This is a genomic window from Streptomyces sp. NPDC031274 (assembly GCF_055570235.1).
In genome coordinates this window covers 471,998-529,668 of record NZ_JBVIHP010000002.1, presented here as the reverse complement: position 1 = coordinate 529,668, position 57,671 = coordinate 471,998, and the positions used below count along the sequence as shown (strand labels likewise).

General features: G+C 69.4%; 44 protein-coding genes and 4 pseudogenes (2 of these 48 running past the window's edge). 20 read left to right on the top strand and 28 right to left on the bottom strand.

Annotated elements, in window-relative coordinates; translation table 11 throughout:
* Both ACZ5CR_RS05250 and ACZ5CR_RS05245 read left to right on the top strand, forming a co-directional pair.
* On the top strand, positions 1-415 hold the 3' portion of the coding sequence (locus ACZ5CR_RS05250) for a dihydrofolate reductase family protein (protein WP_468853715.1). It extends 164 nt beyond the left edge of the window; the window shows 415 of its 579 coding nt (coding positions 165-579); its start codon lies off the left edge, out of view; its stop codon occupies positions 413-415.
* 626 nt (positions 416-1,041) lie between these two features.
* Entirely contained in the window at positions 1,042-2,196 is a 1,155-nt protein-coding gene (locus tag ACZ5CR_RS05245; RefSeq protein ID WP_468853713.1) for a N(5)-(carboxyethyl)ornithine synthase, read from the top strand.
* A gap of 205 nt (positions 2,197-2,401) precedes the next feature.
* Here the strand turns inward: ACZ5CR_RS05245 and ACZ5CR_RS05240 are convergent, their stop codons facing one another.
* Positions 2,402-2,872 carry a MarR family winged helix-turn-helix transcriptional regulator gene (locus ACZ5CR_RS05240; RefSeq protein WP_468853712.1) on the bottom strand — a complete coding sequence of 157 codons (471 nt, stop codon included), beginning with the start codon at positions 2,870-2,872 and terminating at the stop codon, positions 2,402-2,404.
* A gap of 10 nt (positions 2,873-2,882) precedes the next feature.
* Here ACZ5CR_RS05240 and ACZ5CR_RS05235 point away from each other — a divergent pair, with 10 nt between their 5' ends.
* Positions 2,883-3,077 carry a hypothetical protein gene (locus ACZ5CR_RS05235; protein WP_468853709.1) on the top strand — a complete coding sequence of 65 codons (195 nt, stop codon included), beginning with the start codon at positions 2,883-2,885 and terminating at the stop codon, positions 3,075-3,077.
* Positions 3,078-3,397: 320 nt separating this feature from the next.
* Here the strand turns inward: ACZ5CR_RS05235 and ACZ5CR_RS05230 are convergent, their stop codons facing one another.
* From ACZ5CR_RS05230 to ACZ5CR_RS05220, 3 genes are all read right to left on the bottom strand, one after another.
* The gene (locus ACZ5CR_RS05230) at positions 3,398-4,150 is read right to left on the bottom strand and encodes a hypothetical protein (protein ID WP_468853707.1); all 753 of its coding nucleotides are present in this window, start codon (positions 4,148-4,150) and stop codon (positions 3,398-3,400) included.
* A gap of 143 nt (positions 4,151-4,293) precedes the next feature.
* Entirely contained in the window at positions 4,294-5,217 is a 924-nt protein-coding gene (locus ACZ5CR_RS05225) for a hypothetical protein (RefSeq protein WP_468853705.1), read from the bottom strand.
* Positions 5,218-5,227: 10 nt separating this feature from the next.
* A complete protein-coding gene (locus ACZ5CR_RS05220; RefSeq protein WP_468853702.1) occupies positions 5,228-5,623 on the bottom strand; it encodes a hypothetical protein in 396 nt (131 codons plus the stop codon).
* An 81-nt stretch (positions 5,624-5,704) separates the two neighbouring features.
* Between ACZ5CR_RS05220 and ACZ5CR_RS05215 the strand changes: the two genes are divergently transcribed.
* The gene (locus tag ACZ5CR_RS05215; RefSeq protein ID WP_468853699.1) at positions 5,705-9,478 is read left to right on the top strand and encodes a CHAT domain-containing protein; all 3,774 of its coding nucleotides are present in this window, start codon (positions 5,705-5,707) and stop codon (positions 9,476-9,478) included.
* A 156-nt stretch (positions 9,479-9,634) separates the two neighbouring features.
* Here the strand turns inward: ACZ5CR_RS05215 and ACZ5CR_RS05210 are convergent, their stop codons facing one another.
* Positions 9,635-10,975, bottom strand: a complete 1,341-nt coding sequence (locus tag ACZ5CR_RS05210; RefSeq protein ID WP_468853697.1) for an FG-GAP repeat domain-containing protein — start codon at positions 10,973-10,975, stop codon at positions 9,635-9,637.
* Between the two features lie 250 nt (positions 10,976-11,225).
* Here ACZ5CR_RS05210 and ACZ5CR_RS05205 point away from each other — a divergent pair, with 250 nt between their 5' ends.
* Positions 11,226-11,939, top strand: a complete 714-nt coding sequence (locus ACZ5CR_RS05205; RefSeq protein WP_468853694.1) for a tRNA-dependent cyclodipeptide synthase — start codon at positions 11,226-11,228, stop codon at positions 11,937-11,939.
* Positions 11,940-11,990: 51 nt separating this feature from the next.
* Positions 11,991-13,247 (top strand): cytochrome P450, encoded by a 1,257-nt coding sequence (locus ACZ5CR_RS05200; RefSeq protein ID WP_468853692.1) that lies wholly within the window; start codon positions 11,991-11,993, stop codon positions 13,245-13,247.
* Positions 13,248-13,341: 94 nt separating this feature from the next.
* Here the strand turns inward: ACZ5CR_RS05200 and ACZ5CR_RS05195 are convergent, their stop codons facing one another.
* Both ACZ5CR_RS05195 and ACZ5CR_RS05190 read right to left on the bottom strand, forming a co-directional pair.
* On the bottom strand, positions 13,342-14,328 hold the full coding sequence (locus ACZ5CR_RS05195; protein ID WP_468853689.1) for a bile acid:sodium symporter family protein: 987 nt from the start codon (positions 14,326-14,328) through the stop codon (positions 13,342-13,344).
* A gap of 213 nt (positions 14,329-14,541) precedes the next feature.
* A complete protein-coding gene (locus ACZ5CR_RS05190; protein WP_468853688.1) occupies positions 14,542-15,450 on the bottom strand; it encodes a LysR family transcriptional regulator in 909 nt (302 codons plus the stop codon).
* Positions 15,451-15,520: 70 nt separating this feature from the next.
* Here ACZ5CR_RS05190 and ACZ5CR_RS05185 point away from each other — a divergent pair, with 70 nt between their 5' ends.
* From ACZ5CR_RS05185 to ACZ5CR_RS05150, 8 genes and pseudogenes are all read left to right on the top strand, one after another.
* Positions 15,521-16,462: an NAD-dependent epimerase/dehydratase family protein gene (locus ACZ5CR_RS05185; RefSeq protein ID WP_468853686.1), complete on the top strand. Its 942-nt coding sequence runs from the start codon at positions 15,521-15,523 to the stop codon at positions 16,460-16,462.
* A 12-nt stretch (positions 16,463-16,474) separates the two neighbouring features.
* The gene (locus tag ACZ5CR_RS05180; RefSeq protein WP_468853684.1) at positions 16,475-17,380 is read left to right on the top strand and encodes an aldo/keto reductase; all 906 of its coding nucleotides are present in this window, start codon (positions 16,475-16,477) and stop codon (positions 17,378-17,380) included.
* A gap of 640 nt (positions 17,381-18,020) precedes the next feature.
* Positions 18,021-18,818: an SAM-dependent methyltransferase gene (locus ACZ5CR_RS05175; RefSeq protein ID WP_468853681.1), complete on the top strand. Its 798-nt coding sequence runs from the start codon at positions 18,021-18,023 to the stop codon at positions 18,816-18,818.
* A 223-nt stretch (positions 18,819-19,041) separates the two neighbouring features.
* A complete protein-coding gene (locus tag ACZ5CR_RS05170) occupies positions 19,042-19,677 on the top strand; it encodes a TetR/AcrR family transcriptional regulator (protein ID WP_468853905.1) in 636 nt (211 codons plus the stop codon).
* 118 nt (positions 19,678-19,795) lie between these two features.
* Positions 19,796-21,367 carry an MFS transporter gene (locus ACZ5CR_RS05165; protein WP_468853903.1) on the top strand — a complete coding sequence of 524 codons (1,572 nt, stop codon included), beginning with the start codon at positions 19,796-19,798 and terminating at the stop codon, positions 21,365-21,367.
* A gap of 92 nt (positions 21,368-21,459) precedes the next feature.
* A complete protein-coding gene (locus ACZ5CR_RS05160; RefSeq protein WP_468853679.1) occupies positions 21,460-21,633 on the top strand; it encodes a hypothetical protein in 174 nt (57 codons plus the stop codon).
* A 715-nt stretch (positions 21,634-22,348) separates the two neighbouring features.
* Positions 22,349-22,903: an RNA polymerase sigma factor gene (locus ACZ5CR_RS05155; protein ID WP_468853677.1), complete on the top strand. Its 555-nt coding sequence runs from the start codon at positions 22,349-22,351 to the stop codon at positions 22,901-22,903.
* Positions 22,900-24,204 (top strand): annotated as a pseudogene (locus ACZ5CR_RS05150) (PP2C family protein-serine/threonine phosphatase); the annotation flags it as partial. The gene ACZ5CR_RS05155 and the pseudogene ACZ5CR_RS05150, both read left to right, overlap by 4 nt.
* Before the next feature lie 124 nt (positions 24,205-24,328).
* Here ACZ5CR_RS05150 and ACZ5CR_RS05145 read toward each other — a convergent pair.
* Together ACZ5CR_RS05145 and ACZ5CR_RS05140 are read right to left on the bottom strand one after the other, a co-directional pair.
* The gene (locus ACZ5CR_RS05145; protein WP_468853675.1) at positions 24,329-25,849 is read right to left on the bottom strand and encodes an FAD-dependent monooxygenase; all 1,521 of its coding nucleotides are present in this window, start codon (positions 25,847-25,849) and stop codon (positions 24,329-24,331) included.
* Between the two features lie 55 nt (positions 25,850-25,904).
* Positions 25,905-26,612 (bottom strand): TetR/AcrR family transcriptional regulator, encoded by a 708-nt coding sequence (locus ACZ5CR_RS05140; RefSeq protein WP_468853673.1) that lies wholly within the window; start codon positions 26,610-26,612, stop codon positions 25,905-25,907.
* Between the two features lie 814 nt (positions 26,613-27,426).
* Between ACZ5CR_RS05140 and ACZ5CR_RS05135 the strand changes: the two genes are divergently transcribed.
* A complete protein-coding gene (locus tag ACZ5CR_RS05135) occupies positions 27,427-27,960 on the top strand; it encodes a hypothetical protein (protein ID WP_468853671.1) in 534 nt (177 codons plus the stop codon).
* 28 nt (positions 27,961-27,988) lie between these two features.
* Positions 27,989-31,978: an nSTAND1 domain-containing NTPase gene (locus tag ACZ5CR_RS05130; protein WP_468853669.1), complete on the top strand. Its 3,990-nt coding sequence runs from the start codon at positions 27,989-27,991 to the stop codon at positions 31,976-31,978.
* 413 nt (positions 31,979-32,391) lie between these two features.
* Here the strand turns inward: ACZ5CR_RS05130 and ACZ5CR_RS05125 are convergent, their stop codons facing one another.
* From ACZ5CR_RS05125 to ACZ5CR_RS05115, 3 genes and pseudogenes are all read right to left on the bottom strand, one after another.
* Positions 32,392-33,288 carry a DUF4231 domain-containing protein gene (locus tag ACZ5CR_RS05125; RefSeq protein ID WP_468853668.1) on the bottom strand — a complete coding sequence of 299 codons (897 nt, stop codon included), beginning with the start codon at positions 33,286-33,288 and terminating at the stop codon, positions 32,392-32,394.
* A 121-nt stretch (positions 33,289-33,409) separates the two neighbouring features.
* Positions 33,410-33,589, bottom strand: coding sequence for a hypothetical protein (locus ACZ5CR_RS05120; RefSeq protein ID WP_468853666.1), 180 nt, complete (start codon positions 33,587-33,589; stop codon positions 33,410-33,412).
* Positions 33,590-33,673: 84 nt separating this feature from the next.
* Positions 33,674-33,919, bottom strand: a pseudogene (locus tag ACZ5CR_RS05115) (MFS transporter); the annotation flags it as partial.
* 434 nt (positions 33,920-34,353) lie between these two features.
* On the opposite strand from ACZ5CR_RS05115, the gene ACZ5CR_RS05110 reads away from it, so the two are divergent.
* Positions 34,354-34,983: a hypothetical protein gene (locus ACZ5CR_RS05110; protein ID WP_468853665.1), complete on the top strand. Its 630-nt coding sequence runs from the start codon at positions 34,354-34,356 to the stop codon at positions 34,981-34,983.
* 163 nt (positions 34,984-35,146) lie between these two features.
* On the opposite strand, the pseudogene ACZ5CR_RS05105 reads toward ACZ5CR_RS05110, so the two are convergent.
* Positions 35,147-35,366: pseudogene (locus ACZ5CR_RS05105) on the bottom strand (gfo/Idh/MocA family oxidoreductase); the annotation flags it as partial.
* A 459-nt stretch (positions 35,367-35,825) separates the two neighbouring features.
* Here ACZ5CR_RS05105 and ACZ5CR_RS05100 point away from each other — a divergent pair.
* Complete coding sequence (locus tag ACZ5CR_RS05100; RefSeq protein ID WP_468853663.1) at positions 35,826-38,960, top strand: discoidin domain-containing protein; 3,135 nt, start codon at positions 35,826-35,828, stop codon at positions 38,958-38,960.
* A 207-nt stretch (positions 38,961-39,167) separates the two neighbouring features.
* On the opposite strand, the gene ACZ5CR_RS05095 is transcribed toward ACZ5CR_RS05100, so the two are convergent.
* From ACZ5CR_RS05095 to ACZ5CR_RS05060, 8 genes and pseudogenes are all read right to left on the bottom strand, one after another.
* Complete coding sequence (locus tag ACZ5CR_RS05095; RefSeq protein WP_468853661.1) at positions 39,168-39,878, bottom strand: HEAT repeat domain-containing protein; 711 nt, start codon at positions 39,876-39,878, stop codon at positions 39,168-39,170.
* 107 nt (positions 39,879-39,985) lie between these two features.
* Positions 39,986-40,420, bottom strand: a complete 435-nt coding sequence (locus ACZ5CR_RS05090) for an ester cyclase (protein ID WP_468853660.1) — start codon at positions 40,418-40,420, stop codon at positions 39,986-39,988.
* 45 nt (positions 40,421-40,465) lie between these two features.
* Positions 40,466-41,095, bottom strand: a complete 630-nt coding sequence (locus ACZ5CR_RS05085; protein ID WP_468853658.1) for a TetR/AcrR family transcriptional regulator — start codon at positions 41,093-41,095, stop codon at positions 40,466-40,468.
* A gap of 80 nt (positions 41,096-41,175) precedes the next feature.
* Positions 41,176-42,804 carry a DHA2 family efflux MFS transporter permease subunit gene (locus tag ACZ5CR_RS05080; protein ID WP_468853655.1) on the bottom strand — a complete coding sequence of 543 codons (1,629 nt, stop codon included), beginning with the start codon at positions 42,802-42,804 and terminating at the stop codon, positions 41,176-41,178.
* Positions 42,805-42,921: 117 nt separating this feature from the next.
* Positions 42,922-44,265 carry a salicylate synthase gene (locus tag ACZ5CR_RS05075; RefSeq protein ID WP_468853653.1) on the bottom strand — a complete coding sequence of 448 codons (1,344 nt, stop codon included), beginning with the start codon at positions 44,263-44,265 and terminating at the stop codon, positions 42,922-42,924.
* A gap of 58 nt (positions 44,266-44,323) precedes the next feature.
* Positions 44,324-44,863, bottom strand: a complete 540-nt coding sequence (locus ACZ5CR_RS05070; protein ID WP_468853650.1) for an AMP-binding enzyme — start codon at positions 44,861-44,863, stop codon at positions 44,324-44,326.
* 621 nt (positions 44,864-45,484) lie between these two features.
* Positions 45,485-45,820 (bottom strand): annotated as a pseudogene (locus tag ACZ5CR_RS05065) (helix-turn-helix domain-containing protein); the annotation flags it as partial.
* Positions 45,821-45,827: 7 nt separating this feature from the next.
* On the bottom strand, positions 45,828-46,514 hold the full coding sequence (locus ACZ5CR_RS05060; protein WP_468853648.1) for an HAD family hydrolase: 687 nt from the start codon (positions 46,512-46,514) through the stop codon (positions 45,828-45,830).
* A 305-nt stretch (positions 46,515-46,819) separates the two neighbouring features.
* Between ACZ5CR_RS05060 and ACZ5CR_RS05055 the strand changes: the two genes are divergently transcribed.
* Complete coding sequence (locus tag ACZ5CR_RS05055; protein ID WP_468853900.1) at positions 46,820-48,406, top strand: APC family permease; 1,587 nt, start codon at positions 46,820-46,822, stop codon at positions 48,404-48,406.
* Between the two features lie 80 nt (positions 48,407-48,486).
* Here ACZ5CR_RS05055 and ACZ5CR_RS05050 read toward each other — a convergent pair whose 3' ends face one another.
* The 7 genes from ACZ5CR_RS05050 to ACZ5CR_RS05020 all read right to left on the bottom strand — a co-directional run bounded on the left by ACZ5CR_RS05050 (position 48,487) and on the right by ACZ5CR_RS05020 (position 57,070).
* Positions 48,487-52,647 carry a hypothetical protein gene (locus tag ACZ5CR_RS05050; protein ID WP_468853645.1) on the bottom strand — a complete coding sequence of 1,387 codons (4,161 nt, stop codon included), beginning with the start codon at positions 52,645-52,647 and terminating at the stop codon, positions 48,487-48,489.
* 315 nt (positions 52,648-52,962) lie between these two features.
* On the bottom strand, positions 52,963-53,706 hold the full coding sequence (locus ACZ5CR_RS05045) for an SDR family oxidoreductase (protein WP_468853643.1): 744 nt from the start codon (positions 53,704-53,706) through the stop codon (positions 52,963-52,965).
* Positions 53,707-53,731: 25 nt separating this feature from the next.
* Positions 53,732-54,841: an NADH:flavin oxidoreductase/NADH oxidase gene (locus tag ACZ5CR_RS05040; RefSeq protein WP_468853642.1), complete on the bottom strand. Its 1,110-nt coding sequence runs from the start codon at positions 54,839-54,841 to the stop codon at positions 53,732-53,734.
* A gap of 291 nt (positions 54,842-55,132) precedes the next feature.
* On the bottom strand, positions 55,133-55,258 hold the full coding sequence (locus ACZ5CR_RS05035) for a hypothetical protein (protein ID WP_468853641.1): 126 nt from the start codon (positions 55,256-55,258) through the stop codon (positions 55,133-55,135).
* A 216-nt stretch (positions 55,259-55,474) separates the two neighbouring features.
* Positions 55,475-55,876 (bottom strand): RidA family protein, encoded by a 402-nt coding sequence (locus tag ACZ5CR_RS05030; RefSeq protein ID WP_468853640.1) that lies wholly within the window; start codon positions 55,874-55,876, stop codon positions 55,475-55,477.
* A gap of 46 nt (positions 55,877-55,922) precedes the next feature.
* Positions 55,923-56,576, bottom strand: a complete 654-nt coding sequence (locus tag ACZ5CR_RS05025) for an NAD(P)H-binding protein (protein ID WP_468853637.1) — start codon at positions 56,574-56,576, stop codon at positions 55,923-55,925.
* A gap of 62 nt (positions 56,577-56,638) precedes the next feature.
* Positions 56,639-57,070 (bottom strand): VOC family protein, encoded by a 432-nt coding sequence (locus ACZ5CR_RS05020; protein WP_468853634.1) that lies wholly within the window; start codon positions 57,068-57,070, stop codon positions 56,639-56,641.
* 128 nt (positions 57,071-57,198) lie between these two features.
* Here ACZ5CR_RS05020 and ACZ5CR_RS05015 point away from each other — a divergent pair, with 128 nt between their 5' ends.
* Positions 57,199-57,671, top strand: partial view of a GntR family transcriptional regulator gene (locus tag ACZ5CR_RS05015; protein ID WP_468853633.1) — the 5' portion only. The gene runs 190 nt beyond the window's last position; 473 of the gene's 663 nt are visible here — the first part of the coding sequence; its start codon is at positions 57,199-57,201; its stop codon lies off the right edge, out of view.

Here is a 57,671-nt window from a genome sequence, read left to right as displayed (position 1 = left end):
CTTTCGGGCGTTCGCGCAGGTACTGACCCCGGCCTTCGAGGAGTCAGGGCGTGACCCCTGGGTCACGCGGATGATGCACCTGCCTGCGACGGTGGTGTCGTCCACCCTGGACGGGCCTCTCGACTGGCCGGACGCGACCGTCGCGAGCGGTGACGCCGCCGACGTGGTCGCCCGGCTCAAGAAGGAGTCCGAGGTGCCGTTGCGCTCGCACGGCAGCCTGTCGCTGAACCGGGCGCTGATGGCCGCGGGCCTGGTCGACCGCGTCCAGGTGACACTCTTCCCTGTGATCACCGGTCAGACCGGCGATCACCCGGTCTTCCAGGGCGCGGCCGACTTCGACCTCGAACTGCTCGACAGCCGGACACTCGACGGCAACATCCAAGAACTCATCTACCGGCCCACCTTGCATGCCTGAAGCCATCCACGCACCCCACCCGGCCAGGGCGGGCATTCGACTCCCACCCGCCAAGAGCGGTAGCCGCCGGAAGCCCTGTGGGAGTTGTTCGAGCGGGTGGCCCCGCCGGCCGGCCGGGACGCGCAGGCTTGCCCACTCGGCCGCCTCCATTGCGTTGCCTCCGCCGCGATGGGCAACTGGATCTGTTTCCCGCCATCCACGGCTCCGCATCGCTACCGTGCCGGGCAAGCGAGGCGCTGAAACCTCGGACGGGGCGGTCACGCTACGGCGGCAGGGAGCCTGGGTGAGACAGCGCATCAGCAGGACATGGTGGATCGAACTTGCCGTGTACCTGGTCCGGTCCAAAGGACCACACAGACTCGGTCGGCATTGGAGGGCGCAGAGCCGCCCTCCCTCAGAAGATGCAGGGCCCTCGTCGGCCGAAGCCCGCACCGACCGCGACCGTCCCGTGACAGCGTCCGGCCGGCGAGGGTGGCGCAGACGGCAGCCCGGACCGGCGTTCCCGGGCTTGTCAGCTGAAGGTGCCTGGGTTGGGTGCCCGTCAGGGCGCCCGGCCCAGAGGAGAACGGCCGACCAAGTCCCCGCGCTCCGGAGTGTGTTAGACAGGTAATAATCAAAGGGGTATTTTGCAGCAGCTCAAGCTCGGAATCATGTCGCAGACCCGCAAAGAGAACGAGCATCGTCTGCCGATCCACCCAGCGCACTTCGAACGCATCGACGTCGACCTTCAGCCCAGCATCTATCTGCAGACCGGTTACGGAGAGCACTTCGGTGTTCCGGACCGTCAGCTCGCACCGTGGGTAGCCGGTTTCCGCTCACGCGAGGAGCTGATCGCGGAGTGTGACGTCATCCTGCTGGCCAAACCGTTGCACGAGGATCTGGCGGAGCTGCGGGACGGGCAGGTGCTGTGGGGATGGCCGCACTGCGTGCAGGACGAGAAGGTCACGCAGGCCGCCATCGACCGCAGGCTCACGGTGATCGCCTTCGAGGCGATGAACCACTGGACCCGGGAGGGTGGGTTCAGCCTGCACGTTTTTCACAAGAACAACGAGTTGGCCGGCTACTCATCGGTGCTGCATGCCATGCAGCTGACCGGGGCGACCGGTGACTACGGGCGTCGGCGGCGTGCGGTGGTGATCGGCTTCGGCGCCACTGCCCGCGGCGCGGTGACCGCGCTCAGCGCGCTGGGGGTTCACAACGTGGACGTGCTGACTGCCCGCGGCACCGCAGCCGTCGGCTCACCGATCCACTCGGCACGGATCGTGCGCTTCGACCACGACGCGGCCGACGACACCCTCGACCCGCGGCGCAGTATCGCGCTCACTGCGGACGGCCCGGAACCGCTGTCCGAGTTCCTCGCCGCGCACGACATCATCGTCAACTGCGTGCTTCAGGACACCGCGGCGCCGCTGATGTTCCTGATAGAGGAGGACCTGCCGAAGCTCGAGCCCGGCACCCTCGTCGTCGACGTCTCCTGCGACGAGGGCATGGGCTTCGCCTGGGCTCGGCCCACCACCTTCAACGAGCCGATGTTCACCGTCGGCGACCGCGTCCACTACTACGCCGTGGACCACAGCCCCTCCTACCTGTGGGATGCGGCCACCTGGGAGAACAGCGAGGCGCTGATCCCGTTCCTGCGGCCGGTCCTCGAAGGGCCAGACGGCTGGGACGGTGACAGCACGATTCGCCGGGCGATCGAGATCCGCGGCGGCACCGTCCAGAACCCCGCGGTCCTGGCCTTCCAGCACCGCGCCGAACAGTACCCGCACGCACTGCTCTGAACCGACGCCAGCTGGTCTACGGCATACCCCACCGGGTACGCCGTAGACCAGACGCCCCGGCCTTCCGTCAGCCTGGCTCGTACGCTTCGAGGCGTTGCGCAGCTTCTGATATCCGTCCCTACCGATAGCAGCAGAACGGCCCGCGTCGATCAAAGATCGTCTCCGGGACGGAAGTTGAAGACACATGCAAAGCCGCGCCTGCACCTCACTGATCACGCAGCTTCTCGGCGGCTTCCTGATACGCCTCGGCGGCACGGGCGAAGTAATCGAAGAGGACGTCGAGTTGCTCCGGCTCGTACCCGCCGAGGATCTGGCCGATCTTCTGGCGCGCGGAGGCCATGACGCGGTCGAGGTCCGCTGGTTCGCCGACCGGCTCGACGGTCACCTTGCGCCGGTCGACGGGATCGGGAACGCGGCGCACATAGCCCGCCTGCTCCAGGCGGTCGATCAGTCGAGTGGTCGGCCCGGTCGTCAGACCGGTGCGCGCGGCCAGTTCACCCGGGGTCATCGCACCCGTCAGCCGCAGGATGTTCAGCGCGTACAGATCGGTTGCGCCGAGCCCGCAGGCACGGGCGCTCGCATGGCTGTGGAGCAGCACCGCACTGAGGTACTTGCGGGCCACCGCCACCCCGGCCGGCACCGCGACCGCCGACGACCAGCGGGCCGTCTGCCACACCCTGCGCTCGATGAAGGATGCGTGGGCCCGGCACGACGCCACCGCGTACGGCGATCATTTCGCCAAGGACGCCACCTACACACTGGTCCGCCAGGCCGACGGCACATGGCGCATCGCCGCCTTCCAGAACACCAAGCGCCAGCGCGTCATGGAACGCATCTCATTCCTGTTCTCCCCCGACACCAGGCCCGCGGCCGAGAAGTGAGCCCGCACGGCAGCAGGGACGGCGGCATGCCGACGGCACCTGGAGCGTCTTCATCGGGCAGCTCTACATCCGGGCGCTGGAAATCCTGCAGACCCTGCACGACGCTGCCTCCAGGTTCAGAACCGATGTCCGGGTCGAGCCCGTTGCCGCTCCGTCAACGCGGACGGGGCCCGCATTCGCCGACGGCGGCGCCCTGGCGGCGCTGGTTGCGGCGCGGGCCGAAGCGGGGCGTGTACTTGGACAGCTGCACATCGGGTGACCGACTGCTGAACGCCGCCGGGCGCATCCCCCGCGGCAGGCATGCCCGGGGCCGAGGTCGGTCAGCGGCGGTCGGCGCCGAAGGTGTCGCTCTCGCGCAGCACCACCAGCGCGAAGGCGAGGCGCTTGTCCAGCCAGCCACCCTGCTTGACGAAGTACCAGCGCGTGCTCTCGGTGCTGCGCGGGAAGACCAACACCTCTTCCCCGTACTCCCTGTCCACCCCTTCCTCCCCGGCATCCTCTGCGCCCACCACCCAGACCACCGGCTTGACGCCTGACCTGGTGTCCGACCCCTCGTCGGCCCCGAAGGACAGCACAGTGTCAACGACGCCGTCGACGACGTGGCCCACCCCGCGCCCGAGGGACGCCCGCGGGCCGCCCCTCGCCCAGTCGCGCGGGGCCACGATGGCTGGATGCCCAGGTTGTTCCATCCACAGGCCCTGCTGGGTGAGCCGCTTGCTGACCGGAGTGCGGCGGACCGAGCCGATTTCCTGTCCGGTGGCGTCCGCCACCCGGTAGCGGTCGGAGCCGTCCGGGAGCACCGTACACAGCAGTTGGCGACTGTCCTCGTCCTCAAAGAGCCGGAAACCACCCTTCGAGAGCGTTCGGGACGGCTCCTCGGGAACGATGTAGACGCCGGGGACCATGTACTCATCACCCCCGCGTGCCCTCATGAACCGGACCGCGTGCGCGCCCTCGCTCCGCTTCGACTTACGGAACGTGTGCCGCATCATCCTGCCCACCGTGAACTGGGTGATCTCGTCCCAGTGCACCGCCTCAAAAGGCTCGTCCCGCCTGCTACGCCCGAATGCCATCAGCTTCCGCTCCCCGTCCCCGGATTCCGCTCCAGCCGCACAGAATACGAAACGGACGGCCCTGCGTTACTGCGGGGAGCAGCGCTTGGCGACCTCCGGGCGCAGTCCCAGCGGTGAGCGCATGGCTTGGGCGCTCACCGCCCTCACTCGGCCTTCCTGAACAGCTCCGACATCCGGTCCCCCGCCTCATGCCCGAGCAGCCCCGCCGAGTCCGCCCCCATCAGACCGACTCGCCCGGCCAGTTCTCTGCCGTGGACGTCGACGGCGGCCTCGATGAGCCCGGCGAGCGCGTCCAGGGCGCCGCGGGCGCGGGAGCGGGCGACCGCTGCGCAGCCGACAGCCATCAGCGCGGCCGGCCACCACCAGCAGGCGAGCAAGGCGTAGCCCACGGCCCAGGCGGCGAGGCGGGCGGCGGCGCTGAAGGAGTCGTGCGCCGACTGGATGTGGCGTACGGCCGGTTCGGGGAGGATCAGCCACAGGCGGGGCCAGAGAGCGGCGAGGTCCACGCCGTAGGCGGCCTCTACGCGGTCTGCCGTCGCCTGCATGCGGTCGCCGTACCAGGTGGGGCGGGTGGGTCTGCGCAGCGCTACGCGGTTGCGGGCGTCGGTGAGGGCCTGGATCTGTGCAAAGGTCGCGGCCGGGGTCGGCACCCCGTCGCCGTCTTCTGTATCGGTGCGAGTGACGGGGTAGGCCGCGTCGAGCTCCTGCTCCCGGCGCCCCCACTTCCGCCTGCGCCGGTCGACGAGAGCGTGCGACAGCGGATCGCGGGCGAAGCGCAGCCAGTACTGCTCGATCACGCCGCCGAGGAACTGCGCGGCGAGTGAGGCCGCCGTCGCGGTGAGCAGGACGAGGGCGACCAGGAGTGCGGCGGTCCCGGTGCGGTCGAGGGCGGGGCGGGCGGCGAGGTCGTCCAGGGTGGTGCGCAGCCGGTCGATGTCGTTCCAGTGACGGTGTCCCAGGGTGGTGCCGACGGCCGTAGCGGCGAGGAAGAGGGCGCCGGGGAGGACCAGCAGGTTCAGCCAGCGTTCGGTGAGTTTGCCGCCCAGAGTGGCGAGGAGAGGATTCATGCGGGCGGGGTCACTGTGCGGGGCCCAGTCGGCCCTTGCGCATGCGGGTGTCGTTGACGGCGCAGTGCGGGGCAGGGAGCAGGTCGCGGGCCCGTGCGACGCGGGTGCACTGGGCCGGTCCCGGGCATACGGCCACCTTGATGTGGGGCGTGATGCCGGGGGCTTCCCCGCCCCGGGCATCGTTGACAAGGCCGCGTGCGTCCCCGGTCTGGCGCAGCAGCACGTCCAGGGCACGGAAGCAGGCGTCGAGTTCGTCGGAGCCCGCGCCTGACCGCAGCAAGTCCCGTGCCCGCTCGGCCGTCTCCCGGACCCCGGGCTGCCGCAGGCCCTCCGGCGAGCCGAGCAGCGCGCACAGCGCCGCTGCCGCCCTGCGGTCGGGTGGGGGGAGGTCGGGAGATGCAGTCATGGTCCAAGTGTGCCGTAAATCAGGCAGAGTTAAGGATGAGTTGACGCGCCGTCGGAGGCGACGGCTGGGGGGAGCGCAGGCGTGAGGTACGACCGGGAGTGGTTCCTCCAGGCGGTTCGTGTGCGCCTCGACCGGGCCGAGACGGCGGACGGCAGCGTGGACGCGGACGTGGTGTTCGGTCCAGTCGCGGACGCCGAACTGCGGGGACTGCTACGGACCTGCGACACGAGGACGGACATGGAGGCCCGGCACGCCGCCGGATGGCTCTGCGCCGCCCGTGCGATGGCCGACCCGGGGGATGACCGCGCCGTCCACGGGTGCATGTCCGGGACGCTGCTCTACCCGGTGTGGGTCGCCGACCCGGGTCTGGTACCTCCGGAGTTGGCGGCGAGCTACGCGTCCAACGATCCCGCCGTGCACCCCGACCCGGCGGACGCGGACGGCCCCCACGAGTGGGCGGCCCAGGTCGCCGCGTTCGAGATCGTGGCCGAGGGGCGGCAGCACAACCCTCCGCCGGACGCCTCCGAGGCCGTACGCCGACTCCACGAGCTGGCCGTGGTGCTGGCCGCCATGCCGCTCTCGCACGAGGCCCGGCTCGCCACCGTGATCGGGCTCGGCAGCCTCGCCGTCCTCGCGACACCGGAGTACGACCCCTGGTTCCCGGGCCGGCTCAGAGGCGTGGCGGCCATCGTGACCCTCGCGGGGGCGACCTGGCCGTTCGGCGATCTGGCGGACGCTGATCCGGTCCGGTTCGTCCACGGTGCCCTCAAGCGGATCCCGGCCGACTCCCCCGAACGGCCCCTCGTTCTCGCCGGTCTGGGCCGTCGGCTCCTGGACCGCTACCTGGACTCGCACGATGCCGAGGACCTGCACGAGGCCGTGGGCATCGCGCGGGACGTACGGGCCCAACTGCCGCCCGGCGACCCCCATCTGCCCCACTGCCTCAGCGTCCTGGGGGCAGCGCTCGTCCTGTTGCGGCAGGTGGAGGGGGCGACGCCAGAGGAGTGCGACGAGGCGGTGGACGTGTGCCGCCGTGCTGTCGCGGGCCACCCGAAGGAGCCCGCGGTGACGGGCCACGACCTGGGGATGGCGCTCGTTCTCAGGGCGCACCACACCGGCCGCGTGGCGGATCTGGACGAGGCGATCGCCGTGTTCACCGAGGCCCTGCGGGCGCCAAGGAATCCAGGAGAGACCGGAGCCCTGCGCAACGCACTGGGCAACGCTCTGCGCGCCCGTTCCGTCGCGACCGGCTCCCAGGCCGATCTGGACGGGGCGCTCGACCTCCATGACCGTTCCCTGGCCTCCGAGGAGGCGGCGGACGGCCCGCAACTGCCGCTCATCGCCCCCGCGATGACCCTGTACAACCGCTACCTGCTCGACCCGAAGGCCAACGGGGCGGATCTGGACGAGGCCCTGCGCCAACTGCGGCACGCCGAGTCGCTCATGCCGCCGGGCCACCCGGATCGTCCCGCAGCGCTGGACGACATGGGCCTGGTCCTTGTCGCCTGCTATCAACGCTCGGGAAAGCCTGAGGAGTTGAACGAGGCCGTGCTGGCTCATCGCGAGTCGGCGACACTCACCCGGGAGGGGCACGGGTCGCTCGGACTGCGGCTGCTCAACCTCGGCGCCGCGTTGAGTCTGCGGCACCTGCTGACTGAGGACGGCGACGACCTGCGGGAGTCCCAGGAGTGCCGACGACGGGTGTTCGAACTGCCCGGCATGGGCTCGGCGCACCGGGCGGCGCTGCTGAGCTCGACCGGGCTCAGCCTCATCGCGGGCTTCGAGCGTGTCCCCGACCCCGTGGCCCGGCTCGACGAAGCGGTACGGCTCCTGAGGGAGGCGCTCGCCCTCACCCCGGAGGAGGACCCGGCGCTGCCCCGGCGCCGCCACAACCTCGCCGCCGCCCTGATGATCCGCGTCTCGAAGACGATGCGGATCGACGAGGCCCGCGAGGCCCGCGAGCTGACCGACGCGGTGATCTCGGCGCTGCCCCCGAACTCCCCCTACCTGCCCGGTGCCCTCACGGTGGCAGCGGGCGCCCGGCTCCTGAGCCCCCGCACCCTGCTCTCGTCGGCCGCCCGGGACGAGGTGGTCGCACTGTACCGCCGGGCGGTCGAGGCCACCCCTCCCGGACACCCCACACGCACGCAGCGCCTGTCGAACCTCGGCGGCGTCCTGCGCGACCTGGGACCCCGCCGCCGTCGCCGCCAAGCCGCCCTGGTCGAAGCGGCCGAGCGGTTCAAGGAAGCGGCCCTGGAGGAGCAGTGCGCGCCGGTCCTGCGCCTGGACGCGGCCCGGTCCTGGGGCGAGGTCCGAGCGGAGCTGGGTGACTGGGGCGGCGCCTTGGACGGCTATGTCGTGGCGGTCGATCTGCTGCGCTCGGTCGCGCCCCGCCATCTCGTCCGCGACGACCAAGAGTTCCTGCTGAGCCGTACCGTCGGGCTCGGCGCCGCCGCCGCTGCCTGCGCGGTGCGCTGCGGCCGGCCCGGGCTCGCGGTCGGACTGCTCGAACAGGCGAGGGGCGTGATCCTCTCTCACGCCTTCGACGCCGACAGCGATCTGACGCGGCTCCGGGAGAGCGCCCCCGGTCTCGCCGACCGCTTCGAGGAGCTTCGGGAGGCCCTCGACACGGCGACCGGCAGCCAGGGGTTCTGGGCGGAGGAACCGTCGGGCCCCGCCGACGCCCGCGCCGATGTACGGCAGCGGCTGGCCGCCGAGTGGCGGGACCTCACCGCCCGGATCCGCGCCGAGCACCCCGAACTCGGCCTGCTGCGTCCGGTGCGGGACTGGGACGAGGACGAACTGCGCGCCACGGCCGCGGCGGGCCCGGTGGTCCTGGTCAACGTCTCCCCGTACGGCAGCGACGCCCTGGTCGTCGCCGAACACTCCATCGACGCCGTTCCGCTCCCGGGTCTCGATCCACGGACGACGGCGACACGTCGGCAGACCTTCCAGGACGCGCTGACCCGCATCGAGGCACCCGGGATCTCCCGCAAACAGTCGCAGCGCGCGCAGCAGGACGTACGGGAAACCCTCGCCTGGCTGTGGCAGGCGGTCACCGGCCCGGTCCTCGACCGCCTCCCCGCGGCAACCCGCGTGTGGTGGTCGCCCGGCGGCCTCCTTGGCACGCTGCCGCTGCACGCGGCGGCGCCCGCGGGCACCGCTCCGGGCGCCCTGGACCGGGTGGTCTCCTCGTACACGCCCACCCTGCGCGCCCTGCACCACGCCCGCCGACGCGCCGCCCGCCCGACGGGCACCGGAACCCTCGTCGTCAGCGTCGCGCAGGCCACCGGACAGGCGCCGCTCCCCGGCGCACGCCGCGAGGCCGACCACCTGGCCCGACTGCTCCCCCGAGCCACGCTGCTCGCGGATGCCTCCGCCACACACTCCGCGGTCGTCTCTGCCCTGCCCCGCCACGCCTACGCCCACTTCGCCTGCCACGCCCTGGGCGACCTGGAACGCGCCTCCGGCAGCCGGCTCGTCCTGCACGACCACAGCGAACGCCCGCTGACCGTCCGCGACCTGGCCCGACTGCGGCTGCCGTCGGTCCGGCTCGCCTACCTGTCCGCCTGCGACACCCTGCGCACCAGCCCCGAACTCGCCGACGAGGCCGTCCACATCGTCAGCGCCTTCCAGATGGCCGGCTTCCCCCATGTCGTCGGCTCCCTGTGGCACGTCGACGACGTGATCGGGGCGGAAGTCGCGCTCAGCGTGTACGACACCCTCAACAGGGGCGACGGCACACTGGACGTCGCCCGCACGGCCGAAGCCCTGCACCGCGCCGTACGCACCCTGCGCGACACCTATCCCCGGACGCCCAGCCTGTGGGCGTGCCAGGTACACGCGGGGCCCTGATGACTCGCCCGTCCCCGACAAGGCGACCGGGAAGGAGGACCAGGCCCCCGAGGATCAGCCCCCCCTGAACTCCCGTACAAGTGCAGGCCCGGTGGGCACCCCACGGCCACTGCTACGCGGCTCGGGGCTAGCTGCCCCGGGACAACGAGCATGTGCCTACGAACCTTGGTCCTTGCTGGGGTCGTTCGGGAAGGATGCCTCGTCGCGGTCCGTGCCGTCGGAGATCCACCACCTGTCCCCGCCGAAAAGGGTCAGTTCTACGCGGCCGTCGCCGTCCCAGTCCTGGACGTCGAAGAGCGAGCCGTTGCCGTCGTCGCCCGGCAAGGGGCGCTTGGTGGCGCGCCAGGGCTTCGACCCGAGCCCGTGCTCGGAGCCGCCCCGCAGCACCTCGATCCGCGCGTCCCCCGTCTCCTTCTTCTTGGTGAGCTGTACGGCCAGGTCGTCGCAGCCATCGCCGTTGAAGTCCCCGGCGGCGAGCGCGGTGCCGAAGCCCTCCTTGAAGTCGCCGCCCTCCACGGTGACCCACTTCCCCGGCTCCTTCCCGTAGCGGACTCTGACCTGGCCGCGACGGTGGGGTGTGTCGACATCGTCGTAACTGTCGACGAAGCTCCGGCCGACGGCGACGTCCTGCCGCCCATCGCCGTCGAAGTCGCCGAAGACGACGTTCTCGCCCTCCGGCAGTCGCTCGGGTTCCTTGCTCAGGCCGCTTGAGGTACGGGCGCCGCCGGTGAAGAGCAGGGGCGGATCGTAAGGGGAGTCGTAGAGCGCGAGATCGGTGGCACGGTCGTCGTTCGCGTCCCCCGAGACCAGCACGGGGGACGCGTTCTCTTTGATCGGGCTGGGGATCTCCACGGTTCGGGCGGGCGAGCCGGAGCGCTTGAACGGTCCCTTGAGGACGACCAGTTCCTCACCGTTGACCGAGGACCTGAAGACCGCGAGGTCGGTGTGGCCGTCCCCGTCGAAGTCTCCTGCGATCGGCGCGGTGCTGTATCCGCTGCCCGGCAGTGGGACGCGCCCGTGCGGTCCGCCGGCCTGCGGACCCTTGGGGCCTCCCCACAGCACCTGGGCGGCGCCGCTGACGATGAGGTCGGCATGGCCGTCCTCGTCCAGGTCGGCGACCGTGGGCCGCCACTGGTCGTCGATCGTCTGGATGTCGTCGGGCACACCGAGGTCGTCGCGGCTGAGGACGGTCGTGCGGCCGTGGTCCGGCCCCTGCTCGGAGCCGGGCACGACGATCACGTCGAAGTCAGGCACCGTGTCGGAGCTCTCGTACACCAGCTCGGCGGAGCCGTCCCCGTCGAGGTCGGGGGTCGCGGGCCTGTCCTCGCGCGCCGAATCGACCGGTCGGCAGGGGCTGTTGGGCACCGAGCGCACACCGTCGGACGGGCGAAGGACGAGGAACGCCGCCACCACCGCCACCACTACGAGGGAGGCCAGCACGGCGTGCCATATGCGCAGGTGACGGAAGAACGGACCGCCTGCTGTCGGAAGGTGCATCAGCCCACTTCACGGGCATGGACGCGGCCCGCACAAGGAAGCTGATCATTCTGTTACGGGGGTGATGCACGACGGTCCCGCGACGGCCCCGACCCCGTTCCGGCCCACGGGTCTACAAGTCAGCGCCGCACCGACTCCTGAGCGCAGCCGTACGATTACCCAACGTCACACCATAGGGGTATTGACGGCATCCTTGTCACTCACCGTGGGCATGTTCGCCTCGCATATTCGTAGGTGACAGCGAGGAGCCATGGTGTCCCCCAGCGGACCGCCCCTGACCGGGCTCACACTGGATGTTCTGCCCCTCGGGCCGCGCAGCGAAAGTATTCTCCGGCGCGGGGACCACGCGTTGTTCGGGGTGAGCACGGGAAACAGCTACTTCAACCGTCAGCGTCTGGCCAGGGCGCTGGCATGGGCGGCGGACCGGTTCACCGTCGTGGATGTGGTGCACGCCGACGTCGCCCTGGAGGCGGCACTGGAGGCTTTCGGGTACGAGCGCTCGGCCGCACGCCGGAGTGCCGCCAAGCAGCTCCGCGGGGTCCGCCGCCGCATCGAGGGCGCCCTGGAGGACATCGGTCCGGCCGCTGTGCGGGTGCGGGTGCGGCCGCTGTCCTCTTTTCTGGAGCAGCCCGGATACCAGCAGGTGCGGGCACGGGCCGGGTCCGCGCTGCGGACCGACATGGAGCTGCGGTCCGTCCGGGACGGCATGGCCCACCAGTTCCTCGTCCAACGGCTGGAGGCCGGCGCGCTGCCTTCTCCCGCGCAGGTCCAGGCGGCACTGGAGTACATCGACGCCGAGTTGCCGTTCTTCCTCGACACTCCCCGCATCCTGGGCGTCGCCTCGTCCGTCCACTGCTACCACACCGTTCTGGCACTGGGCCGACTGCTGTTCTCCGATCGCCCCACAGGGCTGCTGCGCCCGGCCGACGAACAGGGCTACTCCATCGTCGTCTGCCGCGACTGATCCCCCTCCCCCCCCACTGGGCCGAAAAGCCCTGGAAGAAAGCAGACTGCCGTGACATCCACCCCGTCCACGACATCCGCCGCCGAAGCCAGCGAAGTCCCCTCCGCGGAAGTCCCCTACGCACCGGTGCAGTGGCCGCTGTCCCGGCGAGGTGACACCGTGCCCGCCGAGTGCGCGCAACTGCGCCAGGACAGCCCCGTCGCCCGAATCCAGACCCTCACCGGCGACGACGCCTGGCTGGTCACCAGCTACGCGTTGGCCCGACAGGTCCTGGAAGACGAACGCTTCAGCCTGCGCGACACCGCGTCCCCCGGCGTGCCGCGCCAGTACGCCCTGACGATCCCCGCCGAGGTCGTCAACACCATGGGAAACGTCAACAGCGCCGGGCTCCACCAAGAGGTACTGCGTGCCTTCGGGCCCCGGACCGGACCCGCATCCGCCCAGTGGATGGCCCAGCGTGCGAACGAACTGGTCGATGCCATGGTCGAGGAGGGGCCGCCGGCGGATCTGCGCGAGCGATTCGCCGAGCCGTACTCCGCCGCCCTGGTCTGCGAGGTTCTCGGCCTGCCCTACCAGGACGGGCTGCGCCTGATGTCGGGCCTCGACCTCGGCTTCGTCACCAGCCCCGTTGTTTTCGAGGGCTGCACCGCCAACTGGGACAAGGACTACGCCTTCGTCCTGCGACACGTACGCGCCGACCGGGTAGCCCAACGCGGCCTCATCAAGCGGCTGTGCGAGCTGCGGGACGATCCCGGGCGCGACGGCGGCGACCTCACCGACGAGATGCTGGCTGCCACGGTCACCTCTCTGTTCGGAGCCGGCGCCATGAGCACCTACGTGTTCCTGCTGCACGCCGTACTCACCCTGGTCCGGCACCCGGAGGCGATGGATTACCTGCGAGAACACCCGCAGGCGATGCCGCGGGCAGTGGAGGAGCTGATGCGCTTCACCCTGTCCATCGGCGACGGACTGCCCCGGATCGCCCAGAGCGACGTCCAGGTCGGTGACGTGCTGGTACGGGCCGGAGAGCTGGTCCTGGTCTGTGTGGAGGGCGCGAACTTCGACCCGCGGCAGTTCACCGACCCCGAGCGGTTCGACCCCGACCGCACCCCCAACGCCCACCTGTCGTTCGGAGCCGGTCGCCACTTCTGCCCCGCCTCCGCGATCTCCCGCGTACACGCCGCCGAAGCCCTCACCGTCCTCCTGCAGCGCCTGCCACAGCTACGGCTCGCGCTGCCGGTCGACCAACTGTCCTGGCGCACAGGCAACATCAAGCGGGTTCCCGAACGGCTCCCGGTCCTGTGGTGATCTCACCGACTGGGGCGCGCTCGCGGCCGCCGTGTGCCGCTGAGCTCAGCGTCCGGAACCAGGGCGGCGGCGTCCACGGACACGAACGCTGACGTCACAGCTTCTCCCGACCGGCGGCGGGCCGCCTCCTTGGCCACCGCGGGCCCACCCGCCCGCTGGGTGTCCGGCTCTCGGAGGTGGACACCGGAGGTGCTCCCCCGCTGACTGCGGCAGTCCCGGTCGGGGCGATGCGGCGCAGCAGGAAGCCGGCGGTCAGGGCCATGACGAACATGACCACCGCGTACACCGCCGAGGGGATGGCCATCCGGGTGCTGTCAAGGAGCGAGGGGCTGAGGGCGATCGCCATCGACAGCGTGGTGTTGTGCATGCCGATCTCGAAGCAGGTGGCGACGGACTGCCGGTGGTCGCCGCGGGCCAGCCGGGTCGCGCCGTAGCCGATGGTGAGGGAGACCGCGCCGAAGAGGAAGACCACGAGGCCGACGTCGGCGAGATAGCCGAGCACGTTCTCCCGCTCGGCCACGAGCGCGGCGATGATGACGCCGACGAGCGCGGCAACCGCCGTCACCTTGACCACCCGCGTGGAGCGCTCCGCGAAGTCCGGACGGCGGTGTCGGACCAGCATCCCCGACGCGACCGGCACCAGCACGACGAGGAAGACCTGCAGTGTCTTGTCGAAGCGCAGTCCCAGCGCCTCGTCCGTGCCGGTCATGAAGTGGTCGAGGGAGAGATTCACGATGATCGGCAGCGTGACGACGGCGATGACCGAATTGATGGCGGTCAGCGTGACGTTGAGGGCGACGTCGCCGCCGAAGAGATGACTGAAGACATTGGCCATCGTGCCCCCGGGAGAGGCCGCGAGCAGCATCATCCCGACAGCCAGCGCGGGCGCCAGGTCGAAGGCCAGCACCAGGCCCAGACAGGCGGCGGGCAGCAGCACCAGCTGACAGACAAGCGCGACGGCCACAGGACGCGGATACGCCGCGATCCTGCGGAAGTCGGCCACGGACAGGCCGAGTCCGAGACCGAACATGATCACGGCGAGGACGGCAGGCAGCAGATAGGTGGTCAGCGGCGAGTCCACGCGAACAGACTCCGGGAGACCGCTCGAAAAGTCCACGACCATACGGAACAGCCGTCGACGAGGACCGCGACGGAATGCCGCCGACGTTTGGTCGAACGATGTCGTACACGGCCAATCGCGCACGTCGCCGAAGAGATGGGAATCTCCCGGGCACGCGCATCAAAGCGGGTCGGCAAAGGTGCGGATGACTGAGATCAGGTCGTGCTCTGTGGATCAGGTTTCATCCAGCGCTCCTACTTGTTCCCGGAGAGCCTGAATCAATGTCGTGACTTGGGGATGGTTGCGGCGGAGGATTGTGGCGGCGCCGATGTGTCGGGTCGGTGTCGGCGGTGCGATCGGGATGGTGCGTACTCCTACTATCCGCGGGGTTTGCGCGATGGAGGGGATCAGCGAGACTCCCATGCGCGCGGCGACGAGCGAGCGGGCGAAGAAGTAGTCGGTCGTCGTGCAGCGCACCTTCAGGTCGAAGCCCGCACGATCCGCGTAGCGGCGCAGGTACGCCTCGGTCTTGAGGCAGCCGAGGACCCAGGGCTCTGCTGCCAGTTCAGCGATCTCCAGCGACTCGCGGTCGGCCAGACGGTGGGCGTCGGGCAGGACGACATGCAGAGGGTCTTCCATGAGTGCCGTCCACGCAGGGCGGGAGCCCGCTCCGGGCTGACCGGGCAGTGGGCCGTCGAAGTGGTAGGCGAGTGCGGCGTCCACGCTCCCCTGCCGGACCAGCGGCAGGCTGTCCTCGGGTTCGGCTTCCCTGATGTGTACCGCGGTGTCCGGGTGGGCGGTGGTGAGGCGGGCCAGTGCGCCGGGCAGCAGGAGCCTGCCTCCGCTGGTGAAGGTGGCGATGGTGATCTGGGTGCGACCGCTGCCGAGTTGCTCGACCTGCTGCCTGGCATGTACGAGCTCAGCGGCGACCGACTCGGCAGCGCCGACCATGATCCGGCCGGCCGGGGTGAGGGTGGCTCCGCGGCTGCTGCGCGCGACGACCTGAGCGCCGAGGCTGCGCTCAAGGGCAGCCACGTGCTGGGAGACGGCCGAGGGAGTGAGGTGGAGGGCCGCCGCCGCCTGGTTGAAGCTGCCGTGTTCGGCCACAGCCCGCAGGACCCGCAGGCGCTGCACGTCGATCAACAGTTTTCCTTCATACGTAGCCAGTAAGTAGGCACTTCTGCTGATGACTCTAGGTGGTCAGGATGAAGGCATGAAGAAGATCTGCGTTATCGGCGGAAGCCGCTACTTCGGCAAGCTCCTGGTGCAGCGCCTGCAGGCGGAAGGCCACCGGGTCACTGTTGTCAACCGCGGCTCCAACCCGCCGCCGGCAGGGGTCGAGCACCTCGTCGCCAACCGGGACGACGAGGCCGCACTGATCGCCGCCCTGGGCTCCCGCACCTTCGACGCGGTCGTGGATCAGGTCTGCTACACCCCGCTGCAGGCCGCCATCGCAGCCCGCGTCTTCAGCGGCCGTACCCAGCGCTACATCATGACCTCCACGATCGAGGTCTACGACCCCGCAACGGCCGCACTGACTGTCGTCCCACCCGGGACACCGGTGCCCGAGCAGACAGTGGATCCCTCCACGTGGCTGGTGCGAAAGGACCTGCCCTGGCACGACAAGGTCTACCTGGAGACGCATTACGCCGAGGGCAAGCGCCAGGCAGAGGCCGTCCTCACGCAGCACCACGCATTCGATTTCGCCGCTGTGCGCAGCGCCCACGTTCTCGGCGGCGGTGCCCGGGAGTTCACCGGCCGTCTGCAGCACTACATCGAGCGCATCAGCCAGGGCACGCCGATCACTGTGCACGCAGAGGCGCTGCCCACGGTCTTCATCCACTACAAGGAGCTGGCGGAGCTTCTGCTGTGGGCGGCCACCGCCACCGACTTCACCGGCCCGCTCAACGCCTGCTCCGACGGTCCGCTCGATGCCCGGGGCCTGAGCGCAGTGATCGCCGCACAGACCGGCGGCAGGGCCGTCTACCGCAGCGTCGACGCGGGCCAGCCGGCCTCGCCCTTCTCCTTCGACCGCCATTACGCCATGAGCAACGCCCGCGCGAAAGAGCTGGCCTTCTCCTTTTCCCACACCACCGACTGGCTTCCCGGCGCCATCGCCGAAGCCCTCGACGCCCCGAGCGCCCTCACCGCCTGAGACGGAGACACCATGCGCTTCCGCACCATCGCAGACACCTCCGTCAGCGCCATCGGCCTGGGCGCCATGCCGCTGTCCATCGAACACCGCCCGGACGAACAGCAGGCGATCGCCACCATCCACGCGGCCCTGGACGCCGGGGTCACGCTCATCGACACGGCCGACAGCTACTACTGGCACGCCGGCGAAGCAGGCCACAACGAAAGACTCATCGCCCGCGCCCTGACACGCTACGGGCGCGACACTTCCCACCTGCTCATCGCCACCAAGGGCGGCCGGGGCCGCCCCGGCGACGGCAGCTGGACCGTCACCGCCACCCCCTCCCACCTCAAGCACGCCGCGGAAGCTTCCCTCAAGCGCCTGGGCGTTGAGGCAATCGGCCTCTACCAGCTGCACAAGCCGGACCCCGCCGTGCCCTGGGCAGATTCCGTGGGCGCGCTGCGCGAGCTGCTCGACGCCGGCACCATACGATCCGCCGGGATCTCCAACGTCACCACGCGCCAGATCCACGAGGCCCACACCATCCTCGGAGACGGCCTGGTCTCCGTACAGAACCAGTACTCGCCCGCGGTCCGCGACAGCGAGCCCCAGCTGCGGCTGAGCACCGAACTGGGCCTGGCCTTCCTGCCCTGGAGCCCCCTGGGCGGCATCTCCCCAAGCTCCCTCGATGCCCCCTCTGAACCGACCCCAGCAAGCGCTAAACCGACCCCTGCAAGGACCGCCTTCCACCACATCGCGGCCGAGCACGGTGTCAGCCCGCAACAGGTCGCCCTGGCCTGGCTCCTGACGCGTTCCCCGGCGATGATCCCAGTGCCGGGCGCCAGCCGTCCGGCATCGATCCACGACTCGGCCAAAGCAGCAGAGCTCGAACTGAGCAAAGCAGAACAGATCCAGCTGAACGACACCCTGTGCAGGTGAACCGGCACCACGGGCCGACCGGTGGCGCAAGAACGCAACGCTCCACCGCCAAAGCCGCCAGAGCCGCCAGAGCCGCCAGAGCGAGCAAGTCGGCGACAGGCGTTGATCCAGTACATCGCAGGTCAGCGCCGTCAGACGGGGGCGGCTGCGGCGCCACGAGGCAAGTCACAGCGGGCGTTGTGGGAAATCACGGACCACCGGGGCGGGGGCGTACGGGAATCGGATGCCCCCGAGGTGATGTCGGGTGGCGCCGGGATCGATCGCGAGCTCGACATGTCGTTCACCATTCCGGTGGAGCCGAACTATGTGTTCCCCGAGGAACCCCTGGCGTCGACTACCCGTCCGACTACCCGTCCGACCAGCGCCCGGGGCCCACTGATGGCCGAGGCCCTGGGATGCGCCACTGCCCAGTGCGACGACGAGGCCGCGAACTCCCAGGCTCACAGCCCCCCCTCCCCCGGACCAGCGACATATTCACCGGGGCAGGGGCGTTGATGTAGCACCCTGTGCAAGTCTGTCCGGCAATGCCAATGTTGCGCCCGGGCGCACGCGGTGACAGCTGCCTCGGAAGACTGGACCGTATCGCTGTCCCTGTCCCCACCCTGGCCAATGGAGACCTGACCAAGAGAGAGGCACTCCAATGAGCAGTGAGCCGGCAGACATCCCTCACATAGACACCTTCCTTCCGCACAGCGCGCGCGTATGGAACTACTGGCTGGGCGGCAAGGACCACTACGAATCTGACCAACGGGCCGGTGACGCCTACAAGGAGAAGTTCCCCCTGATCGTCCCGATGGCCCGGGAGTCACGCGATGTACTGCGTCGCTCGGTGAGCTGGATGGCGCGGGCAGGTATCAAACAGTTCCTCGACGTGGGTGCCGGGCTGCCCACGGCCAACAACACCCACGAGATCGCCCAGCGCATAGCGCGGGACAGCCGGGTGGTCTACATAGACCACGACCCGATCGTCCTGATGCATGTCGACACGCTTCTGCGAAGCACGCCCGAAGGCGCCACCGATTACGTGCTGGCGGACATGCGCGACACCGACGAAATTCTTCAAAGCGCTGCGAAAACGCTCGACATGTCTCAGCCCATCGGTCTTGTGATCAATGATGTGCTGGGTCACATAGACCCCTGGGAAGACGTACTGGCGTTGGTGCGCGGCCTGGTGGCGGGCCTTCCTTCCGGCAGCTACGCCTCGCTGAGTCATTCCGATGCCGACGATGAACTGCACCGCAGCGTGCAGGAGGAGTACAACAACTCCGGCGCGATCCCCTACATTCTGCGCAGCCCCGAGCAGACGGTCTCACTCTTTGACGGTCTTGAACTGGTCGACCCCGGCTTCGTTCCCTGGCCGGAGTGGAAGCCGGACGCGGCCATGCCCGGCACGTTGACCATCCGGGCCGGATGGGTCGGCGTGGCACGGGTGCCATAGCGCCCCTCGCCGCCAGCCCGCAACCAACTGCCACCCGGCCCCCGTGAACATCCCGCCGCCGCGCAGGGCCCTGACAGCCGCAGAGTACTGCGCAACCGAACCCTCGGCGGCCTGATCAACGAGTATCGCTATGTCGCTTGACCAGCGCCGATGACTTTTAGAGCGACATGGGATACCGCAGCCGGAGAATGACAATTTTGCATGCTCTGCATCTTTGCGTAGTCTGCAAGATGTGACGAGCAAAGACGCTGTGCCCGGACTCCGCGAGCGCAAGAAGCGGGCCACCCGGGCGGCTTTGTCCGACGCCGCGGTGCGGCTGGCCGCCGAGCACGGGGCGGAGAACGTGACCGTCGAGGCGATCAGCAGCGCGGCGGGAGTCTCACCGCGCACCTTCTTCAACTACTTCGACAGCCACGACGACGCCTTCCTCATGATCGACGAGGAGGTCGGCGAACGGATCCGGCGTACCGTGCGCCAGGCGCCCGCCGACCTGCCCGTCCTCGACGTGCTGCGGGAGGCGTTCGCCGCGGAGTTGGTGGACATCGAGGAGCGCCACGAGATCTGGAGCCTGCGGGCCAAGGTCTTCCAGCGCTCGCCGCACCTCCTCGTCCGCGGCCTGGGCGCCCACATGGCCGAGGAGTCGGAGCTTGCGCAGGCCGTCGCCGAACGGCTGGGAGCCGTGCCGGGCCAGACGGTCGGGCTCTACCCCAAACTGGTCGCCGCCGCCTCCACGACCGCGGTCCGGGTCGCCATCGAGGACTGGTGCGGGCGGGCGGCGGACGCCGCCTTCGTCGACGTCTTCCGCCTCACGTTCGCCCACCTGGCCATGGGCCTGACCGCCCCCGCGGCGGACTCCTGAGCCCGCGTCACTCCTGAACCGCGTCACTCCTGAGTTTTGTTTCTGCCCGATCCGCGGATCGACTTGTAAGAGGGAAATCTTGAGCACAGCAGAGGCGCCCGAACAGGCGTCCACTTCCATGAGCAACAAGCAGATACTCCAGGCCATGTCCGGGCTGATGGCCGGCATGTTCGTGGCCATCCTCGCCGGCACGGTCGTGGCCAACGCACTCCCGCGCATCATCGCCGACCTCGGCGCCAGCCAGTCCTCCTACACCTGGGTCGTCACCTCCGAGCTGCTCGCCATGACGGCGACCGTCCCCCTGTGGGGCAAGCTCTCCGACCTCTACAACAAGAAGCTTCTCCTGCAGCTGTCCCTGGCCATGTTCATCGTCGGCTCCCTGCTCGCCGGGTTCTCGCAGGGCGTGGGGCTGCTCATCTTCAGCCGCGTCGTGCAGGGCATCGGCGCCGGCGGCCTGACCGCACTGGCGCAGGTCGTCATGGCGGCCGTCATCCCGCCGCGTAGGCTCGGCAAGTACGCGGGAATCTTCGGCGCCGTGTTCGCCGTGGGTACGGTGGCAGGACCGCTGGTCGGAGGCATCCTGGTGGACACCTCCTGGCTGGGCTGGCGCTGGTGCTTCTTCATCGGCGTGCCGTTCGCGCTGCTGGCCATCCTGATCCTGCAGCGCACGCTCCAACTCCCGACCGTACGCCGCGAAGTGAAGATCGACTTCCTGGGTGCCTTCCTGATCGTCGCCGGCGTCTGCGCGCTGCTGATCTGGACCTCGCTGGCGGGCCAGCAGTTCGACTGGGCGTCCTGGCAGACCGCGGCGCTCACCGGAACGGGTGTACTCCTGCTGGTGGCAGCGGTGTTCGTGGAGTCACGGGTGCCGGAGCCGATCATTCCGCTCGCTATCTTCCGCAACAGGACCGTCACGCTGACGACCGTCGCGAGCCTGCTGGTGGGCGTGGCCATGTTCGGCGGCACCGTCTTCCTCTCGCAGTACTTCCAGATCGCGCTTGGCAAGTCCCCCACGGCGGCAGGCCTGATGAGCCTGCCGATGATCCTGGGTCTGCTGGTGTCCTCCACCGTCGCCGGCCAGATCATCAGCAAGACCGGCAAGTGGAAGGCCTACCTAGTCTCGGGCGCCATCATCATGACCGCAGGACTGGGGCTGCTGGCCACCATTGACGCCGACACCGGCTTCGGAATTCTCAGCCTCTACATGGCCGTGCTCGGCGTCGGCGTCGGCATGCTGATGCAGAACCTGGTCCTGGCCGCGCAGAATGACGTACCGGCCTCCGAGCTGGGCGCGGCAACCTCCGTCCTCTCGTTCTTCCGCAGCATGGGCGGCACGATCGGCACCAGCGTCCTGGGCGCCGTCCTCGCCAACCGTGTGGCTACGGAGATCTCCAAGAGCGTGGGCGCGGCGGGCGGTGCTGCCGCCGACAGCTCCGGCGGCGAGGGCGCCGTCCCCGACATGACGAAACTGCCCGCACCGATGCGGGAGATCGTGGAGAACGCCTACGGTCTGGCAACCGCCGACCTCTTCCTGCTTGCGGCTCCGTTCGCGGCGCTCGCATTCGTCGCGGTGCTCTTCATCAAGGAGAAGCCGCTGAAGACGACGAGCGGCATGGAACGACTCGCCCAGGAGAGCGGCCCGCAGTCGGACGACGACAGCAAGAACACCGCCTCGGCGCCGGTCGCCTAGTCGATCGACCGTGTTGGCCATTTCGGGGCTGGCTTCGCCCCCGTCGATCGCTGGATCGACGGGGGCGAAGTACTGCGAAGTGGCTCGCCCGCATGCGGGCTACGGGTGAACGGGGTGCCGGTGAGGTGGGCATCAATGCGGGCGAGGTGGGCTGGAATGCCGCGCTGGTGATCGCCTCGATGCTGTACCGGGCCACCCAGGCGATGCGGTTGAGCCGGGCCACCCAGGCGATGCGGTTGAGCCGGGAGCCGATGGTCGGGGTGTAGGCGATCTCGACATTGTTCGCGGCCGCCACGTGCCGACCCGTCGGCATTCCTTCTTGCTCAGGTGCGGGGGGGAAGTTGTCACGGACGATCACGAAGCGGGTCTCGGGCGGGTAGAGGCTGCGCGGGTGGCGACAGAACTCCAGGAGCAGTGTCCGCCTCTTGACCGGCTTGATGTGGCCGTAGAGCTTGCCCTTGGCCAGACCCCGGGGGGGGCGGCGAACAGATGCCGCACCCCGCCCCGTAGCGATTGCAGGTCACCCGCCGCCCTGCGGCAGGGTTCACGCGCGGGGTCTCTGCGCCTGCCACCGCGCCGGTTGGGGTCCGGGTGCCGACCTTCACCCAACGGCACTTCCGCCTGACGCTCCGTCACCACCGCTCCTGTAAGCGTTCTCGCGGCTCCTCCCCTCTTATTGATAGCCGGGGCGTTCCTGGCATCCGACGGAGGAGGGCGAGCAGACGGTGCACACTGTGTGGGCCTGGACTTCTGCAGTGGTCTGCTTCAGTGCAGCAGCTGTGGTGCGGGCGTATGCCTACCGGATCCGGGAGCAGGGCAGACGCAAGACCATCACCGCCGTACTCCAACACCTCGACCAGCAGGGGGGATTCGCCCACTCCGTCGACCAGGACGGCCTGTCGTGGACCATTCAGGTGTCCGGAGCGCAGCGGACTGGAAGCCCTGCAGACAGCCAAGTACAGAGGGTGAGAAGCGCTGGGCATGTCGAGTGAAAACATCGGGCCCGCCTTCGACCAGCTGTACCGGGCGTCGTACCGCAGGATGCTCGCAAAGGGCATTGTCGTGTGCGGTGGAAACTCCGCGGTGGCTCAGGACGCGGTACAGGAAGCCTTCATCCGGTGCTGGCGCCGGATGAAGGACGTCCACGCCCCACCGGTGGACAACTGGCATGCGTGGCTGTCCACGGTCGTCGTACGTGAATGCCTTGCAGCCCTGCGTCACCTGCCGAGCACCCTCCCCCTGGAAGGCCGCGACTTCTCCTCCACCACACCGGAGTTGGCAGCACACCTGGATCTCAAGGACGCGTATCGTCGAGTATGCGGGGCGATCGCTCACTTAAGTGAGCAACAACGTGCAGCTGTCGCGCTGTGCTGCATGGCGGATCTCGATGCCAAGCGGGCGGGGGCAGTGATGGGCGTCGAGGCGCCAACTGTACGCGTTCACCTGAGCAGAGCCCGCAAGACGCTGGGGCCCATGTGGGCGGAGTTCAATTCCTTGGGGATCTTTGACGACCAGTGGGAAGGCGGGGCGCGATGAATGACAGCTCGGACCACACCACGATCCGGCACCGCCTGACCGGTCCATTTCGGCGCGGGCGCAGGGACGATCGTGTGGGCACGGACGACGCCGCCGATGCGCGCCTGCGCGACACGGTCCGCAGCACCGAGGACGCCATCCATCACGCACTCGGACCGGTCGTGGATGTCGAGCAGTCCCTGGCAAGCCTCAAGCAACGCCTGGAGTACGGCCCTCCCCCGGCAGATGCCTCAGTCCTCGACCGTGTGCCGGCTCTCGTCGCCCTCGTCCACGGCCCGGAGCACCGTCTCGCATACGTCAACGACGCCTACGTGAGGGCCTTCGGCCAACGGCCTCTGGGCGAACCGGCCCGTGAGGCGCTCCCTGAGCTGGACGAACTAAGCCTGCTGCCGCTCCTGGACCAGGTCCTGCACAGCGGCCAGCCGCGCACGGTCAAGTCCCGCGAGGCGCCGAGCGGCCGGTCGTACGCCGTCACCTGCACCCCGGTGGCCGAAGGCGGCGACGGAGTGATGGTTTTCGCGACCGACGTCACCGACCACGCCGAAGCTGCCGAACGCCTTCGCGCCGGCGAACGCCGCCAGCGTGAGACGGCCATCACCCTGCAGCGGTCCCTGCTCCCCCAGGAGTTGATGCAGCCGGACGGCCTGCGCATCGCCGCCACGTACCAACCGGGCGGCACGGAAGCCGCGGTCGGCGGAGACTGGTACGACGTGGTCTCCCTCGGCAACGGCCGCACGGGTGTGGTCATCGGCGACGTCATGGGCCACGGCGTACGGGCGGCAGCGGTCATGGGCCAGCTCCGTACGGCGGTCAGGGCCTACGCCCGCCTGGACCTGCGCCCGCACGAGGTCCTGCAACTCCTGGACGCTCTGGTCACGGAGATCGACGCCAACCAGATCGCGACTTGCGTGTACGCCGTCCACGACCCCCACGAGGACCGCCTGGTGTACGCCTCGGCCGACCACCTGCCCATCCTGGTCCTTGACCAGAGCGGTTCGGTCCTGCGCGCCGATGAACCCACGGGACCGCCCTTGGGCACGGGCGGCTGGATGCACGCGTCCGGCTCGATCGCCTTCGCCCCGGGCTCCACGGCGGTCCTCTACACCGACGGCCTGGTCGAACACTGCGACGAGGAACTGGACGACAGAATCGCATCCCTGGTACGGACGCTGAAAGGCAGCGCGACAGGCACCCCCGAGGTGATCTGCGACCGGCTGCTCCGCTCGGCAGGCGCCACGGCGGCCAACGACGATGATGTGGCCATCCTCGTACTCCAGCACACCGGCACGGCCAGCCAGCTGTCAGACCCACCTCATTAAGAGGTCCTTCTCTCCTGTTGTTTCATTCCTGGACGCGGCTTTGATGTGCTGGTGATGGCCTTCTTCCCCGTGGACACCGTGCCGCTGCGGCGCCTACGGGGTGGTGTTACTTCTCCGGGTGGCCGAGCCAGCGGATCGCCGCCTGCCGGAACGCCTCGGGGTCGGCCTGGCTGTCTGCCCATGCCACGATGCCGTCCGGACGGATGAACAGGGCGGTGAATCCGAGGTCGTTGCACGCCGGGCCGGCCGCGTACCGGACCCGGCCCTCCCAGCCCTTGGCCACGTTCTGCAGCACGCGGTCGGCGCTGAAGTCCAGCACCACGCCCTGGCCCTGGTGCAGCAGGTCGCCGAGGCGGGGGCCGTCGGTGAAGCGGAAGTCCGGGGCGGTGCGGCCGACGAGCGGCTGCTCGCTGCCCAGGTCGTAGCGGGTGAACAGTCCCGATGTCTTTCGATAGGCCTGGGTCACCCCGTCGGGGGTGCTCATCAGGTCGAGGACCAGTTGGCGCAGGGCGGGGGCGTTGGGGCCCGGCTTCATGGTCGCCACCTGGGCGCGCGACCAGTCGAGCACCGAGGCGCCGACGGGGTGGCGCTCGTCGGTGTAGGTGTCGAGGAGGCCGTCCGGAGCGGTGCCGTGCACGGTCGCGGCGAGCTTCCAGCCGAGGTTCACGGCGTCGCCGATGCCGAGGTTGAGGCCCTGGCCGCCGAGCGGTGAGTGGATGTGCGCGGCGTCGCCGGCCAGCAGGACGCGGCCCTTGCGGTAGCTGGTCACCTGCATCGCACGATCGGTGAAGCTGGCGGCGAGCTGGACACCGGTCAGCGTCACGTCAGTGCCGGATATGCGGCGCAGGACCGCCTGGAGGTGCTCGCGGTTCAGCGGCTGAGAGCGGTCGAACGTACCGCCGTCGAAGTCCATCATGCCCAGGTGCCCCTCGAAGGGCGTGCGCAGGTACATGCCGGTCGGTGTCAGGTTGAAGCCCATGGACAGCTGCTCGGGGTCGGCGAAGGCGACCTCGGCGACGTAGCCGGTGAACAGCGGGTCGGTGCCGACGAAGTCAAATCCCATGAGCCCGCGTACTGTACTGCGCCCGCCGTCGCAGCCCACCAGCCAGCGCCCCCGGTACTCATGACCGCCCGCCGTGGCGGTGACGCCCTCGTCGTCCTGCGCCACAGCGGTGACGGCAACATCCCGGATGATCTCGACGCCGAGGGAGGCGGCCCGTTGGGCCAGCACCGTCGTGACCGCTTCCAGGCTCGTCATGAAGCCTTCCATCGCCGGGCTGGGCAGCCGGAACGGGAGAGCGGATGCGTCGATGCCGGCCGCGTCCAGGCCCATGCCCGCGAAATGGGACACATCGCGGGGAGCGGGTGCCTCGTTCGCGTCAGGGTCGGCGCCGACCTCCTTCTCGTCCGCGCCCGAGGCATCGATCATCGCTTCGAGCAGTCCGCGGCGGTAGAACGTTTCGGCCGATCCGGCGGTCAGGCCCCGCATCCCGAGCGGGAGTGCCTTCAGTGGCGAGGTGAGTTCCTGATCCCGCTCAAGGACCAGGACCGAGCAGCCGGACAGGGCCAGTTCGCCGGCGAGGAACAGGCCGACCGGGCCGCCGCCCGCGATTACTACGTCATGCATGAGAGTTTCCCTTCCGAAACGCATGAGCGGGGTTGCCCCGGCCGGATGCGGCGAGTCAGCGCAGGTGAGTGAGGCCGTTGAGGACGACAGCGATGCCGGTGAGGAACTGCTCGCGGTCGTCGTGCTCTCTCATCTGGCCGGCGATGGCGTGCATGAACGGGTAGTCGTCGGGGTTGAGTTCCTGCCACGCGGCCGAGGCCGCGCCGAAGAATTCCTCGCGATCCGCGTCCGGGTCGCCCCCTGAGGTGTCCCCCTCGATGCGGGCGTTCTGGCTGACGGCCCCGAGGATGTAGTGCACGAGCGTCGAGGCCGCGTCGAACCATCGAGCTTGAGGTACGCCCAGGGCGCCCACCTGCCGACCGAGCTTTTCGAAGATCCCCACCGTCACCGGGCCGACGGGGTTGCGGATGATCTGGAGGGTCAGCCGTGTGGCGAGCCACTGGTGTTCGGCGATCGCGTCGAACAAAGCCAGTGCGACGACGCGGACCTCGTCCTCGGGCGGGGCCGCGGCCCTGGTGGGCTTGGTGGGTTTGGTGTCCAGAGCGGCGGTGATGACGGTTTCCGTCGCCGTGTCCAGCAGCTCATCCCGGTTGCCTACGTGGTAGTAGATCGCCCCCGATCCGGTGGCCAGGCGATCAGTCATCGCCCGGACGGTCAGCGCGCTCTCGCCACCTGTATCGAGCAGGTCGATCGCGGTGTCGATGATCTGCTCCCGAGAGAGCACCTGGTTACGCCGCTGACTCCGGCGTGCGCGTGTTGGCATGCCCCAAGTGTGACGCATTTGGAGCACTGCGCCAACTTGGAGCAGTGCACCAATCAGGTCATGGATCGACCACACTGGACCTCAACCCGCACGGAACCCCTCATCCACACGGTCGCGAGACGCAACCTGCCGCGACGTCCGTCATCTCGGAATCGCCCCGAAGGGGTGCGGTGATGTCACAGCGGGCGGCGAAGGTTCCGGCCTGCCGGGGAAGACTGCTCCGCCGTCTTGCGCCTGCCGTAAATGACGTCCATGCAGCTCAGGAGCGTCCAGGCAGCACCCCTGCACGCCGCCCCCGAATCGCTCCCCCACGCACAGATCACCAGGCTGAAGGTACGCCGGAGAGACCACCTCGGCGGAGTCCTCCTCGAATACCAACATGCCGCATGAAGTGCACAGATGGACTTTCGGCAGGAGCAGTCCCGCGGCCCTTCTCGGCACGCTGGGCCGCCTCCAGCGCCGCCGCACGGGTTGCCGCGTGGTAAATCTCCGCCCGTCCCCCATAGGCCGAGCTTCCAGCGATCACGCCGGTACGGCAACACAGGTACGGAAACTGGAATGCATGGGACCGACGAAAACAGCCTTCAAGTAATGGCACCCATTTTCGACACAATAGCCCCTCGATACATTGCACATGACTTCACTCTCCACCTGTCACTATCTGCCCAATTGCAAGGCAATTCACACACCTTACTTCCCTTGACCCGAAGACAAGTCCGCAGTATTTTCATCGCGCCACATCGAATCTTCCGCTTCAGTCCTGCCAAGTCAAAAGAGGCTGTTCGTGCTCCGGAACCTAGCAACCCTCCGAAATTTGCTCCTCATCCTCTCGCTGGTCGCCTCCCTGGGGGCTGTACTCGTCGTGATGAGTGCGCAAGACGCCGACGCGAAGCGCCGTAAGTCCCATAAGAATAATTCGTTCGCGGAATTTGCGGATAACTACCGCCCACCGAACGCTCTAAAGTGCCTGTACATTGACAAAGACGAGACGACCAATAAGCCAGTCGACGACTACAAGTGCACGGGTGCCAACGTCGCCCCAACTCTGTTGCACGACATGCTGGCCGCCGCCAATGACGACCCCAGGTCCCTTCCCCCGAACGAGCAAGGATGGAAGTACCTGGTGGCTCCCGATCGCTTCGAATGTACCTGGAATGGCTTAGGAGACGGGGAGAAGAAGCTCGCGAAGACGTACAACTGTAGCTACACACACCGACATGACGAACACAGTGGCAAGCACACCCACACGTTCTCGCTGGACCAGATGATTCTCGCCGAACCGACGGAACCTAGCAGCGGCTCCATCTGGTATCTGCCACATAATCTGCCCAACAACTCGTGCGACTAAATTCGATCCTCCTTGGGAGGGCTGAGGGATGGCCTCGCTGTTCATCAGCCACAGCAGCCAGGACCGTGCAGTGGCAGAGCGGATCGCCGGTCGGCTCAGAGCCGAGGGTTTCGCCAGTCTGTTCCTCGATTTCGACCCTGATCAGGGTATTCCGGCCGGCCGCTCTTGGGAACGTGAGCTGTACGTCCAGCTCCGGAAGACGGACGGGGTGGTCTACCTGGCGAGCGCGGCCTCGATCGCGTCGCGTTGGTGCTTCGCTGAGCTGAGTCTGGCCCGCTCATTGGGCAGACCTGTCTTTCCGATCCGCATCGATGACACCGCGCGACTGGGACTTCTCGACGATGTGCAGTGGCTGGACCTCGCTGAGGGGCCGCCCGCCCTCGATCGGCTCCTGGCCGGCTTGCGCCTCGCCGGGCTCGAGTCGTCCAGCTCCTTCACGTGGGATCCCGCACGCTCCCCGTATCCGGGATTGGAACCTTTCACGCCCGAGGACGCCGCCGTGTTCTTTGGCCGCGATCAGGAGATCGATCGGCTTCTGGAGCTCGTGCAGCCCACCTTGCAACACGGCGGCGGACGATTCGTGGCGATCGTCGGCCCTTCTGGCAGCGGTAAGTCCTCCCTACTGCACGCAGGTCTGCTGCCCCGCCTTCGCCACCAGACCCGCCGGTGGGAGGTGTTGCCTTCGATCCTGCCTGGTAGGCGCCCCACTCGAAATCTCGCACGCAGTCTTGTGCAGGCGCTCGTCGACCACGGCATCCCACGCCCCCTCGCCGATGTGGAGGGGATGTTGCTCCAAGGTTCTGCGGCACTCGTGGAGCTGGCAACCGAACTCAGTCAGGTCGACGGTGAGCGGCGTGATGTGATGGTGGTTGCCGACCAGGCCGAAGAGCTGCTGACCCGCAGCGGCATCGAGGAACAGCACTCCTTCCTCCGTCTCTTGTCCGGTGCCTTGGGTGATGAGAGTCCCCTATGGGTCGTGGCAACCGTGCGCTCCGAGTTCTTGACTACGGACCCCGACCGGACAGGGTTGTCCGAAGCGGTCGATGACCCCCTCGTCGTCGAGCCGCTCAGCCGGGCTCGACTTCCCGAAGTCATCGCCCGTCCTGCGCGGCGGGCCGGAGTGGAATTCGCGCCGGGCCTTGTCGAGCGCATCGCGGAAGAGACTACCGGCGGGGACGCCCTGTCGTTGCTCGCTTACACCTTGCGTGAGCTCTACGTTCGGGCCGGCCCTGAAGGGCTGATCACCAGAGCCGACTACGACGCGGTCGGCGGGGTGGTGGGCGCGCTGCGCCGCCGAGCCGACTCGCTGCTCGACGAGCTGACCCGGCGCGGCCAAGGGGATGCCGCCCTACCGATGCTGCTGAAACTGGCAGCGGTCGAAGGGGAGCAGGAGCCGACTCGCAGGCGAGTGCCGCTCAGCCTACTCACTGGTGATGAACGGGCCGTTGTGGATGTCTTCGTCAATGCTCGTCTGCTCACCAGTGGCAGGCGCGACGGCGAGGAAAGCGCCGTCGAGGTGGCCCACGAGGCGCTGCTGCGCCAGTGGCCGCCCCTATACGAGGCCATCGAGGCTTCCCGCCACTCACTGCGGCTGCGCTCCGAACTTGAGCGGCTGGCAGCCGACTGGGACCGCGGCAGTCAGGACGACTCGTACCTGCTGCGCGGGATGCGGCTAGGCACCTTCGGGGCCTGGGCTGCCGATCACGCAAGTGAACTCGGCTCGACTGAAACCCAGTTCATCGGGCACAGCCAGGCCCTGGCCTCACGCGAGCTCGATGCGGCTCGGCGCTCGAATCGCCGCTTGCGAAGCCTGGCGGGCGGACTGGCCGTCCTGCTGGTTCTCACCCTCCTGGCCACCGTCCTGGCCTACGTGAGCAATCAGCGCGCCCAGTCCCGAGCTCGTCTCGCCCTGTCCGGCAAGCTGAGTGTCCAGTCGGCCAGCCTCGTCGACAGCCGGCCCGATGTCGCGATCCTGGTGGGCCTGGAGAGTCTGAGCGTGGCTCACGAAGACCGGCCCGAACCGGAGCCTTCCGCAGGACTCATCTCGGGCTTGGCGCGGGTCAATCACGCATCAAGGCTGCTCGCCCATCCCGACCAGGTGCAGGGAGCTGCCGTCAGCAGGAACGGCAGAATGCTCGCCACATCCGGCTGGGACGGGATCGTACGGCTGTGGAATCTCCCGTCAGGCACACGAAGCGGGGCGCCACTGACCGGCCATACAGGGGCGGTCATGGATGTGGCGTTCAACCCGCGCGGCACGTTGCTGGCTTCGGTGAGCCTGGACGGTACGGCGCGCCTGTGGGACATGGCGACGAGAAGACCGCGTGGCAAGCCGCTGCGCGGTCACAAAGGCGGGGTGCAGGATGTGGCCTTCTCGCCGAACGGTCGCCTGCTCGCAACGGCCGGGAAAGATGGCACGGTGCGGCTGTGGGATGTGGCGTCGGGAAAGAAGCACGGTGCCGCGATCACCGGACATGAGGACGAGGTGACCGGGGTGGTGTTCAGCCCCGATGGGAGGTTCCTCGCAACCTCCAGCAAGGACGAGAGCGCGCGCCTGTGGAAGCTCAGCTCACAGCACCCGAAGCAGGTTCGGAAGTTCGTCGGCCACCATGAGTGGCTGCGGGGAGTCGCTTTCAGCCCCAACGGCAAGCTGATCGCCACCGGCGGTGACGACGGAAACGCACGGCTGTGGGACGTGGCCACAGGTAAAGAAGCGCGAGGCTCGCCCCTCAGGGGCCGCAGAGGCACCGTATGGGCTGTGACGTTCAGCCCTCACGGCGATCTGCTGGCTACCGCAGGTGACGACGGGGCCGCGCGGATGTGGGAGGTGAAGACCGGCGAGCCACACGGTCAACCCTTCATCGGTCACAGCAATTTGGCGAACCAGGTGGTGTTCACCCCTGACGGCAGGAAGCTCATCACCACCAGCTGGGACAAGTCCGCGCGGCTGTGGGACACAGCGGCGCGCTATTCGATCAGTCAGCCGCTCACCGGCCATCAGGATGAGGTGAATGGCGTCGCGTTCAGCCCCGACGGCAAGCTGATCGCCACAGCCGGCGAAGACGAAATGATGCGCTTGTGGCACGCGGACAACGGCAAGCAGGTCGACCAACCGATCCACACAGGCTATGTGAACAGGGTGGCGTTCAGCCCCGGCGGAGAATTCATCGCCACTGCCGGCCCCGACAACGCGGCGCGTCTGTGGACCGTGGCCTCTGGGAAACCGTACGGCCGTCCTCTGGTCGGGCACCGAGGCTGGCTGATGGATGTGGCATTCAGCCCGAACGGACAGCTGCTGGCCACCGCTGGTGGGGACAGCGAGGCGCGGTTGTGGTCGGTCCGCGACGCTCGGCAGGTCGGCGGCCCGCTCACCGGGCACACCGAGTCGGTGAACGGCGTCGCGTTCAGCCCCGACGGCAAGCTGATTGCCACTGCGAGCACCGACCAGACCGTACGACTCTGGGACGTGGCATCGCGAAAGCAATTGGGGGAGCCACTGCGGGGGCACACCAACGAGATCGGCGATGTGGCATTCAGCCCGGACGGCAAGCTGATCGCCACTGCGAGCACCGACCAGACCGTACGACTCTGGGACGTGGCATCGCGAAAGCAGCGGGGCAAACCACTCACTGGCAATACCGGCATGGTGGAGGACGTGGCCTTCAGTCCGAACGGCGAGCTACTCGCCACAGCCGGCAGCGATGGCACCGTCCGAACATGGGACGTGCGGGCAGGTCAGCCTGCGGGCCCCGCGCTGACGGGACACAAGGGACGGGTCTACTCGGTCGCGTTCAGCCCTGATGGCACCCTGATCGCCTCCGCTGGAGCGGACGGCGCCGCACGTATCTGGAAACGGAACTTCACGGCTTGGGCTGAAGAGGGCTGCAGGATGGTCAACCGGAATCTCACGGCGGCCGAGTGGGAGCAGTTCGTCCCGGGCGCAGACTATGAGCGCACATGCCCGAGTTTGCCGTCCGGGCAGGGAGCTCCCCAAGACGCGAAGGGCGCCCGGTACTGACACATGTCGTAGGGGAGCCTGCGATGAAACACGGTCGGAGTGAGGTGCCCACCATCACCACAGGGCAGCTGCCTTCACCCACGCGACCTTCTGGCCCATTCCAGTCTCCGCCACACTCATGCTGGGGGCACGTCAGCAGAAGCACTGCCACAGCGCGTATTGGGCGGCCGGCCTGGCCGGGGCTCGTCGACCAGACCCTCCAGCCGCTACGCGAGAAACCGTCGACGCCATTTGCGGACCGTGCCCGGTAAGGCCAGGGCCTGGGCCGAGGACGCCCGACGAGCCTACCGCTCCAACTCCGCCTATTCCTGAGCGGGTAGCAGCTGCGGTTTCAGCTTGGACCCCGACGAGGAACTGACGCACCAGCAGCAGAAGTCACCTACCAACTAACCACCAACTACTGACGCAGGGCACTAGGCAACGGTCCACTTGACCATCCAGGCATCGTTCTGCACCGAGATGACCTGCTCGCAGGCCCGGACGAACTCGCCTCTCGCTTCCTCCCCTTGGGGTGCCGTCTGCCCCACCACTTCCCTGTGGAGCAGCAGCGCCTCCAATTCGCTCGCGGTGCGGAAGTACTCCAACTCCTGGTACGCGTACCGGGCCGCCGCCGCATGCGCCGTGACCGAAGTCGCTACCAGCGTCACGACCGCGATCCATACTCCCGCCTGTTCGACCCCGAAGGCCCCGGCCGCGCCGCCGAGCGCGGCGCCGAGCAGAGCGAGCGCCGTCTCGGTCCTGCGGATGCGACGCACCCGGGCACGCATGAGCAGAGCCTGCGGGCGGTAGTACGCGTCTATCTGCTGACGCAGGCGGTGGCTGACGTAGCTTTCGATGTCCGAAACGGGTGGCAGTGGGCGGTCGGTGGGTCTGAGCCCTTCGACGTAGTGAGCCAAGTCTGAGGATTCCGACTCCAGTTGGGCCAGCCGTGCGAGGGTTTCGGTCTGCACTCCTGCCCCCGCTGCCGCCCCCGCTCGTGCGAGATGGGCGTAGGCCTCGGACTTGAGCGCCTCGGCCACGGAACGCAACCGGGTCCAATCCTGGGCCTGTTGGGGCGACGCGTACCGGGCGGCAAGCGGCACGGCACCACCCGCGAGGGCGGCCGCAAAGGCGGCGGCCCTCCCCGCCACGCCGGACACCTCCATCAACTGGGCGGCCAGCGTGCCGAATACGGCCGCACCGATCCCCAGGAGCAGGGCGAGCAGCCGCGCCCTGCCGATGGACCTCTTCTGGGTACGCGCCGCCTGCGACCAGACGCTCTGCCGATCCCACACCGCGCGTATCGCGGTATCGCCCCCGAGTGCTTCCACGGCATGATTCTGTCTGACGGGCGAGACCTCGGGCAAAGACTTGGGGAATCCGAATCCCAACAGCAGTCCAGGGGGTGCCCCTATGGCTTTGGTCAAGGAGCGAGCGGGGGCCGAGGGACGCTTACAGGGAGGCGAAGGCCCACGCGTAGCCGACGGCGGCCAGGCGCTGATTCTCGGCTCTGCGGCTGGTCACGACGTGACTCTTGCCGCTGGCCCTGTGGCGACGGGTGCGTTTGAGTAGGGCGCGCGGCTGGCGGCGGGTGAGCTGGGCGGCTGCGGTCGGTGTCGGTTCAAAACCCAAGCCATACACCGGCGATGCCCAGTTCACAGCCTTGCGCAACACCCTTTGGTACCGCAGGGGTGGCGACTACGTGTTCCTCGACGAGTAGGCGACCAGGATACCGAGGGTGATCATCAGTTGGTTCATCGTGAGCAGCCGCCCGCGGATCTTCGTCGGGGAGATCTCGGGCAGGTACACCGGCACTGTTGCCGACGCCGCTCCGACCGCGAGGCCGAGGATCACACGGCCCGCCATGAGCACCGGGTATCCGTTCACCGCGATCGCCATCGCCATCGCCGTGCCGATGGTGAAGACCACGCCGACCGCGCCCAGACCATTGCGTCGGCCGACCGTGCGCCGCCCATCCGTCACCTTCCAAGCTCCGCCTGAGAGTGTCTCCGGTGCGGAAGTCGTCAGGCGTGACGTAGATCGAGTAGTACATGGTGCTGCCGTTCTTCGGCACTGTGATGCCTAATGCAGGGCAGTCTCAAGCAACTGGACGCGGGGCTGGACGCGTTGCTCGAGTCGTGACACGGCGTACGCCTCGGCGGTGACGTCTGGAGGATCACATCGGAGCATGTGCTCCGGACGTGCCCGACTCGGTCAACATCGCCACCACTCTCGCCGACCCCAGGAACGCCGTCGCCGCTACCGCTGGTAGACGGGCGACCTGCAGATCAGGCCGACCGGGATTCCAACGTGTCACAGCAGCGTCACTTCACCTTCACGATCTCCCCACATGCCGCATGATGCTCCCTCAGCACACGCACATCCCAGGGGGGATCATGCACGCCCGCACCGCCATCACCGCCCTCGCCGCAGCCGTACTCCTCACGCTCACCGCCTGCTCGGCCGAAGACACGACCACCGACACACCCGAGCAAGTCTCCAGCCAGGACAAGCCCGACAAGGAGAACGACAGCACCAAGGCAGAGACCACGGCCCTGCCCGACATGGCAGGCAAGGGCCTCCAGTCCGCACAGGACCAAGCACAGAAGGCCGGGTTCTACGGACTCACCTCACACGACGCGCTCGGCCGGGACCGCATGCAGGCCTTCGACCGGAACTGGAAGGTCTGCTCACAGACCCCGGAGGCCGGCGACCACCCGATCGACACGAAGGTCGACTTTGCCACGGTCAAGCTCGACGAGACCTGCCCGTCCAAGGACGCAGGCGCGGCAGAGCCCTCAGAGGCCGGGGCGCAGATGCCGGACTTCAAGGGCAAGGCCGTCAAGGTCGCACGCGGCGCGCTCGACTCCGGGACCAGCATCACCGTCAATGACGCGTCCGGGCAGGACCGCATCGTGTTCATGGAGTCGAACTGGCAGGTGTGCTCCCAGGAGCCCGCCGCAGGCGCCAGGCTCGACGGACAGCCGGTGACGCTCGACGCGGTGAAGTTCGAAGAGTCCTGCTGATCTACCCGTTGACCGGCCCGGCCCCTCCCTGGAGAGGCCGGGCCTTCGCACGCCCACAGGAGGTTTCCCCCTGGCTGTCATCCTCAAGGACGTGCACAGGAAGTGACCGCGATCTGCTCGCGGCGGGTGTCGGTGTGAGTGTGGGTGTGGGTGACCTCAATCGTCATCGTTGGGGGCTCCAGTGGGGGTGGCTGCCGTGCATGGCCGGGTAGCAGGGGTCACCGGCGGCGATCTCGCCCGCGAGCACCGGCTGTCCGGTGAACGCCGACTTGTAGAGCGCGGCGGCGAATTCGAGGGTGCGGCAGGGCCTCGGCACCGCTGCCCGGCGGCCGTACGCCCTGCTCGTAGGCGTCCAGGAGGGCACCGAGCTGGGTGGCGTGCGCTCCCTCTTCGCCCTCGGCCACGAACTCCCCGGGTCGCGCCATGGTGGATGTCTCCTCGACTGTGGTTTCAACATCGCTGTCAGGCCTGCCGGACGGCTCGCACCAGCTCCCGCCCGGGTCGGGTGTCTCGGCGTGTGCGGCTCGACGCAACGCAGGCGCGAGGCGCGCCCGTCGGCCGTCACCCGTCAGCCGTCAGCCGTCAGCCGTCAGCCGTCAGCCGTCAGCCGTCAGCCGTCAGCGGTCAGCGGTCAACGGTCAACGGTGCGACAGGCTATAGCAAGCGCTTTCTGACTGCGAAACCTAAGCCTTGTTCGACGGGTCGGCCAACAAGTCGGCACGGCCCAATTCGCGGCACCTCACCGCGAGACGCAATCCGTCGCATAACCCTTGACGTGCCCACGGTGTACCCACAGAATGACCGCTCTCTGACAACGTTGTCTACGGGAAGGTCGCACCGCGATGCCGCAGCAAGCCTGGAATCTCACACGTCGTCGAGCCCTGCAGATGCTCGGCGCTTCCGGTGCCGTGGCGGCCTTCCCGCTCTCCCTCGGTTCCGGGCAGGCCGCAGCCTCAGCGGGCCCGGAACCGGACGCGCCGGAACCGGACGCGATCGCGAAGACGTACTACCGTGTCCTGCTGGCTCACACCCGCTGGTCCGAGACCCAATGGGACGCAGTCCAAGGCCACTACACCAACAAGGACTTCGGCTTCGCGGTCGTGCTCGGCAACGCCGTGCTACTGACCCGCGGCCCGTACGATGCCGAGCGCGCCGGAGTCGACAGGGGCACCCTGCGCACCCGTACGCTCGCCACCCTGAAGCACTTCGCGGCCTCCAACCGGCTGACGGGCGGCACCCAGTGGGGCCGCAAGCTGTTCTTCGACACCACCTTCCAGTCGTACTTCATCCTGGCGGCACATCTGCTCTGGGACGATCTCGACGATGCGACGCGACGTGACATCGATGCCATCGTCCGCGAACAGGCGCATTACACAGCGGAGTTGGGGACGAAAGACGATCCCGACTCCGGCGGCTGGACTCCGCACGGGCTCACCGGCGGTTTCAAGGGCGACACCAAACTGGAAGAGATGGGCATCTACGCCCAGGCGCTCGCGCCCGCACTGGCCTGGGCGAGCGACGATCAGCGGTACGAGACGTGGCGCACCGCCTTCGGCCGGTGGAGCCGCAACGAAGCGGGGCTACCTGCCGCCGATCTCGCCAACCCGGCCCGGGTGGACGGGGTTTCCGTCAGCGCGAACACCGCGCAGAACCTGTACGACACCTTCATCGTCGAGAACCACGGATCGTTCGGCCCGCACTACCAGGAGGAACTCTGGCGCACCTCCGGACGCAATGCCGCCCACTTCCTCGCCTCGGGCAAGGCCCTGCCCGAGGTGCTCACCGCCCAGCCCAACGCCGCTCCGCTGTGGCGCACGCTGCTCGGCGTGATGAGCGACGCGGGCGAGCCCTTGATGCCGATGGTCGCCGACCGCGAGCACCTCTACGGCCGCGACATCATCCCTCTCGCCTTCCTGGCCCAGGTCGTCGGCGATCGCGCCGCGGCAGCCTGCGAACGCGCCCTCGCCGAACGCCTCGAGGGATATCAGAAGTACCCACCGGAATACCGCATCGCGAAGTTCTCGGGCGAACCCAAGTACGAACCGGAGGCCCGCGCCGAACTGGCCATCAGCTACCTCCTGCACGAGTGGCGCGCCCGCTCGGGACAGACACCCGTGCGGTCCCTGTCCCAGGCCGAGCTCTTCGAGCAGGCGAGCGGTGTCAGAGACCACGGCACGGGCCCGGGCCTGGTCTCCCACCAGTCTCCCGGTGCATGGGCGGGCACCGTCAGTAAGCCCGACTTCGTGAAGTTCGCCTGGCAACCGGCCCACGACGACTGGCTGTTCGCGCTCAGCGGTACGACACCGATGTTCCTGCCGAGCACCCGGGCGAAGGTCGCCGAGCGGACAGTGGTCGCCTACACACGCCTGCGGGACGGCTTCGACGGGAGCGCGAGCCTCCTGACGCTGGACCACGGGCACGCGGGATTCACCACACTGCCATCGGGCGCGGTCGTGTACGCGACGTCCGGCACGGCGGCCGGTGAGGGCCACCTGGAGGTGCGCAACCTGTCCATGCCCGGCATCCCGGGACTGGACGGCAGCCGTACCTATCGGGCCGCCGAGGGAAGCACCACCGTCAAGGCCAAGGCCGAGGGCCAGTCGTCCGCCGGGCCACGAACCGACGAACTCACCTTTACGCGCGGTCAGTTCCGACATGTGCGGATGCTGGGCGTGCGGCCCGACCCCTCGTACGGATACTCGCTGTACGCCTTCGAGATACGCGACGGCTCCTCGGGCGACGACCTGGCACGCACCGGTGAGGCGACGGCGTCCGCCTCCTCCTTCGATCCGGGCAAGGGGGCTCCGCTCACGATCGACGGCGATGGTTCGACCCGCTGGGCCGTCTCGCGCGCTGACCGTCCACGGGCGGACAGCTGGATCAGCGTCGACCTCGGGTCATCCCGGTCCGTGGACCGGGTGACTTTGCGCTGGGAGGCCGCGGCGGGCCGCGCCTACCGGCTCCAGGGATCGGCCGACGAGGAACGGTGGACCGACCTGGCCGTCTGGCCGCGGCCGGACCTCACCAGCCGCGGTCAGTGGCTGGACATCGACGGTCGGGCCGGTCTCGTCGTACGCGGTGGCGCCCATCCGATCTCGGTGTACGGCGACACCGTCGTCCTCTCCGACGGACCTGCCGAGAGCCTGCTGATCGAAGGGCTCCCGGGCGCGACGCCGACAGAACTGCGTGCTGCGGCAGCCCGCGAGACGCCCTCGGCGGACTCCGCGGAGGTCAAGGCCGCACTCACCGAGCACCACCTGAGCCTCTTCAACCTCTCCTCGGCTCCGGTGACCACCACAGTGCAGATCCCTCGCACGTCCTCCGAAGAAGTCCGTCTCTACGAGGGCGTGCAGACCCTCACCGAGTCCGGCACGGCCTACCGGGTCGAATTGCCTTCCGCGTCAGCCGTGTTGGCTCCACCGCGCATCGTCCTGTCCGCGAGGCACATCCCCGTCGGTCTGCGTGCCGAGGTCGTCGACGGCAGCACCGTCCGGCTGAGCGGACCGCCCTGCCGCGTCACCGTCACGGCGCAGGGCAAGAAGGTCGGCGCCACGGTCCGCGCGGGCCGCACGACCACGGTCACTGTGCCCCGGGCCACGGCATACCCCCTCCCGGACCTGGCACTCGGCCGCACCACCTTCCCCACCGCGCCGCTGCCGCCCGGCATGACGGACCCGCAGGCCGCCGTCGACGGCGACGAGGCAACAGCATGGACCACCGGCCCCGACGGCCGCATGGTCGTCGACCTGGGCACCGAGCAGCACATCAGCGAGATCCGCACCCGGTGGCGAGGCAGTCGCATCCCTGCCTCACAAGTGGAGTTCAGCCTGGACGGCCGTACCTACGAGAACGCGGCACGGCTGTCGGCGCGCGGAGTCCTGCGCACCGACCGCACGGCGCGTTACGTAGCGCTCCGGGTCACCGCCACGACTTCAGGACCCGCCGCCCTGACCACCTTTGCCGTCACCTCGGGATGACGCGTCCACCACACCGGCAGCACCGCGCTCGCTGTCGGTGCTCTCGCATCTGGCTGGAGATGAAGGACGCTCGACTCCCGCGCGCAGACACGGTCTCCGTCGCAGACCGATGCAGAACGGCCGCACCCCCGACCCGGTCCCTCACCCACCGCCGCCGCCCGAGGGCGTCGCCCCCGGCCGTTCGCCGACGGCGGCGGGTTTCGGCCGTCAGCGATCCGCGGCTCCCGCAGCCTCGTCGGCAGTGGCGGCAGCGGCTCGCTGTGTGGCGGCTCGCTTCGCCTTCTCGGCGGCCGCTTCGAGAGCGGCCTGCCGGGTCTTCAGGAGCAGCTTGGTGGCACCGGCGTGCTCAGCCACCGCCGGGTCGGGGTCGGCCGCGGCCTTCTCCAGGGCGGGCTCGACCACCTCTCCGAGGTCGGCCAGGGCCCGGCTCAGACTCAGCCGCAGACTGCGGTTGCCTCGGCCGAGTTGCATGACCAGTTCGTCGGTCAGGTCCTTCTCCTCGCCTTCGGGCACGAGGGAGACCGCGACGCGCCACGCGGTCCGAGCGGTCTCGTCGTCGGCGTCGCGCAGCATGTCCCACGTGATCCAGTCCCACGCGCCCTTGTCGCCGATCTTGGAAAGCGTGTGCAACGCCTGACTGCGGGCCTGGGCGCTCTCGGAGTCGAGTTCCTGACGAATCCGGGGCAGGGTGATCTCCGGCGAGTAGCGCATCAGCGCCCAGGACAGTGTGTCTCGTACGAAGAGGTCCGGCTCGACCGCGCACCGCTCGACGAGCGCCTCCAGGAGTCCGGGGTCGGGGTTCGAGCCGACCGCCATGGCAGCGCGAAGCCGGACCGAGGGATCCCTGGCGCTCAGGGCGTCGGCCACGCGGGTGTCCTGCGGGGTTCCGTTCGTGTGGATCGGGACCACCTCCTGCATCTAGGGAGAAACCTTGTCAATGTGGCTGGGTCGAGCCCCTGACCGGCGGTTCGGAAGATCGTCCGGTCGGGGGCTCGGCCCAGACCTCCTACGGGGCCCGGCCTCGGTCAGATGCCGGGCAGCAGCCCGAACTGGCCGAGCACGCCGGCCAAGTCCCAGTAGAGGGACTCCTCCTGGATGCGGCCGTCCTGCGAGAACCGGTACACGGTTGCTCCTTGCATCGTGAAGGGCTTGCCCTTCGCCGACGCGGCGAGTTGCTCGGGCAGCCCGTCCAGTACGCCCTCCAGCGTGCCCGACATGGTCCACTCGCAGACCCCTGACCGGTCGTCCACGAAGACGGTCCGTACCTCCATCCGGGTCTCGGGGATCGCTGCCAGCCAGGAGCGCACTCCGGCCTCCAGTTCGGCCCGCCCGTTCCAGACGGAGTCGAGGGGCACGTCCCGTGAGACGGCGTCGTCGGCATATGAGGCGAGCCAGCCGTCCGCGTCCGCCTCGTTGATCGCGGCAAGGCAGACACGGACGAGCTGTTCGTTGGCGTGCATGGGCTGCTCCGGTGTCGGGACGGGACGCCCCGTTGGTATGGAGCGTCAGGATGAAGCGGGCGTCCGCAACATCGACGACAGCGTGCTGTCGAGGATGTCAGGGACGTCCTTGACCTTGAGGTGTCGTGCGTCGGCCTCGGCCGCCGCGGCGTGCAACAAGCTGTAGAAGGTGGTCACCAGCCAGGACAGCGGCAGGTCCGTACGGAACACGCCCTCCGCCTGCCCGCGGACCAGGACCCGCTCCACCCGCGCGAGGACCTTCTCGTGATGCCTGCGGCGCCGGGCCGGGGCGATGACGCCCTCGGACGCGGCGAGCAGGAACGCATGGCGCTCGAGGATGCGCCAGCCGGATCGGACGAGCCGGGAGAAGGCCTCGTCGGCAGGCCCCTCGTCGAGCACCTGGGTCTGCAGCGCCGCGTCCGCCTGCTCGACGGAGTGTTCGAGCACCGCGTCGAGCAGGTCCTCGCGGGACGGGAAGTGCGCGTACAGGGTGACCCGGCTCACCCCGGCCGCGCCCGCGACCGCGGACAGGCTGACCTTGGGGTCCTTGCGGAAGCAATCGAGCGCGGCGGCGACGATGGACGCGATGCTGCGCTCCGCGTCCGCGCGTCGGCGCGGCTCTCCTCCTGGGGTACGGCCACCGGGGCGGCGTACCTTCTCATGCGGCGTGGACATGATGCGAGCGTAGGTCACCCCCTCCGACGACGGCCCAGGTGTCGAGACATAGCTCTGCGGCGGGTCCCTTCCGCGCCCCGTCAGGCATGAACTTGCGGATCGGGCTTGGTGGCGGACGGAGCTTCGGACTGTTCCGGCAGCTGCGCGTGGCCCGCGTCGTCACCGGCCTTGCCCTTGGGGAACAGCAGCACAGAGACGACGATGCCGACGGCGGTGACGGCGGCACCGGTGAACATCGAGGGCGCCATCCCGGAGACGAAGGCGGACCGCGCCAGATCGGCGAACGCCTCCCCCGCCTCGCCCGGCAGCTCCCCGGCGACAGCGAGGGCGCCGCCGAGGGAGTCACCCGCGGCATCCTGGGCCGCGTCCGGGAGACCGGCGGCGGCACCGCTGTCCGTCAGTTCGCTGCGGTACGTGCCGGCCAGCAGGCTGCCGAGCACGGCCACACCGAGGGCCGACCCCAGTTGCACGGCCGCGCTGTTGGTGGCGGAGCCGACGCCGAGGTCGTCCTCGGAGAGGGACCCGACGATGGCGTCGCTCGTCGGGCCGATGATGAACCCTGCCCCGAAGCCGAGGAACAGCATCGCGGCCAGCGCACGACCGTAGCCGTCACCGTCGCCGGTGGTTGCGAGGATCAGCAGGGAGACCCCGGCGAACGCGAGGCCGGTGGCCGCCAGCCAGCGAGTTCCCACCTTCTGGCCGAGCAAGGACGCGAGCGGGGCGGCGATCAGGATGATCAGGGCGGTGGGTGCGATGCGCAGCCCGGTCTCCCCCGCGTCGTAGCCGAGTACGAACTGCAGGTACTGGACGATCACGAACAGCGCCCCGAGCAGGGAGAGCAGCCCGAGGAAGACCAGGATGTTCCCGACGGCCAGGCGCCGGTGGGCGAAGATCCCCAGCGGCAGCATCGGTTCCTTCGCGGTGCGCTCGCGTCCGAGGAAGGCGGTCAGGAGCAGCACCGCGACGGCGAAGCCGATCAGCACCGGCGCACTGGTCCAGCCCTTGGACGGGCCCTCGATGATCGCCCAGAGGAGGGTTCCGATACCCAGGACGGAGAGCAGGGCGCCCGGCAGGTCCAGTCGCCGGGCGATGGCCGCCCTGGAGTTGGGGACCATCTTGATCGCGGCAGCCAGCGCGAGGATGCCGATGGGTACGTTGATCAGGAATACGGAACCCCACCAGAACTGGCCGAGCAACCAGCCACCGACCAGCGGGCCCATGGCCAAGCCGACTCCGATCATCGCGGACCAGAGGCCGATCGCCTTCATCCGCTCCTTGGGGTCGGTGAAGACGACGCCGATGATGGAGAGCGTCGCGGGCATGATCAGGGCTTCGCCGACACCCATGACCCCGCGGGCGATCATGAGCTGGGTCGTGCTGCCGGAGAACGCGGCGACGGCGGAGGCACCGGAGAAGAGGACCAGGCCGGAGAGGAAGACCGGCTTGCGGCCGTAGCGGTCGGCGAGGCTGCCGGCGAAGAGCATCAGGCCGGCGGCCATGAGGCTGTAGATGTCGACCAACCACTGCAACTCGCTGGTGGATGCGCCGAGTTCACTGACGAGTGTGGGCAGGGCGACGTTCAGTACGGTGACGTCGAGCCCCACGATCAGCAGACTCAGGCACAGCACCACCAGAATCGGCCAGCGCAGAGGGTGACCGGCCGCTCCCGGCGGGATGCCGGTCGGAGGCGGGGGCGACGCTGCAGTCACGGCATGCTCCTTAACTTGAACACCACTGTTCAGCTTGAGAGTAGCGCGGAGCTCGGCACAAGTCGAACAGACCCGTAAAGGTTGAGTGGTCGTCGCGCCCGGGCCTCCGTGCGGCAGTCACCGTTCCTGGGCCCGCACGAGCGTGCGCGAGACGCTCCGCAGCTTCTCGCAGGTCTCCTCGAACTCCCGCTCCGGCAGCGACTGGTCGACGATGCCGGCCCCCGCTCGCAGCCAGGTCCGCCCGTGCTGCAGGAAGACCGTGCGCAGCACGAGCGCAGCGTCGAGCGACCCGTCTCTGCCGACCGTGAGCACCGCCCCGCTGTAGAGCCCGCGCGCCCCCTGCTCCAGGCTGCGGATGGTCCGGTACGCGGCCTGCTTGGGTACGCCCGACGCGGTGACCGCGGGGAAGACGGCGGCCAGCGCCGGCCACGGGCCGCGGTCCCCGTACGGCAGCTCACCGCTCACCCGGGAAGCGATGTGCTGGACGCTGCCGCGCTCCTTCACGGTCATGAACTCCTCGGCCCGCACCGAGCCCTCGCGGCACACCTGCACCATCTCCTCCCATGCGACCTGGACGGATATCGCGTGCTCGTAGATCTCCTTGGCGTCCGTGAGGAGTTCCGCGCGCCGTGCCGCGTCCTCGCCGGCGTCCCCGCTGAGCGCCCGGGTGCCCGCAAGCGGCTGGGTGGACACGTGGCCGCCCGCCGACACCTCCACGACGGTCTCCGGGCTGAATCCCGCGGCCTCCATGCCCCCGAGGTCGAACAGGAAGGATCTGGCGGGCGAGTTGACCGAGCGCCCGGTCAGATAGGTCTGCGGAAGATCGAGGTCGCCGTCGACCGGGACGGCCCGGGACCGGATCACCTTCTGCAGTTCACCTTCGCGGATCGCGGCGACGGCGCGGGCAACGGACTCCCGGTACACGCTCTCGGCGGGTCCGGCGAGGTCGACCGGCAGCGGGGCGAAGTCTCCCTGCGCCGAGTCCGGGTCGGCGGTCGCCAGGAGGGTGGGAAGGGCACCCATGTCGCCCGCCCCGGAACACCGGAGCTCGGCCCCGTCCTCCGAGAGCCGGACCTCGGTCTCCGGGACCACCAGGTGGATCAGGGGCTCATCGCCGAGGTCCGCCGCATCGCCGGCCACCGCGTACGACAGCTCGAAGGTGCTCCACCCGTAGGCCCGCCACTCCGGACAGGGGAGCGAGGACAACATGCGGTGGACGTGCTCGAGCGGGTCCCCCTGCCACGCGGTCCGGGTGCGGGTTCCCTCGTGGTCGAGCGTCACGTGGGAGCGGTCCACGACCAGGCGGGCCCGCACCCCACCGGCGTACCACCAGGCCCCTTCGCGCTCGTAGACCATGTACTCGCTGTACAGACCCGCGCGAGCCAGGCGGACGGCGGCCTGGGCGGGGGTGCCGCTGAACGGGACACGGCTGGCTGTGGGTGACACGGCGACAATGGCCACGGGGGCCTCCTTCTGGGCGTACGGAGTTCGGTGTCGGGGTGGGACGGAGGGCGACCGGTCAGCCCTGACGGCCGGCGGCTTCAGCCGCGCGCTGGGCGAGGGCACGCTTGTCGAGCTTGCCGACAGCGGTGAAGGGCAGTGAGCCGACGATGTGGACCAGGTCCGGCTTCTTGTACGGGGCGAGGCCGCGTTCGTCGAGGAAGGAGTCGATCCCTCCGGGTCCGAACGGGTCCCCGTCCAACGGCAGTTCGCCCGCACCGGCACGCACCTCGTGCCGGGCGGCACCCTGCTCTCGGAGCACGATCCAGGCGCAGGTGCGTTCGCCGAGGTACTCGTCGGGAACCGGGACCACCGCGGCGTCGAGGACGGCGGGGTGGGCGCGCAGGTGCCCTTCGAGCTCGTCCGAGGACACCTTGTCACCACCGCGGTTGACCAGGTCCTTCTGCCGCCCCGCGACGACGACATCGCCGCCCGGCAGCACCCGGACCAGGTCGCCGGTGCGGTAGAAGCCGTCCTCGGTGAACGCCGTGCGGTTGTGCTCCTCGGCGCGGTAGTAGCCGCGCAGCGTGTAGGGGCCGCGCGTGAGGAGTTCACCCACCTCGCCGGGCCGGACGTCGCGGCCTTCCGCGTCGACGACGCGTATCTCGTCGTCCGGGCTGAGGGGGGCGGCCCTGGGTGGTGGCGACGCGTTCCGGGTCGTCGCCGGGACGGGTCAGGCACAGCAGCCCCTCGGCCATCCCGAAGACCTGCTGGAGTTCGCACCCCAGGGTGGACTGGACGCGTCGGGCCGTGTCCGGGTCCAGTCGGGCTCCCCCCCACCTGCAGCAGGGCCAGACTGCCGAGGTCCTCGGGGCTCCACTCGGCGGCCTGGGACCAGAGTGCGGCGGGTTTTCCACTCGAAGTACTTCGTCCAGCAGTACGACCTTGCAACTGCCTATTCGGTACAACAGGGCGGTCAGCGCCGCTGTTACGGCTGCGAAGAGGACTGCGTTTCGATGGCCCCCCCGGCCAGGGCGACCAGAAGAACGATGGCATAGGTCACCCACAGCAGCGCGATCGCCAGCCAGCTCAGTATCGGCCGCGAACGGCGGCGCAGTACACGCCGACCACACCGGGGCCGGGCCGGATCCTCTTTAGCCTTCAGCACCCTTTCCCAGCCAAGGCGCCTAGGACCCGGACCTGTTTGTGTGAGCGCTCGTGCTCCTGTTTCCACTCGGCCGACCAAGGTGCCGTCCACGATGAGCACGGTGCCTTTCGCGAAGCGGCGCCGAGGCCGCAGTGCCAACAGCGGCCCGAGGTGATCGATAACGCGGTCGACCGCTGACTTCGAGATGCCGAACAGCGGGGCGAGCTGGCGCTTCGTCAAGTTCGTGCGCCAGTACGCCGTGACCAGCAGTGTTCGGTCGTTCAGCGTCAGGCCCCATGGTCGACCCCGGTGGACCGTATCGACACCGGTGCGGCGCAGCACCGTCACCAGCGTTGGGAACTGGCGCGGGCTCAGCCCGGTGAACGGGGCTGTCCAAGACGACTCCGACGCCGTGATCACACCGGCCATAGCAAGGTCATTCCACTCGCGTTGAGCCCTCCGAATGGTGAGGGTGGGCTCCGGACGTGAAGGCGAGAATGTCGAGGACCGCTGCACGCAGGTCCCCGAAGTGCCGGTGCACGCCTTCGACCGCGACGGGAGTGTTGACCCCCCACACCGTCATGCCGGCATGCAGCCCGGACTGCACCCCGGAGGGGGCGTCCTCGATCACCAGACAGTCCTCCGGCTCTGCACCGAGCCGCTTGGCGGCCAGCAGATACGGGACGGGTGAGGGCTTGCCTTCCTCAACGGAAGCGGCATCCACGACGACGTCCGGCACTGGCAAGCCAGTCCGGGCGAAACGTCCGTGCACCCGGTGCTCGTAATTCGACGTTACCAACGCCCACGCCCCGGGCGGCAAAGCGCCGAGCAGCTCGGCTGCACCATCGAAGGCCGCATACACGCCAGACCGCACATCCTCGTCCTCCAATTCGTGCAGCGCGGCCAGGCACTCCCGCGGATCACGGTCCGGAAGAACCTGCGTGAAGGTCTCCATCGGCCTCGTCCGCAGCGCCACTTGGTAGACCTCATCGGGGTCCAGTCCGTATCGATCCGCCCACACGCGCCAAACCCGGCGCTGGTTGTCCACGGCATCGATCAACGTGCCATCGACATCAAACAGGACGTACTTCTTGGTCCCGGGCGGAGCAGGTTCACCGATCACGCCTCGATCATGCCATCAAGCCCCCGAGCAGGCAGTAGAGGTAGCGACCACAGTCGGTGGGCGAGAGCGACAGCGGTTACGGCGGCGCAGTCTGACGCGATGACCTGCGACCTCGGCCGTATGCAATGCCGGCCCATGGGCGCCTCTCGCTCAACGGAACGGTCCGGCGTGACGGCAGCTTGCGTACGCGGCCTGTCCCGGCGGCGCGGGGCGGACCGTGCTTCGACAATCGCGACGTGCCGCGTGGCACGCTGGCCCCTCGCGAATCCGTGATCGTCGAGGAGGTTTGCCACGTGGCGCAGCAAATGCCGGCGGAGACTGCCGGTGCCCCGGACGTCCGCGCCGAGGAGAGCCGGCTGCGCAAGGACCTGGGGTTCTGGGCTCTGACCGCGATCGGCTTCTCCAACATCCTCGGCTCGGGCTGGCTGTTCGCCGCCATGTACGCCGCCCAGACCGCTGGGCCCGCCGCGCTGCTCTCCTGGGTCGCGGCCGGACTGCTCTGCGCGCTGGTGGCCCTGGTCATGGTCGAACTCGGCGCCACCAGGCCGGAAGGCGGTGGAACGGTCCGCTGGCCGCTGTACGCGAACGGCCGGCTGGTCGGCACGGTCGTGGGCTGGTCCGTCATGCTCTCCGTGGGCGGCACCGCGGCCGAGATCAGCGCGATCATGCAGTACGCCGACCACTACGTGCCCGGGCTCTACCACGGCGGCAGCCTCACCGTGTCGGGCCTCGGCGTCGCCGCCGCACTGAGCGTGCTGCTCACCGCGCTGAACTGGTTCGCGGTGCGGATGTTCGCACGCGTCAACAACCTGGTGTCGGTGTTCAAGGTCGTCGTCCCGGTGCTCACGGTGGTCGCCCTGTTCCTCTCCGGCACCCACTCGGGCCGCCTCACGGACCACGGCGGGTTCGCCCCGTACGGATACGCGGCCTGCCTCACCGCACTCGCCGGCGGCGGCATCGTGTACTCCGTGAACGGGTTCCAGGCCCCTCTGGACTTCTCCGGAGAAGCCCGCAATCCGCGCCGCAACGTACCCGCCGCCGTCCTCACCGGCATCGGCCTCGCGGTGCTTGTCTACCTCGGGCTCCAACTGGCCTACCTCTACACGGTGCCTGACTCACTGCTCGCGCACGGCTGGCAGGGGGTCAACTTCGAGTCACCGTTCGGTCAGCTCGCCCTCGTCCTCAACCTGCACTGGCTTGCCACACTGCTCTACGCCGACGCGGTGGTGTCCCCCGGCGGCTCCGCCTACGTGGGCGTCGCGATCGACGCCCGCCACACCTACGCCCTCTCGAAGAACGGCCTGCTGCCCCGCTTCTTCATGCGCATCGATCCCCGCTCCGGCATCGCACGCCGCGCCCTGGTCCTCAACCTCGCGGTCATCATGCTCTTCATGCTGCCGTTCGGCGGCTGGCAGGACATCGTGAGCGTGATGGGAGACATGTATCTGATCATCTACGCCGCCTCGGCGGTGGCCGTGGCCTCCTTCCGAGCCCACGACCGGGAGCGTGGCGTGCCTCTGGCGGACGGCCACATGCCGGGGGTGCGCTGGATCGCACCGGTCAGTTTCGCCGTGGCGACCGAGTTCGTCTACTGGTCGGGCTGGGACGACCTGCGGCTCGCCCTGCCTCTCGTCCTTGCCGGTGTCCCGCTGTTCCTGCTGCAACGACGCAGAACGGCGGGCAGCCCCCCGGCCGAGGAACTGCGCCAGGGCGCCTGGCTCGTGTTCCACCTGGCGGCGCTTGCCCTGTTGTCGTGGCTCGGCACTTTCGGCGGCTCCGGACATCTGCCGGCGCCGTACGACTCGGTCGCGGTGGGCGTCGTCGCCTTCGCCGTCTTCGGGTGGGCGGTGCGTTCGGGCGCCGCCCACCTCCGCACGAACCCCGCTCACTGAGCGGGGACCGTACCGGCGTTCATGCGTCCGGCCCTGCCCGACACACTCCCCCACTCCCAACCGCCACACCGAACGATTGATCAGCCGCGGCGCGGCTTCGGCTGTGCCTGTTCCGCCCAGGCTCGGGCGAACCGTTCGTGAACAGGGATCGGGATGGCGACCGCCGCGGGGTCGTCCGTCGGGGCGGGCGGCGCGGGGCGGGGGGCCTTCGCGGCAGTGAGCTCCTTGCGGACGGCGCGGTGGTGATCCAGGGTCCAGGTGTTCCAGCGGCGGACGGTGCGGTCGGCCGGGCGGTCGAGGGCGTGCAGTTGGAGGTGGAGGGCCGCCCCGTCGCGGCCTACGCCGAGGGCCGCCGCGGCCTGTTCCACCAGGGCCGGGACGCTGAACAGCGGGTTGGTCTCGTACTGGCCCGGCGGGACCGGGGTGACGGCGGACCGGTCCGCCAGTCGGCGCAGGGCGGTGAGGAGTTCGGCGGGGGCGTCCGTGAGCCGGTCGATGAGGGCGCGGGCGCCTGCCGCGGCCGGGTCGCCGACGGGGCGTTCGGTGAGCGCCCAGGCGACGGTGGTTGCGGCGGCCCGCACCCCGTCGGCGTCCAAGGACTCCGGGGCGCGGCCGGTGAGCAGGGCAGTGGCCCAGGTCTCGGCCTCGGGAAGACCGCGGTCTGCGGACAGGGCGGCCGCGTGGCTGCCGTCGTCGGCGTACGGGCCGGTGTCAAGAAGCCCGGCCCAGGCGGCGGCCATCCGGTCCGCGGCGGCGGTCATACCGCCGGGTGCCCACAGTTCGGCCGGGTCCGCGGGCACGGCTGCCGCGAGCACGGTGCGCCGGCCGGCCGGGCCGAGCCGCGCCCGGAACTCCTCGTACGCCCAGACGGTGTTCCGGTCCGCCTTGTACGGCTTGGTGCGGAGCAGCTTGCGGTGCTCGTCGTAGTCGTCTCTGCCGGGGAACCCGTCGAGGACCAGGGCGGCGATCGGGCGCGGGACTCCGGTGCGCCAGCGGAACAGGTCCACCGCCTCCTCGGGCATCGGCAGCGGGCCGTGCTCGGCGAGCTGGGCCAGCAGGCGCGGCAGTCGGATGGTGTCGTCGCCGGTGATGGTGTGGGTCTCGCACTCCTCGGCGTCGGCGGGCGCCGGGTCGACGGCGCGGTGGAGGAAGGAGGCCAGGCCGCTGCGGGCCGGGCCGGAGGCAACCAGGGCGCCACCCGCGCGGAGTTCGGCGATCCGCTGCTCGGGGGCGCGGCCGACCCGCCATGCGCTGTCGGCCTCGGCGAACGGCTGTCGGCTCCATACATCGAGCAGGGCGGTGAGGGCCTGCCGTTCCTTGTCGGGGGTGGCGGCAGTGGTGGCACGCCAGGCGACTGCGTCGATCCGGCCGGTCAGCACCGCCCACTCGGGCGGGGTGGCGGGCAGGGCGAGGACCCGGACCTCGTCCTCGATCTCGCCGCGCAGGTGCCGGCCGTCGGCGGCGACCGACGTGAGGAGCGCGGGCTGCGGCTGCGGCGGATGCGCCTCGAAGGCCCGCAGTTGGGGCAGCAGGCCGCGCAGGGCGGGGGTGAGGAGCGTGTCGGGTGCCGGGTCGGGCAGGTCGACGACCGGCCCCGACCGCATGATGGCGACCCGGCGGGACAGTTCCCTGCGGCGCCGCAGTACGTCGGCGGCGAGCCGGGCGGCGCGGTCGACGCCGGCTCGGACCCGCAGATCGGTCACGCCTGGCAGGAGGTGGGGCGCGTCGTCGCCGCTCCCGGTGCCGGGGTGCAGTAGCCGGCGGATGTCGGTGTCGGTGACGGCCCGCAGGGCTATGGAGGATGCCTCGTCACGGGGGACGAGGAAGTGCCAGTAGGCGGGCGGCGGCATCGGCCCGGCCTGCTCGCCGAGGGTGGCGCGCACCGGGGAGCGGTCACGGCTGCCGGGGAAGCCCCGGACCTGCCAGAGCAGGGAGTTGTCCTCGGCGGCGTGGCTGCGGATGGTGATCCCGCCGGTCACGACGGCGTCCTCCCCGCCGAGCGGCAGGGCGAGGATGCCCCAGGGGCGGCGACCCCAGGTGCGGCTGCGGTAGGAGGCGGTGCGGCCGTCGATGGTTTCCAGCACGAATTCGCGGGGCGATGGCCCGCCGTACGGCGTGCGGTAGTGGACCCGGCAGCCGGTGAGCCGCCCGTCCTGGCCCAGCGGAGAGGGCGGGGCGCCCGGCGGAAGCGCGGCGAGGATCCGGTGGTCGGGGAAGGGCTCGGTTCCGGGCGGGGTTTCGGCGGGGCGGTGGAATGCGGGCAGGGTGTGGTCGTCGGTGGGGGTGCCCGTGTCCGGGTCGAGGCGGGCCCAGCCAGTCCTGCGTTCCCCGAACACCTCGGAGCTCCAGAGAGCCTGGCCGTCGTACATCTGGTAGTCGCGGTGGCCGATGCCCTCGTGGCCGCCGGCGCGCAGGACGCGTTCGCCGTCGAAGCGCCCACCGCCGTCAGGGGTTTCGAACTGATAGCCGAGGCCACCCTGGATGCTGCCGCCGTAGGGAGCCAGTCCGAACGTCTGCTCCGGTTCGAAGGTCTCGCCGGGCCGGTCGGACCAGTAGGCGCTTCGCGGCCGCCACTCGTCCTTGGCCTCATCCCACGCCACGAGGAACTGGCCGCCCACCCAGTGCACGGTGTGGGAACGGGAGGCGTCGGGCAGCTCCAGGGTGTGATCGCCGCGCCGTCCTGCGTGGTCGACCGCGATGGCGCGCGCCTCCCCGTACACGGTGAGCACCGGCCAGGTGCAGGTGACGTGCACGGTCTCGTCCGGCCCGAACTCGGCCAGGGCCTGCTCCAGGGCGGGCCAGCCCAGCTCCTCGGGCAGTCCGGCGCGCAGGGTGCGGGCCAGCGGGCCGGTGAGGTCGAGGGCGTCGAGGGCTTCCTCGATGCCGTCCAGGGCGATGGCGGTGGGCCGGTCGAGGAGGTCGCGCAGTTCGTCGACGGCTTCGTCGGCGGCGGCGAGGCCACCGCCGCGCAGGGCGTCGAGCAGCTTCTCGAAGCGGGCGTGCACCTCGGCGGCAATGCCCGGGTTCTGCGGGAGTCGGCTGATGGCGGTGCCGGTGCGGGGCCCGGCGGCGGCACCGAGGCCGGAGCGGGGCCCGGCGTGCACGGTGCCCTCAAGGCGGGGTCCGAACACCGGGTCGGCGGCGAGCGCCTTGAGGTCCCGCCGCGAGCACTCGTCCCAGAACTGCAGGGGGATGGCGGCGCCAGGGTCCTCTACGGGGATGCCCTCGGCGAGGCAGAGGTCGAGCAGGTCCGCGTCCAGGTGCGGCCACTGGTAGCGGTCCTCGTGCAGCCGGACCGGGGTGCCGGCCGCCCGCAGCAACGGTGCGAACCGGCTTACCAGGTCGAGGAGTTCGGTCGGCATGGACTGGCTGGTCACCCCGCCGCCGGCGACACGGCGGTGCGAGTAGCCGGCACAGTAGCGGCGCAGCCAGTCGCCGAGGCCGCCCTCGGGGGCGATCCGGCCTGCCGCCGCGGCGTCGGCGGCGCCACAGCTGATGAGCAGCCGCAGCCAGGCAGCCGCGTCGTTCTTCGACTCGGGGAACAGGTCAAGAAGCCCGGTGGCCTGATCGTCCGTCGGCGGATGCGCGGTGAACGGTCCGGCGGCGTCGTCGAGCAGCCGGTCGGGTACGGCCTTGCCTCGGGCCGCGGACAGCAGCCCGCCCAGTACCCGGGCCTCCTCCTCGGTGCCGAGGCCGGCGACGCGGGCCGAGTCGCGGACCCGGCGGGCCAGGTCGGCGGGGAGCTCGCCGGGCGACACCGCCCAGGTGGCCAACAGACGGGCGAACTCGCGGTGGGCGTCGCCGGGTTCAAGGATTCCGGCCAGCCAGCCTCGGTGACCACTGAGTTCGGTGGCGGGCAGGGCGCCGAACCGGGCGAACAGCAGCACATTCGCCCGCCGCCAGTCGGAATCGACGTGCAGCCGGTGATCGCGTTCGGCGGCGCGCGCCTGGCCGTAGGCGCGGGCGGCCGAGCGGCGGTGCGTCTCCAACAGCCAGTGACCGATGGTGTCCCAGAACCAGGGCAGATGGGCCGTCGGCAGACCTCGGGCCAGCCTCTCCATGTCGTCCACGAACCGGCCGGGCTTCTCCCAGGCCCGCCCCCGCTTCCGGTCGGCGTCGTCGAGCACGGCGCGCGCGGTGGACTCGGCTCCCGGCTCCCGGGTGCGCGCCCAGTCGGCGTAGGTCTCGGAGATGCGGTGGTTGGCCGGGAGCGGGACGGGAGTGTCGGTGTGGCTGGTCATGTCCTTGATCGTGCCAGCCGGGACTGACAGAGCGGGCGTGCACCCGGCTTTGAACGCGAGGTCCTCCGACCGGCTCTGCCCGCTCACAAGCGCGCAAGACCGGTCGTCACGCTGGGAAGCATCCCCTCCACCGCGGCGAGATGGACGCGCCCGGCCTTCCTTCACAGGTCACGTGCGGCGAACTCATGGGGCTCTCGTCGTGCCGGCGGCGCTCACCGAGCAGTAAGAGGAACTGGTCCAGAACATGGGCGGGCGACCGTGAGGCGGCCGCCCGCCGTCTTCTCTGCTTGTCATGCGAGGAAGGTGAGTCCCGTGTCACCAGTTCTGGCGGGTCGGGGAGATGATCAGGTCGTTGACGGTGACGTCGGCGGGCTGGTCGAGGGCGTAGACGACGGCGTCGGCGATGGCCTCGGGACTGATCGCGATGGCGTTGAGTTCCTGGGCGGCCTGGCGTCCGGCGGGGTCGGTGACCTTGTCGGCCCAGCCGGTGTCGATGACGCCGGGGCTGATCGTAGAGGCCTTGATGCCCTGGTGGACGCCGAGTTCCTTGCGCATCGACTCGGTCATGGCCTGCACGAAGAACTTCGTCGCGCTGTACACCCCGGCGCCGTCGCCGACCTGGTGGCCTGCCACCGAGTCCATGTTCAGGATGTGCCCGGACTGCTGGCGGAGCATCACGGGCAGGACGGCGTGGACACCGTTGAGGTAGCCGCGGATGTTCACGTCGATCATCCGGTTCCAGTCCTGAAGCGCCAGGTCCTTCCAGTACGAGAAGAGCATCAGGCCCGCGTTGTTGACGAGGACGTCGATGCGCCCGTAGGCGGCGACGGCGAAGTCGGCCAGCGCATGCATGTCCGCTGTATCGGCGACGTCGGTGAGGCGGGCGACGGCAGTGCCGCCGGCCTTTTCGATGTCGGCGACCAGTTGATCGAGCGCCTCCTGGCCGCGGGCGGCGGCGACGATTTTGGCGCCGCGGGCGGACAGGGCCTTGGCGCTGACGGCGCCGATGCCGGAAGAGGCGCCGGTGATGACGACGACCTTGCCTTCAAGGTGGTTCATGGGGACCTCTCAGGGAGAGGCGGGTTCAGTGCTTGCGGCGCTTGACGGCGTAGCCGTACTGGTCGGGCCAGCGGGGGGTGGCGCCGAGTGCGCGGGCTGCGTGCTGCGGCCAGTAGGGGTCGCGCAGCAGTTCGCGGCCGAGCAGGACGGCGTCGGCCTGCCCGGAGGTGATGATCTCCTCGGCCTGCTGCGGGTCGGTGATGATGCCGACGGCGGCGGTGGGGATGCCGGTGGCCTGGCGGGCCTGGGCGGCGAAGGGGACCTGGTAGCTCGGCCCGGCGACGATCTTGGCGTCGCGGACCATGCCGCCGGTGGACACGTCGAGCAGATCCACGCCGTGGGCGGTCAGTTCCTTGGCGAGGCGGACGGTGTCCTCGCCGGTCCAGCCCTCGCGGGTGTCCTCGGGGTTCTCGGTGAGCCAGTCGGTGGCCGAGGTGCGGAAGAAGACCGGCAGCTCGTCGGGCCACACGGCGCGGACGGCGTCGACGACCTCCAGGGCGAAGCGGATGCGGCCCTCGAAGCTGCCGCCGTAGGCGTCGGTGCGGTGGTTGGAGGCCGAGGAGAGGAAGGAGTTGATCAGGTAGCCGTGGGCGCCGTGCACCTCGACGACCTCGAAGCCGGCGGCCAGCGCGCGGCGGGCGGAGGCGGCGAAGTCAGCTACGAGCTGCTGGATCTCGTCCACGGTCAGTTCGTGCGGGACGGGCAGCCCGTCGTACGCGACCGCGCTCGGCGCGACGGGCTGCCAGCCACCCTCGGCCTCGGGTACGTACCGGTCGGACAGCCAGGGCTTGTCCACCGACGCCTTGCGGCCGGCGTGGGCGAGCTGGATGGCCGGGACGGCGCCGTGCGCCTTGATGGCCGCGGTGATCCGGGCGAACGCCTCCTGCTGGCGGTCGTTCCACAGGCCCAGGTCCCAGGGGCTGATCCGCCCGTCGGGGCGGACACCGGTGGCCTCGGCCATCACCAGGCCCGCACCACCGGCCGCACGCGAGGCCAGGTGGGCGAGGTGGAAGTCGGTCGGCGCGCCGGTCTCCGGCCCATCGGGGGCGGCGGAGTACATGCACATCGGCGACATCCACACCCGGTTGGGTATCTGGAGGGAACGCAGCTTGAGGGGGGTGAACAAAGTACTCATGGATCTTCTCTTTCAGAGGGGCACCACTGGGCGGGATAAAGCCAGTGGCAGGGAGGGAAGGTGAGGAAACGCGGACGCTCAGCGCTCGGCGTGGGCCGCCACGGCGTCTGCGATGAGCGGCGTGCTGCCGCCGATGACCCGACAGTCCGGCCGTCCGGACACGGCTCGTCGAGCAGCGTCAGCAGGACGGCGGTGACGACGTCGGCCCGGGAGATGGGTCCCGTCCCGGTTTGCTCGGCGAGCGTCACCCGGCCGGTGCCGGGGCGTCGTTGAGCAGGCCGGGGCGGACGATCATTGCCTTGCCTGGAGCGCGGTCCGGGACCGGATCGCGTTCTCCACGGCGAGTTTGGCCCGCAGATAGGTGCGGAAGACCGGGTCGAGGCTGCCGTCGTCGACGGCCCGCAGATCGGCGCCCACGGCGGACAGGAGCAGATAGCGTCCGACACCGGGCGACCTCGTCGCTGGTGGCCTTCTCCAGATCCACGACCCGGGCCTGGGACCCGGCCTTCTCCAGGTCCCCGGCGTGGGCCGAGTTGAGGATGAGGCCGGTGACCGCATCGCCGCGCCGGGACAGGAGCTGTTCCAGGATCAGGGCGATCTTGCCGTGCCCTCCGGCGGTGACGACCTTCATGATCAGGTCGGCAGGCGGGTGTCGAGGACGAAGCTGACCTCGATGAGCTGGCCCGGGAAGAACAGCGAGGCGACGCCGATGGTGGAACTGGTGGGGCGGTGGTCGCCGAAGTAGGCCAGGTTCGCCGCGGCCATCGCCATGTTGTGCTTGGGCAGGTCCACGATGAACTGGGTCTCGGAGACGACCTGGTTGCGGGTGGCGCCGTAGTGGGCGAGCACCTTCTCGAAATTGGCGTAGGACTGCTGAAGCTGGGCGTCGAAGTCGTCGGCGTAGAGGAAGTTGCCCTCCTCGTCGTGGGAGAGCTGACCGGAGACGTAGATCGTGTCGCCGACCTTGATGGCCTGGGCGAACCCGAACTCCTTCTCACCGGAGACGTCGTGGCTGTAGGAATCGATGGCGGTCATGGCGCTTTTCCCTGCTGATAGTGCTGTTACTGGGAGGGGTAAGAGGTCAGGCGGCCGCGAGGCGATTGACGGCGTCGGCGACGGGGGTGTCACCGGAGGTGAGCTCGACGATCACGCGGCTGAGGGCAGGTGTGTGCAGGGCGGCGTCGGCGAACGCGGCGACGTCGTCGCGGTGCACGTCGCCGTACTCGATGGCAGGACCGGCGGTGACACGGCCGGTGCCGGGGGTGTCCAGGAGGGTTCCGGGACGGACGATCAGCCAGTCGAGGCCCGTGCGCGTCAGATAGACGTCGGCGGTCTTCTTGACCTTGATGTAGTGCTCGAAGCCCTCGCTGCGTTCCCCGTCGCGCAGCGCGTCGGGGAACACCGAGACGAGAACGAACCGTGGCACCCCGGCGAGCGCGGCCGCGTCGGCGGCCTTCTCCAGACCACGGCCGTCGATGAGCGTTGTCTTGTCCATCCCGGTGCCGTGCGCGCCGGCCGAGAAGACCACGGCGTCATGGCCGCGCATCTTGTCGGCCAGGTCGTCGACCGAGTCGGCGATGAGATCACCGATCACCGGAGTTCCGCCGGCCGCCCGCACGGTCTCGCCCTGAGCGGGCCCGCGGTGCATGCCGGTCACGAAGTCCCCGTGACCGGTGAGGAGTTGGGTGAGACGGCGGCCGACTCCTCCGGCGGCGCCGATCTGGAACACCTTCATGAGCTCGTCCCGTCTTTCCGTGTGTGGGTGTGTGTGGGGGGGGTGGTCGTGTCGGCCGCCGGTCAGACGGCGAACACCTGGGAGTCGTCGGCGAACGCCTTGAACTCCAGCGCGTTGCCGGCCGGGTCGAGGAGGAACATCGTCCACTGCTCGCCCTTCTGGCCCTCGAAGCGCACGTACGGCTCGATGACGAAGTCGGTGCTCGCCGCACGCAACCGCTCCGCGAGCTGCTGGAAGGCCGGGATCGTGAGGATCAGGCCGAAGTGCGGCACCGGAACGTCGTGGCCGTCGACCGGGTTGTGTATGCGCTGCGCGCGCTCCGGCGCGAGGTGCGTGACGAACTGGTGGCCGTGCAGATCCCAGTCCACCCATGTGTCCGCGCTTCGGCCCGGTTCCAGGCCCAGGACATTGCCGTAGAAGCGGCGTGCGGCAGCCAGGTCGTCGACCGGCACGGCCAGGTGAAACCGGGGGATCGGGGAGTCGAGAACCGTCATGGCACTGCCTTCCTGTCGGGGATGGAACGGGCTGAGGCGGGACTCCCGCCCAGTTGTCCTAATGTTTACATCAAGACAACATCAGGATGTTAACATTAGGGCATTGCCTGAGGAGGTGCAATTCAGACATGAGTGATCAGGGCAAGGTGGCCCCGGCTCGCCGCCGCGGCCTGGCCGACGAGGTCGCGGACCGCATCCGCGAGGCCATCTTCAGCGGGGCCTACGCACCCGGCGAGCAGCTGCGCGAGGTGGAGCTGTCCAGCGAGATGGACGTCAGCCGCGGCCCGGTGCGCGAAGCGCTGCGGCTCCTTGAGCGTGAGGGCCTGGTGCATTGCGCCTGGCACCGGGGTACGACGGTGACGACACTGTCCGCCGACGACGTGGCCGAGCTCGACAGCCTGCGCGGCGCCCTGGAGGACCTCGCCGTCCGCCAAGTGATCGCCCACGCCTCGGACGAGAGCCTCGCGTCCCTCGCGAAGACGGCCGGCATGATGGAGCGCGCCGCGGATGCGCACGAGATGGTGCGCCTGGACATCGCCTTCCACGACGCGGTGTTCGCCGCCGCCGGCCACCAGCGCCTCGCCGACGCCTGGGACGGCAT

Bases quoted from the DNA above. Each gene is read 5' to 3' on its own strand.
- ACZ5CR_RS05055 (WP_468853900.1), top strand. From the start codon at position 46,820: ATGCCGGCGGAGACTGCCGGTGCCCCGGACGTCCGCGCCGAGGAGAGC.
- ACZ5CR_RS05235 (WP_468853709.1), top strand. From the start codon at position 2,883: ATGAAGGATGCGTGGGCCCGGCACGACGCCACCGCGTACGGCGATCAT.
- ACZ5CR_RS05175 (WP_468853681.1), top strand. From the start codon at position 18,021: ATGAGCAGTGAGCCGGCAGACATCCCTCACATAGACACCTTCCTTCCG.
- ACZ5CR_RS05210 (WP_468853697.1), bottom strand. From the start codon at position 10,975: ATGCACCTTCCGACAGCAGGCGGTCCGTTCTTCCGTCACCTGCGCATA.
- ACZ5CR_RS05160 (WP_468853679.1), top strand. From the start codon at position 21,460: ATGCGGGCTACGGGTGAACGGGGTGCCGGTGAGGTGGGCATCAATGCG.
- ACZ5CR_RS05025 (WP_468853637.1), bottom strand. From the start codon at position 56,576: ATGAAGGTGTTCCAGATCGGCGCCGCCGGAGGAGTCGGCCGCCGTCTC.
- ACZ5CR_RS05220 (WP_468853702.1), bottom strand. From the start codon at position 5,623: ATGACTGCATCTCCCGACCTCCCCCCACCCGACCGCAGGGCGGCAGCG.
- ACZ5CR_RS05085 (WP_468853658.1), bottom strand. From the start codon at position 41,095: ATGTCCACGCCGCATGAGAAGGTACGCCGCCCCGGTGGCCGTACCCCA.
- ACZ5CR_RS05030 (WP_468853640.1), bottom strand. From the start codon at position 55,876: ATGACCGCCATCGATTCCTACAGCCACGACGTCTCCGGTGAGAAGGAG.
- ACZ5CR_RS05140 (WP_468853673.1), bottom strand. From the start codon at position 26,612: ATGCCAACACGCGCACGCCGGAGTCAGCGGCGTAACCAGGTGCTCTCT.
- ACZ5CR_RS05130 (WP_468853669.1), top strand. From the start codon at position 27,989: ATGGCCTCGCTGTTCATCAGCCACAGCAGCCAGGACCGTGCAGTGGCA.
- ACZ5CR_RS05090 (WP_468853660.1), bottom strand. From the start codon at position 40,420: ATGCACGCCAACGAACAGCTCGTCCGTGTCTGCCTTGCCGCGATCAAC.
- ACZ5CR_RS05180 (WP_468853684.1), top strand. From the start codon at position 16,475: ATGCGCTTCCGCACCATCGCAGACACCTCCGTCAGCGCCATCGGCCTG.
- ACZ5CR_RS05230 (WP_468853707.1), bottom strand. From the start codon at position 4,150: ATGGCATTCGGGCGTAGCAGGCGGGACGAGCCTTTTGAGGCGGTGCAC.
- ACZ5CR_RS05110 (WP_468853665.1), top strand. From the start codon at position 34,354: ATGCACGCCCGCACCGCCATCACCGCCCTCGCCGCAGCCGTACTCCTC.
- ACZ5CR_RS05095 (WP_468853661.1), bottom strand. From the start codon at position 39,878: ATGCAGGAGGTGGTCCCGATCCACACGAACGGAACCCCGCAGGACACC.
- ACZ5CR_RS05050 (WP_468853645.1), bottom strand. From the start codon at position 52,647: ATGACCAGCCACACCGACACTCCCGTCCCGCTCCCGGCCAACCACCGC.
- ACZ5CR_RS05185 (WP_468853686.1), top strand. From the start codon at position 15,521: ATGAAGAAGATCTGCGTTATCGGCGGAAGCCGCTACTTCGGCAAGCTC.
- ACZ5CR_RS05040 (WP_468853642.1), bottom strand. From the start codon at position 54,841: ATGAGTACTTTGTTCACCCCCCTCAAGCTGCGTTCCCTCCAGATACCC.
- ACZ5CR_RS05165 (WP_468853903.1), top strand. From the start codon at position 19,796: ATGAGCAACAAGCAGATACTCCAGGCCATGTCCGGGCTGATGGCCGGC.
- ACZ5CR_RS05045 (WP_468853643.1), bottom strand. From the start codon at position 53,706: ATGAACCACCTTGAAGGCAAGGTCGTCGTCATCACCGGCGCCTCTTCC.
- ACZ5CR_RS05145 (WP_468853675.1), bottom strand. From the start codon at position 25,849: ATGCATGACGTAGTAATCGCGGGCGGCGGCCCGGTCGGCCTGTTCCTC.
- ACZ5CR_RS05100 (WP_468853663.1), top strand. From the start codon at position 35,826: ATGCCGCAGCAAGCCTGGAATCTCACACGTCGTCGAGCCCTGCAGATG.
- ACZ5CR_RS05225 (WP_468853705.1), bottom strand. From the start codon at position 5,217: ATGAATCCTCTCCTCGCCACTCTGGGCGGCAAACTCACCGAACGCTGG.
- ACZ5CR_RS05020 (WP_468853634.1), bottom strand. From the start codon at position 57,070: ATGACGGTTCTCGACTCCCCGATCCCCCGGTTTCACCTGGCCGTGCCG.
- ACZ5CR_RS05155 (WP_468853677.1), top strand. From the start codon at position 22,349: ATGTCGAGTGAAAACATCGGGCCCGCCTTCGACCAGCTGTACCGGGCG.
- ACZ5CR_RS05205 (WP_468853694.1), top strand. From the start codon at position 11,226: ATGGTGTCCCCCAGCGGACCGCCCCTGACCGGGCTCACACTGGATGTT.